Origin of the sequence: Paenibacillus piri, from assembly GCF_004354045.1 — a bacterium.
GTDB lineage: Bacteria > Bacillota > Bacilli > Paenibacillales > NBRC-103111 > Paenibacillus_S > Paenibacillus_S piri.
The window spans coordinates 1-45,313 of sequence record NZ_SMRT01000034.1; the positions used below are offsets into that span (position 1 = coordinate 1).

Here is a 45,313-nt window from a genome sequence, read left to right on the forward strand (position 1 = left end):
TCCCAAGCACCAACACAAACGCGCCCTCGTCTTAACGGCAAGAAAACTTGTGCGTCTGGTCGATGTGCTGCTACGCAACGACCAACTTTATACGCCACGGAGGAAGGTGAACAACGCGAAGGGATAACGCCTCCTTTGTCAAAGTCCTTCATGGATTCCCAGTAAAATTCTGGTAAAAAATCGGATTTTAGGCTGGGTCTGATTTGATGCGTCCATTTTTCCTGACTGATCTACTTTACGGCCAAGAAAATTTCCAATTCGATTGAATCAGGGACTTGACATCATACCGCTGGACTTATTTTTGGGTCAAGTTCCTTTTAGAAGACCATTCATACTCCGCCTCTATATAAATACAACGAACAAGAAAATTCAAAATCGACAGATGAATAAAAATCTTAAAAATCTTTTCCAAACTATCTATATAGAAATATAGGCATGAGAGTATTATTTGACGCTAACTTTTGAATCAAGTCCAATAGAATTTAATTCCATTATACTCTAATTATTTAAGCCTCGCACCACACTAAACTGGACGTTAGCTCAACAAAAAGAAGCCGATCGTAATGACCGGCTGCCGCTGTTGATTATCGATAAGCTTTGATCTGGAATAGCGATCCGTCGTTGATAACCTTTCCATCGGAAACCATTCAAACCATCGTAAACACACGGTCGCAAATGGCCTCGACATCGCGTTGGTCATGAGTTACAAACAAACATGTTATTCCGGCTTTTCTCAATATATTCCCTAGCTCGCCGCGAATATGTTCTTTCAGATCGGCATCCAAGTTGCTGAATGGCTCGTCCATCAACAAAATGATAGGTTGAGGAGCAAGCGCTCTTGCCAGTGCAACCCGCTGCTGCTGACCACCGCTCAATTCATGAGGGTATCTTTTTTCATAGTCTCTCAGCTGGACAAGCTCCAGCATCTCTTGCACCCGTTTGGCTCGTTCGCTTCCCGAAAGACGGTGCAATCCGAACTGGATATTTTTGGATACGTTTAAATGCGGGAATAAGGCATAATCCTGAAAAACCATGCCGACCGACCGCTTCTCCGGTGGAATATACGTGGCCGCGTCCAGCACCGTCTTGCCCGAAATCACAATCGACCCTTTCAGCGGAGATTCCAAACCCGCGATCAAGCGAAGCAGTGTGCTTTTGCCCCGTCCGCTTGGCCCTAATATTCCCACGATTTCTCCTTTATCCATGCAAAAAGAGAAGTTATCGATGATGTTCGATGTACCCGAATAAGAAAAAGTTAAGTTTTGAATCTCAACAAAACTCATGATTCCAACTTCTTTCCTAGTTGATGAAAAATCAGTACAGATATTAAGCTTATCGCAATGATAAATAAAGAAGGCACCGACGCCTCAATAATTTGTTCATCGCTTGCGTATTGATAAGCTCTTGTAGCCAATGTTTCGAAATTAAACGGTCTGAGCAGCAAGGTGATCGGCAGCTCTTTAATAATCTCCACGAAGGTTAGGATGAATCCGGTAATAATGGAGCCCTTGATCATCGGTAGGTCAACCTTGAAAAAAGTCCCCGTAACCCCGTGTCCAAGCGTCCGCGAGGCCTCCGCATACTTCGAGCCGATTTTTTCAAAACCTGCCTCTACTGCGTTGTAACCGACGGCCATAAAACGAATGACATAACCGGCAACTGCCATCGCAAGCGACAAGCTAATAATGAGTGGCGACTTGCCTAGCCCCATTTGTTGATATACCGGGGCGAAAAGATGATCCAAATGGATACACACCGCCAACACCCCGATAGCGATGATCGCTCCCGGAATGGAATATCCTGCCGTCGCGCATTTGGAAATAATAAAAGAAAAACCGGATCTGCGAACACGTGCTACGTTGGCGACCACGACCGACAATGTCATTATAATGATCGTCGCAATCAACGCCACTTTTAAAGTATTTAAGGTTAACTCCAAAAACTTTGGAGTTAGAACCTCCTTGTATGTCATCCCCGCCCAAACGATAATTTGCAAGGTCGGAATGACGAATGAACAAGAAAACACGGCAACGCAGAGCAGCAATACCGCCGCTGCGGCCGGACCTTGCAACCGCTTCGGAACGATCGGCCTCATCTTGCTGGTGGAGGAGCTAAACATTCGGTTACGGCGCAGAAGACGTTCAAAAATGAACACGACGATGATCCCTATCATCAGCCACGCCGCCAAACGCATGGCGGACTCCACATCGTACATCCCGAACCAGGTTTGAAAGATGGCTGTCGAAATCGTGTGAATACCAAAATAACTGGTCACTCCATAATCGCTCAACACCTCGAAGATGACCAGTGTGACGCCGCCAATGACGGCTGGGCGGGATATAGGCAGCACCACCCGGAAGAAAATCGCCACTCCGCCTTTCCCCAATAATCTGGCATTCTCAATATAAGAGGCGCTTTGACGCTCCAAGAACGATCTTGTAATCAGATATACATATGGAAACAAAAACATCGTAAAAATAAACACCGCGCCCCGCAGCGACATGACATCAAAGTAACTCTGATCCAGCGTGACCCCAAATTGGGTACGCAATGTTTTTTGCACAACACCGGTATAACTCAGCATATTAGCATAAGTATACGCCGCAATGTATGGAGGAATCGCTAACGGCAGAACTAGGGCCCAACGAAATAACCGCTTTAGCGGAAAATCGTATGCGGCCACGAGCCACGCCAACAAAACACCGATAACCACGCTGAGCAGTACCGTAAAAAAGACCAGGCTAAGCGAGTGCAGCATGTAGTCTTTGATTAAAAATTGCTTGATTTGCTGCCAATTTTTATTCGGCCGCTGAAACAACGAGATAAATACATAGAAAATGGGCAGCATCAAAACTGCTGCCCCCGTTATGCTTATAACCATCCAACTGTTTGCGTGTTTACGGATATCACGCATCGCAGTTTGCAAGTTCATTGTTATTTCCAACCCACTTTGTTGTAAATTTCCATCGCTTTTGCATTGTTCGTGCCGAGTTTGGCGAAATCAACTTGTTGAGACTTAAATTCTCCCCATGTTGCCAGCAAATCCGCTTTTTGCGCAGCGCTGTTTACCGGGAACTCGAAGTTTTCTTTGGAATACTGGGTCTGTGCATCTTTGCCTGTCAAATACTCAATTAATTTTACAGCATTTTCTTTATTTTTGCTATCTTTGATAAGTCCGGCGCCGCTAATGTTCAGATGCGTTCCTGTTGTAGCTTGATTCGGGAAAAATACGCCGATACTATTGCCGACCTTCACTTCTTCCGCATCCTTGGAAGCCAGCAGCAGTCCGACGTAGTAGGTATTCATGATTCCGACATCTCCTTCACCGGCTACGATAGCTTTTGCCTGGTCACGGTCTCCGCCTTTCGGAGTACGTGCCATATTGGCTACGATGCCTTTAGCCCATTCTTCCGCCTTCTGCGGACCATTCAGCTCGATTAGGGAGGCGAACAACGACTGATTGTACATTACTGTCGATGAATTGACCAACAGCTTGCCTTTCCATTTGTCGCTCGCCAAATCCTCATAAGTCGACAGTTGCTCGGGCTTAACGCGGTCTTTCGAATATACAATCACTCTTGCGCGGGTGGCTAACCCGATCCATTGGTTATCCGCATCGCGGTATTGCTTGGGCACATTTTGCTCGACAACGGGTGATTTCACCGGCTGCAAAATGCCTGCCTGTTTCGCATTGTTCAAAATTCCGCCGTCAACGGTTATGAACAAATCGGCCTCTGTGCTTTGACCTTCACGTTTGATCCGCTCGATCAATTCTTCTGCCTTTCCTTTAACTACGTTCACTTTGATTCCGGATTGTTGGGTGAATTGGTTGAATAACACGTCATCAACGGCATAGGTTCTTGCGGTATATACGTTGACTGCCTGATTTTTTGCTTTATCTGATTGCTCGGGCGCCTTTTCTGCCGTTCCCGCTCCGTTTGCCGCTTGGCCTGCCTGGCCTCCCCCGCATCCGGTAAGTAATGCCGTCCCTATGACGGCGCTTAAAATTACAGAAGTTAACTTGCGTTGTTGCATTTTGAAAGACACTCCCTTTTTATTTGCTGATAATGATTATCATTAACATTTAATAAGTTAACATGCCTTAGAAATAGTGTCAACTAAAAAATTATTGCATGGATCAATGCCAAGTTAAGAAGTCTTTGAAGTGGCGAATTTGTTGTTTTTGTTGATGACGCTCTAGAACAAACTGACGTGCTTAAAGGGTTTCAAAAAGTTGATTACGAGGCATTCCGCCAAGAACGAAATCGACGGTACAATCATCTTTGGAAAGTGCGAAGCATAGACGGTTCCGTGCAAATGCCCGCGACTGCTTGAGAAGGTTGGGAGAAAAAACATGTGCGTTAAATGGTCAGCCGTAGTTTTTTCTGCACGTGAAAAAACCGGCCTTGCGGCCGGCTGGCGATCTTGCGAAAGTAATTATGGCTGCCTTAGACAGACCTCATCTTCTGCAGCTGCGCCTCAAGACGGTCTAAGTATTGTTCGTTGGCTTCTGGGACATAAGTTGGGATAATCGACACCATTCGGTCCATGCCAGTTCCTCGTATGATTAAAACGTTTGGATGTTCTCCAACCTTGCCCAGCTTGTCCAGCATCACTAACTGCGCCCAACCTTTCCTGGAAGGATCATTTACTGCAGGTATAGGCAACTCCGCTTGGCGCATCTGTAACTTGACCCCGATGATGAACATTGTGTTTGATCAATCATTTGCTTCAAACCTTGTCCCGTTTCTCTATATCTACTGCCTGCTGTTCGTTAAGAAAATCGTTCACCGCATAAAAATAACCGTTTAAATCGTCGGCGTGGACACCGTGACCGCACTGTTCGAACACGATAAGCTTAGTGTTGGGTCTTCGCTCTTCCATACGTCTCGCCTGCTCCGTATCAAGAATGAAGCTCTTCCCGCCGTGAATTAGCAGAATCGGGCAACTCGAACCTGACCAGTCATCCCACCAAACCCCGTTGGATTGAGGAACGGATACTCGCAGCCCCTCCAGATCCGTTCGGAATCCCCAACCTAGTTCATCCTCAAACACGCTTTCGGCAAAATAATCAATAGCCCGGAGCCCGGAGCTTGCAAGCGATTCTCTCAGCTCCTTTAGGGAAGCCGATCGGATTGGAAGCTTGTCGGCAAAGGAGAAATCGGCGTGAATCTCCGCACCAATATCCTCGACGATAACGGCCTTCACCATTTCGGGATAACGGGCTGCGAATTGATAAGCATTCAATCCGCCCAAAGAATGCCCCAAGATCGTCACAGCGTGCCCCCCAAGTTCCGACCGGACGAGGTTCAGGATATCCTTCACGTAGTCATCCCTTGCGTATTCCTTCCCGGGCGGATGATCGCTCCAACCGTGTCCGCGTTGATCCAGAGAAATAACGCGCCAATCTTTGAAGCGCACGGCCAGCTCCGAAAATGATCTTGCATTGGCCATATACCCATGCAGCATAACAAGTACTCGTTCGCTGTCTCCACCAAAATCCAGGTAGGAAAGCCGAAGATTCCCCGATTGAAAGTATTTCCTCATAGCCGAATCGTTATGGCTTGAATTCATCATCATGTCTTTTCTCCCATCTATATAAGCTATAGTCTCGCTTGCATCCATCTTAAACGCTAATGGTGACAACTATCGTCATAATTGATCTAATTATTTTCAGCCGCTGAGAGGCAAATCATGGATCCCAAGCTTTCGTTGTTGTTGTCCATACATACCAGCCAACGCGGCGGCTATCGCCATAAAGATTGCGCTGGACGCGACGCCGAATTGCAAGCCGTACCGTTCGACCACCACCCCTCCAATGATAGGACCGATAATCTGCCCGGAGGCAAAAAAGGCAGTGGCTATGCTTAAGGCCGCCGCATAGACACTGTGAGGGACATGACGCCGAAGAAGCGCGGTCGTCATCAGCGGCGGGGTAATGAAGGAGACCAACCCAATCATGATCGCGCCCAGTGCCGTAAAAAACATATTATCGGTAGTAACGACACTCACACCGATCGTCCCCAAGGTTAACCCCGACGCAAGCGTATAACCGCTCGGCCATCGGTCAATGGCTTTGCCTCCGATCCATCCGTTAAACAAACCCGCAAATCCGATTCCGGACCAGATCAACCCGGCATAAAGGGACGGAATACCTTTGCTCACCAGATAGGGAATCAAATACGTGAAATAGATGATGTATCCCCAACCAAAGAAGAAATAAGAACCGATTAAAAACAAGAGCTTCTTCGGGTTCAACAGGAGACGATACACATTTACGCTTTCCTGGTCCCGTGGCTTCGATTCCGTTTGTGAGGGTATTTTTGCAGTTCCCCGCTTTTTGGTGACGAACTCGAAACCGAACGCGGCAATTACGCCGAATACGCCCATGGCTACCCAAGCATATCGCCACCCCAGCAAGTGAGAAGGATCTATGGTAAAGGGGGCGAATAAACCCGTCACTAGAATGCCGGCTGATCCGCCCAGCCATATAAGACCCGATGCCACTCCCCGTTCCGCCGGTCGAACGGCATCCATAGCAATGGACAGGACTAATACCGTGGCGAAGGCCGACAACAAGCCAATTGCGAACCGCCATAGCCCGAGTTGGGTGAAATGATCACTGAATGCCGAGCCGATCATAGCCAATCCTAGCAAAAAGCACGTCATTCGATTGATAGCATGCTTGCGGTCCGGAAACCGCGAGATCAAAGGAGAAAGACACAGGGTTCCGACCAAATAACCGATAAAGTTGACTGTGCCTAAAATGCCGAGCTGTCCGTAGCTTCCTCCGATCACCCTCTGTATCCCAGGCAAGAACATGCCGTAGGAGAGCCGGGAAAAACCGAGAATGACGACAAACAAAAGCGATGCCCATAGAGTGATCCAATTGAATGCAGATTTTGTGCCCATAGCCCCATCTTCCCTAAATTTTTTTGTTGTTACTAGTGTAAATTGTCGGGAAAGTTTTGTAAAATTGAATTAGATGAATAAAACGTTCATAAATCTTAAACCAAAGGTGATGACAATGGATCTTCGAGTTTTAAAGACCTTCGAGGCTTGCGTGCGACTTGGTCATTTTCTAAAAGCCGCCGAGGAACTACAATATGCTCCCTCTACGGTAACCCTTCAGATCCAGCGTCTTGAAACTGATCTTGGCGTTACTTTATTCGTACGCGACGGCAAACGCGTGATCGTGACCGAAGCCGGCCGATGGCTCCATCATGAAGCCTCGGCTTTACTGAAGCTAATCGGATCCATGAGGCAGACCGTCTCCGATATCGCGGCGGGGGATAACGGCTCCGTTCGTTTCGCCGCTATCGAGCCCATCGCAAGCCAGCAGCTAGCGACCGTTATAGCCGACTTTTGCAAAAATCGACCGAAAGTGGAATTAACCATGGAAGTAAGCGGCAGCAGATCGATCGCGGAAAGGGTTCAGGCCGGCGAGCTGGACTTCGGCGTTTGCTCGGCTCCATCGGCGAACCTACTGTTGGAGTTTGAACCGCTGATCGAGGAAAGATTAGGGGTCTTGTTAAACACGAATCACCCATTAGCCGACCGAGACAGCATCACAACTGACGATCTCGCGGGGCTAACCGTTCTGGTCAAAGAATCGACTTGTATTTATCGGGAGCTCTGGGAAATGGCGGTTTATCCAACCGGACAAAACGCTTTCTCTTGCATCGAGGTTGGAAGTATCTTTGTAATTCAACAAATGGTTAAGGCACAGCTCGGCGTCGGAATTGTTCCAATATACAACGGTCTGGAACAGACAGGCTCACTTGTCATCAGACCTTTCGCCGATCCGAATCCTGTCGTCACTATAGGCATCGCTTATAAAAACAAAAACTTTTTGGGCAAGGCAGCATTATTGCTAATGAATGCCATTAGGGGCATCCGCGAACCCAAGCCTACGCTCCCGACCGCATGATTAAGGATTCTACTTATTGCATCATGAAGCTAAGCATAATACCTTATACTTTTATCTAAAAAGAGCTTTCCATAGCCACCCTTTCGGGCGATTATAAAAAGCTAATCTGTTTTGCAGCGTCTATCGCGTTCGTTTAAAATTTTTCAGGAAACTGTTTGACAATGCCATCTGTCAGGATGTCCACAAAATGAATCATCCGCCTGATTGCCCGCTTTGGCAGCCGCTACAATTTTCCCTGCGATCAGAATATGCTCTCTCAGAAGATCGGCCAGCTTATTGCCGGCGGCTTCCCCATAATAAGGCTTGATCACATTGCCTATGTCCTGCTGGTTCCGCAAAAGCCGGTCCAATACGTCCTTCTGATCTTGACGATTAGATATGGCGCTGACAATTATAGCTTCTTGTCCATATCGTATGGTCGATCCACACCTTCTGCATATCGACTTTCAGCTGCACCATTTTGGGACTTAGGCAAGCCAAATCCTTCTTTTCGACCACCTTCGCTTGCACGGATACTACTGCCGACGTCATGCTAAAAACGAGCGCCAAGGTTAACAGCAGCGCCAGCAGCCACTTGTTTTTCACATTTATCTGCTCCTCTGTACGTTTGGAATAAACTGGCGGTTTTATTATGCTTGAAATATCCGATTTTATACAGATGATTATTTACGGCGTTCCGCCATTCTGCGAAACCATGCATAGATCGGGGCCCAAGATTTGTACGACATGGTTTAATCGCATCATTCTTACAAAAATAAGACCCCCGATCAGTAACGGGGGTTGTTTTGTTGCATGATCTTTTATTTTTCATTACTGGTCTGCCCTCGATACATATGCGAATGAGGTGTACTTCCACTCACCGTTGTTGTTCCTTCAAAGTAATGAATGTGCCCACCACCGGGAAGCGGGACTGCTGGACCGGTCTCTCCTCGAATAATATGACTGTGCTGAGCATTAAACGAAGTTACTGTTGCGTATCTATGAACATGTTGCACCCCGCTGGGAGCCGGTTCGGTCGTTCCTGCATAATCGTGGCGGTGGCCGACATCAAATGAGGTAATACCCGCAAATTCATGTACATGGACGGGCCTTCCATTCCATGAGGTGATAAATAATTTGTGGGAATGTAAAGAATCGTGATCATTCCCGTTATCGACAACAAATCCTGTAATCGGAATTTCCATTACTGTTCCCCTTCCTTGAGTTTGCTTTATTGTATGTCGGGTATATACGATGGGAGCAAGGTCCGTTTGGAAATATTCTATTGCTCGCATTTCGGCGGTTTTTTCATTTTCACATCCGTAAGAGCACGGTTCCATTGTAACAGGGAAGCTTTGCTTGCATGACCAGCATTCAGCAAATCTTTAGATGTCCCTTGTCATGGTTCATTTCCTGCATTTTCGCATTGAATAAAAAGCGGTCTCCGTTGTATGGTGAATTAAGGAGGCGATTCAATGTTTCGTAAAATGTTACGTACCCATAAATGGAAAAGGCTGCGGATCCGTATTTGGGAGAAAAGGCTTCTTTCTCAATTGACGCTTATTTCTCATCGTTTGTCGCCTGCTATACAATGCTCGCTTCATCTTTCATGGGGCCCCTTCTATGGCGGTTCGGTTATTTTGGACCGAACATGTAAAAAAGCTAAAATTTATATACAAATCCCTTATGACCGATATACCACCTCAGACGAACAACAAGTGATGTTCCGATATCGAATCACTGCAAATGCGCTGCCCTATTTTATTTTCTTTCATGAATGCTTCCATCTCATCGATGTTTTGTCTTATTTACAGCACAATGAAGGAAAAGGCCTTGAAACGTATCAAGCCACTATGAAGAGTACGGTTCGAGCGTCCAACCATTATCGATCCATTCATGTTGAACAATGTGCAGATGATTTTGCTTATCAACAATATATGGATCTATGTGAAAAGGCAGGTTAAACCGACTGTCTTTTGCGGGCGGTGTAACGTTCTAATTATTTTTGCCATTGAATATGGATTACAGTTGACTTCTATTATTCGGAGGGAACAATGGAAAGCGTCATTTCGGTGAAGAACGTTTGGCTGCGCTACGGTTCACGCCACGATTGGATACTTCGGGAAATCAATCTTGCCGTTTACGAAGGCGAATGGGTTACGATCGTGGGCGGGAACGGTTCCGGCAAATCAACGTTAGTTCGGTTGTTTAACGGCCTTCTCAAGCCTTCATTGGGAGATGTCACCGTTTATGGAAAGACGACAAGCGACGTTCGGAATCTGATGACGATTCGCCAACATGTCGGGATGGTGTTCCAAAACGCGGATAATCAGATTGTGGGCGTCACCGTCCAGGAAGACACAATCTTCGGTTTATATAATATAGGTGTTGCTCAGGAACAAGCTGAACACCGCTGCCGCGATGTTTTACAAAGGCTTGGGCTCTATGAGATAAAAGACCATCCTCCCCATCTTCTATCGGGTGGCGAAAAACAAAAGCTGGCGATTGCCGGAGTTTTGGCGATGGAGCCAAAAGTGATTGTTTTTGACGAGTGCACTTCAATGCTCGATAGCAAAAGCGCGAAAGAAGTTCATAAGATCATGTCGGATCTGCACAACTGCGGGTTCACGATTATCCAGGTGACCAACGAGATTGAAGAGATATTCACAGCCGATCGTCTTGTGGTCATGCGGAAAGGGACCATCCGGTTCGATGGAACGCCTCGCGAAGCGGTAGACAATCCGGCTGTTTTTAAAGACTCTGCGCTGCCCCCTCTATTTTCAGTTCGAATACATAACCTTCTCTACGCGAGCCGAAACCTCCATTTACCAACTGCGATAGAACGTGAATTGGCGGATCCATTATGGAAATTTGTTTAGAGAACTTAAGCTGCATACTTGCGAACGGAACTCCTTTTCATAAAAAGGCCATCGACCGAATTTCAATAAACATTCCGAACGGGCAGTTCGTTGCGATCATGGGTCCGGCCGGGAGCGGAAAAACGACGTTGGCGCAGGCGATTGGAGGCCTGATCGTCCCCGACTCCGGCGATCTGCGGATCGGGCGTTATCGAATAAATAATAAAGCTTCTCGCCGGCACCTGTGGAAAATGGTTGGATTTTTGTTCCAGTTCCCTGAGCACCAAGTGTTCGAGGATACCGTTTTCAAACATATCGCTGCCGGGCTGAATCGATCCGGCATGAGGCCGGAGTTGATGGCCGAACGGGTGCAACAAGCCATGGAAGCGGCAGGGTTATGCTATGCGAAGTTGAAAGACCGTTCACCTTTTCAGGTCAGCGGCGGGGAATTACGACGGGTTGCCCTGGCAGCAATATTGGCTTCGGAACCAAGTATTCTCATACTTGATGAACCGACAGCCGGCCTTGACGGCTGCGAACGGGACAGGATCTTATCGTTCATAAAGCGGATTCATGAGGACAAAAGAATAACAGTTCTGTACATCACTCACCGGCTCGAGGAAGCACTCGAGTACTCGGACCGCATCTTGGTATTAGACCACGGGAAATTGTTTGCGGATTTTCACCCTGGCGAAATTCGCGCCAACTGGCATAGATTGGAACATATCGGTTTTGTGAAAACGCCCTTGCTTCGTTATTTGGATTGGCTCGAGAAGCGGTTCGCCGACAGCCTGCCCGCGAATATTTATAAGGAAGATCAATTGGTGTCGTTCATCGTCAGTATCATAAGGGGGAACTAGCGGCGTGCAATGGTTTAGACTTCTGCCTATCGGGCGGTATATGGAGGCGCGCTCTTTTTTGCACGACTCCGATCCTCGTTCAAAACTTATTTTTGCAGCTGTCTATTTGTCGTTGATCGCCTCCTCGAGCGATATAACCAGCCTATTTTTCTTTGGATTTGTTACTCTCGTCCTTGTCTTCGTATCAAGAGTGCCGTTTGCTTATTTGTGGCACGGCCTGAGAGGGCTGCTGCCGCTTCTTCTCGCATTTGCTATTTACCACCTTTGGTTAAACGATAATGGCGAAGTTTCCTGTTCTTGGGGAGGAATCGCCATCCACAATGAGGGCATAAAAAATGCGCTTATCGTTCCAAGTAAGCTTGTGTTTCTTATTATTACAGCGGCAGTTCTCAGTTTGACGACCCCCCCGGCAAAATTGGCAGACGGTCTGGAAACGATTATGCGCCCGCTCAGCTTCATTCGGTTTCCTGTTCATGAATTTGTGTTTATAGCCTCGGTAGCCTTCCGCTTTATTCCAATCTTTATCGACGAAGCGGATGCGATCCTGAAAGCGCAAAAAATAAGGAGTACAGGCATTGAAGGAAGCTTCGTTCGGATAAAAATACATTTACTTTCCCAGCTTCTCTTCGCTTTGTTCGTTTCTGCATTTCGCCGCGCGGAACAATTGGCTCTCGCCATGGACGCCCGTTGTTACATCGCTGAAAATCGCATGCGAACAAGTCGTTTGCGCTTTGGCTGGCGTGATTGGATTGTTATCATTTCCGCACTGATCCTGCTCTTGATTCCGTATTTCGAACATTTCCGGGCCATATCCAATTAAAAGGGGCTGTTTTCAGTCGATGAACCAATTGAAAAATTACTGGTTAATACCTGTATGCGAAGAAGCTTCGTTGATTAACACGCGTTTTCGCACAGCCGAATTTGCAACCAGAAAAATGACAATTACCGCATTTCTTGCAGCTCTGGCTGCCATTTTTCAATCAATGGGAGGATTGCTGCCAGGGATAGGCTTCTTGATTAGTCCTTTCGCCACGGCCCCCGTTGTGTTATGCTGTGTCCTTTCTTTCCGTTCAGGTTTAACCGCATATTTGCTTGCTATTTTATTGCTCTTTTTTATCCAACCGGGAGAACTTATCGTATTCCCTTTCACAACAGGACTATTAGCGCTCGGAATTGGCGGAGCGTTTGTATATTCAAAAACTCGACTATCGGCTGTGATGGCGGGATCGTTGTTTTTATGGGTGGGAATCTTCTTGTTGCTCTACATTTTCGCTTTCCCGTCCTGGGCCCTGCGTTTTCTTCAACGTTCAACATAAGTACAATCGCGATGGTCTTCTGCTTCTGTTTTTTCTATAGCTGGCTATGGGTTGATTTAAGCAGGTGGTTCATCCATAAAATAAGCAAAGTAATCGATATATTATAAGGATCCCCATAGGCTTGGTTATTGGCCGGGAAACATGGGATATGTTGTTCCTGTGTAAGGCGATGCCTGGGAGCCAGTTACCCCGTGTAATAATAAACAATTCGAATCATACTCTTATAAAAGAAAACAATAAAAAGGAGGGTAAAGTTAATTGATAAAAGTTAAAGTCAGTTTGCGGCCCATTGTTAGTAAGCTAAATTTACCCACTGTTTTGAAAACAGCTATACTTCCGGGTGACTCAATCGAAAGATTATTTATTGCAACCCAGGTAGGAGAGATTTTTTACATAGGAAACGGAGTTATTGGGACTTTTTTAGATATTCGCTCACGAATCTTAAAACTAGGTGTCTCCAGTGGCGGATATGATGAACGGGGATTGTTAGGGCTAGCATTTCATCCCGAATTTAATAATAATGGTCTTTTTTATCTTCATTATTCAGTAGCTGGAACCCAGGGTCCAGGTGCTCTTCCAGGTGCTTTTGAATCTTTTAAGCCTAACCCGTGTGATGCTGGAACCTTAAACCTAAAGTGGATAAATAGAGAAATTCAATATGATCATATTGATACTGTTGAAGAATGGATTCTGCAATCGAATGGCCAACCTCAAAAACGGCGGACATTACTTAATATAAGAAGACCATTTTTAAATCATAATGGTGTAAATAGCTTAAACTTTTCACCTGAAACAGGAAAACTTGTTTTGACAACCGGTGATGGCGGTTCAGGCTATGATCCATTTAATTTAAGCCAAAATGATATGGAAATAGCAGGTAAAATAATCGAAATTGATGTCGTTAAGAATACATTTATCGATAATCCGCCCGTAGTTACACGTTTTAATGAGCTGCCCGCACCTATTCAGGAAACGCTTACGGTAATTGCCAAAGGAGTTCGCAATATACCGGGCATTTCATTTCAAAGGTTTTATAATCAGTATATCAAATACGTAGGAAATGTCGGACAGGATCTCGTAGAGTCGATTTTTTCATTTGTTCATTATAAACCAATACCGGTTACTCAGCTTATTCAAGCATCTTTAATGGAATCCGAACCTGACCAAGAAGGCTTTATTAACTTTGGCTGGCGAGGGTGGGAAGGTGCTTTTCTTACTTCGTTTATAAAGGGCTGCTCCGCAAATCCGGCATTGAATGAGAAAACAATCGCTTATTACGATGATGCGGTAAAAATTTCAGTGCGTCGCCTTCCGCCTCTCATTAGTTATTTTCATGAGGATCCCCGAGCCGATAAGTTTAGAGCAACTGCGCTCACAGGAGTCCAGACCTATATGGGGAATGGAATCCCCGGTTTAACGGGAAGTGTCGTGTTTACCGATCTTGCCCAAGGCGCAGAATCTCAACCTTCGGTTAGAGGGGTTTTAGCTTATACCAGGGTAAGATCGGATTGCAAACTAAATGATTTTAGTGTTATTGAAACTGATTATAATTTTGGGTCACAATCAGCTTATTATGTTAGTTTGGGAACGAATCTGAATCAAACCAGACTATATTTAGGGGTTTATGGCTCTATGAAAGTGGCCGATTCTAACCAAGGTACTGTTTTTGAAATTGTTCCATGATTCGTTTGCCTTCTAGAATCATTCGTGTATCATACTTTGAAGTGCAGGCACAGGTTTTCCGGTCAAACTGTTTTCAAGCAAGCATGTCGATAAACCGCGGCATTCTTAGTTGTCATCCATATTGTTACACATTTTATGACGTGATTTTTCATCCTTTTTAACAGGGCATAGATGTAATGGGTTATTTAATAGCTTGGTGCCATGTATCTTCGATATCTTTAAAATTATTAAATCCGATTTTTTTATAAAAACTTTTAGATTCAGGGGCGGATATAAGGAACATCAATGTATCCTTTTCTAACTGTGGTTTTAAATACTCTACTAGTCCTTTGCCGATTCCCATTCCCTGGTACTCAGGGTCAACAGCAATATCGTTAATGTAACAATCAAAGCAAAAGTCTGTGAATGCTCTCAGGAAACCCACTAGCTTCCCGTTATGCCAAGCGGATACTTTGTATTTCCATTTTGAACATAACTGCCCGCAAGTTCAACGAGCTGCCAAAGTGGCGAATTTGTTCACGTGAAAAAACCGGCCTTGCGGCCGGCTGGCGATCTTGCTGAAAGTAATTATGGCTGCCTTAGACGGACCTCATCTTCTGCAGCTGCGCCCCAAGCCGGTCTAAGTTTTGTTCGTTGGCTTCCGGGGCATATTTTTTGACTGCGTTAAATTCAGAAGCAGTTTCGAAAAGCTGGCGCCAGGTAAGTCTGGTTTTGCCGCCAAGATCCTCAAAGATGGCCGTTAGCTGAAATCGAGGTGCAGAAATATGCCTCAATACGATCCGCTCAAGCCCGATTTCGACAAACTCGCTTTTGTTGGGGTAATCGACGCCATTCGGTCCATGCATCACAAACTGCCATGTCCCGCCCGGCCGTAAATCAAATTCGTGAAAAGTATTCTTAAAACCGTTCGGACCCCACCACTGCGCCAAATGATCCGGTTTTGTCCAAGCCTCAAAAATGAGTTCGCGGGGTGCGTCGAAAACACGCGAACCGATAAATTCGTACTCTTCCGCAGCGCTGGTATCGTTGTTTACTGCCTGGTTTTCTGTCATTCCAGTTCCTCCCTGTATGAATAAAACGTTTAGATGTTCTCCAACTGCTTGCCCAGCTTGTCCAGCATCTCCTTGGTGCCGTGTTCGCGCTGAGCCGGTGTATCGTGGCCGTCCAGGAACACGCCTTGTTCAGTGAAAATCAGCTTCGTACCGGCACCTTCCGGCTTGAACTCGACGGTCGTCACGGAAATCGACATCCGCGTCTTATCCATATCCAAAGTGTAAGTGTATACAATACGCTCATTCGGGACAATGTCTTGATAACGGGCATCGAAGGTAAATACCGGTCCGCCGGGAGGACCTCCTTGACTTCTTTCCTCACCGCCGACACGGAAGTCCAATTCATCCGGTTTCGTAAACCATTGCTCTTTCAGCTTGGGGTCCGCCCAGCTGGCAAACACTCGCGCCGGCGAGGCTTTATACACCCGTTCGATGACGAAGGTATTATGTACGGCAAATTGTTCGTTCATGAATTTCAGCTCCCTTGATTTGGATCGTAGGAATGTCCGTCTACGAGATCGCCCAGCAGATCCAGGTGGCGTTCCCACGTCATCCGACGTTCGATAATATATTTTTCATGACTCTTTTTCATCATTTCCAGCAATTTTGTAAAATCGTCTACCGTCACGGGTTGTTTCAACTGCATCAGATTGAATACGTATTCCAATTCGGACAAAATATTTTGCTCCATCCGAATATTTTCTTTCAGACGGGCGATTTGCAGCGACACGATCTCCAGCGGGCTGAAGTGCCCGCCGGTTAATACGGACTTCACCTCATCCAGCGATAAACCGAGCTCTTTTAACGATAAAATTTGCTGCAGCCGCGACAGATCGGCTTCATTGTACAGCCTGTGTCCCGAATCGGAATGTGCCGAAGGCGAGAACAAACCGATTTGATCGTAAAACCGCAATGTTCGTATCGTGAGTCCTGTAAGCTTAGCAAGCTCTCCCACTTTCCAATGCCGCTTCATAATCATCCCCTTTTTGCTGCGCCAGCTGTTTACCGTTATCTATATTATAAAACATGACGTTACGTCAGGATCAAGTGTTTAGGTAAAATTTTTTTTGGAATTTATTTGTATACGCCGCGAGAAAATATGCGCGTATGTAAATTACTTTTTCGCCATCTTATATTTGAACAAAAAGAGCTTCAACCCACTGCAGTGAAAAATTGAAGCTCTCTCTAGTTTCTTATAATATCCGTTTTCAGCGGAGCTGAACAATTCTGATATTGCAAGAAAAGCTACATCTAAAACACGAATGTATCTTCGTCGGAAGGGCTTCGGTCAGAAGCTTTTCTTATAATATCAGAATTTATACGTTTTCAGCGGAGCTGAACTATTCTGATATTGCAAGAAAACCTACATTTAAATCGCGGTCGCTCATCTTGAATTTGCCTCGATAGAGGTTTTCTTATATATGTTGTAGTTTTCATCATACCGGCTGCATTATCTGTATAAACCTTCCCATCCGCTCCAGCGCCTTCTCCAAATCGACCAGCGAGGTTGCATATGAGCAGCGAATAAAGCCCTCTCCGCCTGATCCGAATACATGACCGGGTACGACCGCCACCTTCGCTTCCTTCAGCAGCCGAAGAGCAAACCGCTCAGATGACATGCCAGTAGAAGTAATTGAAGGGAAGGCATAGAAAGCCCCCTCGGGCTCGTGACAAGCCAGCCCGATTGCATTCAAGCCGGCCACAAACAGCTTGCGGCGTTCATTGTAGCTCGCCATCATCTCATCCTTGACAGCCAAGCCATGACGCAATGATTCGAGCGCAGCAATCTGTGCAATGGTGGGAGCACACATGGCTGTGTACTGGTGGATTTTCAGCATGCCGGCAATCAGCTCACGCGGACCGCACGCATAGCCTACCCGCCAGCCTGTCATCGCAAAAGCTTTGGAAAAACCGCTGATGACAATCGTACGCTCCTTCATGCCCGGCAAGGAGGCGATACTGACATGCTTACTCCCGTAAGTCAGCTCGGCATAAACTTCATCCGAAATGACGATCAGATTATGTTTGATAATGAGCTCTGCAATCGGCAGCCAATCCTGCTGTGTCATAACAGTTCCGGTCGGATTACACGGATAATTGATCATCAAAACCTTGGAATGAGGCGTAATCGACGCTTGCAATGCTTGCGGGGTCAGCTTAAACCGCTCCACTGCCGTAGACGCTACCTCCACGACTTTACCGCCATGCAGATGGGTAATCGGTTCATAGGCAATATAACTTGGCGCCGGAATCAGCACCTCATCACCCGGATTGATCACTGCCCGCAGCGCCAGATCGACGGCTTCGCTGCTCCCCACCGTCACGATGATTTCCTGCTCGGGGTCGTAGGAAAGCGCGAAGCTGCCGGCCAAATAAGCCGAAAGCTCCTCCCGCAGCTCCATCAAGCCGGCATTTGAGGTATATTTCGTCCGTCCTTCACGCAATGCCAAAATGCAAGCTTCACGTACCTTTTCCGGTGTCACGAAATCTGGCTCTCCGACTCCAAGGACAATTGTATCTCCGCCTGCCGCATTCAGATCAAAAAAAGCGCGAATTCCCGATGGCCGAATATCCCGTACACGCGAGGATAAAAACCGCCCTGAACCCTCTTCACTAAACATATTGCACCATCCCCCATTCCTGTTTCCGTTCATGGAGCGAACTAGCAATAATACGGTCCAGCAGCTGTACAAAGGTCATACCTGCTGCAGCCGCGCTCTTCGGAAGCAGGCTGCCCGCGGTCATTCCCGGTAACGTGTTTACTTCCAGCACGTAAGGTACATCCTGACACAAAATCATATCGACCCTTGCATAGACCTTGCACTGCAACAGCCGGTAGCCGGCAAGCGCCGCCTCGCGCACACGCTGCTCAGTAACAGGAGGAAGCTGGATCACCTTCTCCTCAGCGCAGCCTGCCTCATATTTCGCTTTATAGTCGAACCACTCCGAATGCACGGAGCGAATGCCGATAATCGGTAATACCTCGCCATCCACAATCGAGCAGGTAAGCTCCGTCCCTTTAATGTAGGGCTCAATCAAGATCGCCCGATCCAAAAAACTGCAAGCCTCCTGAACAGCCGGCAGCAGCTCCTTCTCATTATGCACAAGCCGGATGCCGATGCTGGATCCCCCCATATTCGGTTTCACAATAACCGGGTAGCCCAGCCGCTCCACTGCCTGCGGATCATAATCGTCCATCCCCTGCCAGCAAAGGCCTGCAGGCGTATGCATACCCGCTGCCTTCAGCAGCATCTTGGATAGCTGCTTATTCATGCATAAGCTGCTTGCCAGGACACCGCTGCCTGTATACGGAATGCCCAGCGTCTCCAGCGCTCCCTGCACCGTGCCGTCTTCACCATACTGGCCATGCAGCGCCAGCAGCGCGATATCGATTCCTGCCTGCTGGACCTGCGCGATTAAATCCGCTCGCTGCTCGATCACAATTGGAACCACTTCATAGCGGCTGCGATCCAAATGTTTGATCATCTGTTGACCTGTCCGCAGAGAAACCTCACGCTCAGAGGAAATACCGCCCATAATAACGCCAATTTTCATCATGACACCTCATTTTTCTTCAAAATCATTGTCTGGTTACGGGTTGTTCTGCCAATCGCCGTTGCCCATGGGTAAATACGAACGCTGGCGTTTTTCCAGAACAATTCCGTCTCTATAGCTCTTTTCTTAATCGTTATTCCTTAAGAAAGCTGCGCGCCTGTTCGCCGATGATTTGAATACCCCGTTCGATATTTTCATCCGTTACTCGTGAAAAACCAAGCCGCAATGTATTCGTCCCTTCGCCTTCTTGAATAAAAAACTTGTCTCCCGGTGTAAAAATAACACCCCGCTCTGTGCAAGCTTTCAGCAGCTGGCGCGTATTTACGCTTGTCGGGAAGGTGAGGAACATATGCAAGCCTCCGTCGCCAGACAGCTGCGCCTCTGGAAGATGCGCTTCACAGCATGCCTTTGTCAGCTCATATTTGCGCTTATACTCTGTACGTGCTTTTTTTACATACTTATCGAAATTTCCGTTAAGCAAATATTGGTATAAAATCGATTGATCGATTGTTGATGTATGAATGGTTCGTGCACGTTTAATGCTTTCCAGAGTGTCGATCAGCGCCCGGTCTCCAAGCACCCAGCCTACTCGCAAACCGGGGAACAGCACCTTGGAGAAGCTGCCAATATAGATGACTCCGTTCCCTTGCCCTGCTGTCGCTATTAAGGGGGCAACATGCGCTCCCGAGTAGCGCAGCTCCTCATTGAATCCATCCTCGATCACCGGAATCTGATAGCGCATCATTAATTTCATAACGGCGCTGCGTTTTGCCGGCGACATGACGATGCCTGTCGGATTGTGATAAGAAGGAGTCAAATAGGCAAGATCAAAGTTTTTGGTCTGCAGTACCGCCTCCAGCCGCTCTACATCAATACCGTCGCGTTCCATCGGAATGCCGGTAATCTCAAATCCTTGCAGCTTCAAATTTTTGATCGCTGTATGGTGGGTCGGATTTTCACAAATTGCCGCTCCGCGGCGTGCAGAAGGGCGCAATGCCGACAGCACAATGTCAAAGCCTTCTGTAAACCCGCCTGTAATCAGCATATCCTTGCCGCTTAGATTGACGCCCTTGTTCTCCATATAGTGCATCAGGTAATCGATCAGCGGCTTGTAGCCCTTGGCATAGCCGTAGTTGAGCAGCACCTGCCCTTCGATTGCCATCCGGTCCATAAAGGCTCGCCTTACATCCCCCAGATCAAACAGTTGCTCATCCGGAGCGATGCTTGTGAACGAGATGGTTCCTTTTGGTGCACGAATGCCTTGCTTCATCATATCCAGCTCTACAGCCGATACAGCATACTCGTTCATTCTTGCCTTCCAGTCGATCTGCCAGGTGACAGAGCCGTTAGCTTCTCCGTTATCTGCAGCCGACTGGCCCGCCATGGCGAGCACATAGCTGCCCTTACCGGGAATCGCATACGTAAATCCGTCATCCTCCAAGCCTTCATAGGCTGCAATGACTGTATTGCGGCTCACCTTCAACAGACCGCTCATTTCTCGTGTGGAGGGCAGCCTCTGATCCGCCTGAAGCGCCCCTTTTATAATTAAACGTTTGACGTATTCTTTCACTTGTATCGCGACCGGACGGTCACCGACGAGCTTGAAATCCTGGAACACCTTCATCGCCCCCATCTATAATGATGGCATAGAAGACGAAAGAAAAAAAGAACCACCGCACCGGATTTTTCATCCTTCGGTGGTTCTTCCGCTCTGGCTGCTGCTGTTTTTATGAAGCTTCGTTTCCACGCATCCATGAGTTTTAGTTAGCCGTAAAGTCTCCATGCAGCATCAAGTATCTTCCCGTGATCGACTGCTCCGCATGGATGATCTGCGCCGGTGTGCCCTCGAACACCACCTGGCCGCCCTTGCTGCCTCCGTCCGGTCCCATATCGATGATCCAATCCGCTTGGCTGATCACATCGAGATTGTGCTCGATGACGATCACCGTATTGCCGGCATCCACGAGGCGGTTCATGATCCCCAGAAGGTGACCGATATCTGACATATGAAGGCCGGTCGTCGGCTCGTCCATCACGTAGATGCTGCCCTTCTTATGCAGCTCGCTTGCCAGCTTGATGCGCTGGCATTCCCTGCCCGAAAGCGTGCTGAGCGGCTGTCCGAGTGTAATATAGTTCAGCCCCACATCACTCATCGCCTGGAGCTTGCGCACAACCTCTTTTAGTTGAAAAAAATCCAATGCCTGCTCCACAGTCATCTCCAGCACTTCTGCAATTGACTTGCCGTTCAGCTTGTACGCGAGCACCTCTTCCTTGAACCGTCTACCTCCGCATACTTCGCATGGCAGCTTCACGCTGTCGAGGAATGCAAGGTCTGTATACACAACACCCAGCCCTTGGCAGTTCTCGCAAGCCCCCTTGGAGTTGAAGCTGAACAAGCCTTGGTTGACCTTGTTCGCGGAAGCAAACGCTTTGCGTACATCATCCATAATGCCCGTGTAGGTCGCGGGATTCGAGCGTGTTGACACCCCTACGGCCGATTGGTCGATGACGATCGCATCCGGATGCTGGCTGAGGAATACTTCGTTAATCAGCGTACTCTTGCCCGAGCCGGCGACACCCGTAACTATTGTCAGCACTCCGGTTGGAATATCTGCACTCACGTTCCGCAGGTTGTGCAGTGAGGCATCTCTGATGGACAGCCTGCCGGATGGCTGCCTGCAATCGTGCTTCAGCTGGAGCGGCCGCTTCATATGGGTGCCTGTCAGTGTATCTGACTCCAGAAGGTCTTGGAAGCTTCCTTCATACACGATGGTACCGCCGCGGCTGCCGGCGTAAGGTCCGACGTCGACGATATGATCCGCCAACTTGATCACATCGGGATCATGCTCGACGACAATCACGGTGTTGCCCTTGTCGCGCAGCTTCTGAAGCAATCCATTTAACCGGTGTACATCACGGGGGTGCAAGCCAACGCTTGGTTCATCGAAGATGTAAGTGACATCCACCAGACTGCCGCTCAGGTGCTTCACCATTTTGACGCGCTGCGACTCGCCGCCGGACAATGTATCCGTCTCACGGTCCAGCGTCAAGTAGTCAAGTCCGATATCCACCAGATGCTGCAGCCGCTCCGTCAGCGACTTGACGACCGGCGCGGCGATCGCGTCGTCAATCTCCCGAATAACGCGGATGAGCTGTCCGACCTCCATGGAGGACAGCTCCGCAATGTTGAGTCCATTGATCCTGCAGTTGAGCGCGGCCTGACTGAGTCTCGCGCCGCGGCAGCTGGAGCAGGGACCCTCGGAAATGTACGGCGCAACAGCCCGTTGTGTGCGCTCCGACTTCGTCTTCACATCCTGCTTGATGTACTTGTTGGTGAATTTCTCGATGATGCCTTCCACTGTAATATTCACTGCCTTCCCGGCGAAATCCATTTCCACTTTCCTCGCCTTGGCGTACAGCAGTTGCTCCAGCTCCTCCTCCGAATAATCGCACAGCTTCTTGTCGAGATCGAAGGATCCCGACTGCACGATCATGTTCCATTCCCAGCCGTTCACCGTATAGTCCGGCAGCATGATTGCCCCTTCATTTAACGACTTTGACTTGTCCAGCGCCTTGCTCATGTCGACGCCAAGCCTGCGACCGATCCCGTTGCACTCGGGACACATGCCCTGCGGATCGTTAAACGAGAACATGTTCGCTTGTCCAACATAGGGCTGACCCACTCGGGAGAAGAGAAGACGGAGAATGGGAGAGATATCGGTAATTGTGCCCATCGTGGAATGGGAACCGCCGCCCAGCCGCTTCTGATCCACTGTAACAGCCATGCTCAGGTTCTCGATCGCGTCCGTATCCGGCTGCGGAATACGCGGCAGAAAGGTGCGGACGAACATACTGAAGTTTTCATTCAGCAGACGCTGGGATTCGGCGGCGATGGTATCGAAAACGATCGATGATTTGCCGGATCCGGATACCCCGGTGAAGATCGTGATCTTCCGCTTGGGAATGCGCAAGGATACGTTCTTGAGGTTGTTTTCCCTCGCACCTGAGATTACGATATGCTCCTGATTAGATTCGCTCATGCTCAACTTCCTTCCATGTTAATTTCTACTTATATTCACATTGTACCATTCATCGTGCATAGAAAGTCGGGCAGCACGAACTTGACCCGTAACGACAAGAATTTGTCATATTGTCCGAAGTAGACATAAACCGGCTGCTAACTACATGCAGCCGGTTTATGTTTATTTCGGGTCAAGCAGGGTTCAACTATCGTACCCATTAATTTAGTATTGGGAAGGAGATGTTTAGTGCCCAATGCGGTTATTGTTCCAACACCTTTTCAAGCTCGCCGCACCAATTAGTCCAGCCATACTTAGCTCCTCCGAGTGCTTGATCATTTGAGATTCCGGTTTGTTCGAGATGAAGGTTAACCTTTCCATCCCCTAAATCCTGCAGCGTCCAGGTGACCGTGTGCTTCTCTCCTCCGCTGGCCCAAGTATAGGACAACCGGTTTAGTGCGTCCACGATAAGCACTTCGCCGTCAACGATTCCATCCCAATATTCGGACGGCTGAGTGCGAAACTGAAAACGGTGTCCTACAATGGGCTTAAAATCATTTTCCATGGTCCACTTGGCAAGCTTGCTTGAATCGGTTAAGGCGGACCAAAGCTTCTCAATCGATGTCGTGTACTGAAAATCCAAGGATAGTGTTAAGCTCATTCTTCTTCCTCCTCTAATAGTTGATTCAAGCGCAACATATTCGTACTCCAGAACTTGCTGTAGAAAGCCAACCAATCTTGAATTTCTCTGAGTGGAGAGGCGTTTAGCCTAAATCGCGTTTCTCTGCCAACTTTTCGATCAAGTACCAGCCCGGCCTCTTTAAGGATTGTCAAATGCTTGGATACCGCTGTACGGCCCATTTGAAATTGCGCCGTTAACTCATGAAGCGGTTTCTCCTCTGCCTCCGATAACAGACGAATCAGTCGGCGCCTGGTTGGATCTGCAATCGCGTCAAACACATCCTGTAACTGGTTGTTCTCGCTCACAACACTCTCTCCTAAGTAATTATTACCAAGGGACAGCCGTTAATTTCACCTCCTCATTATTGTTTCAAGAGAAACTAATTCAGGTTACAGCTTTCCAAATAACTAGCTCCTGATTGGACACCATTTAGTGACACTTTGATTATAGGACACCATTCGGTGTCGTGTCAACAATTTTTTACAATGGGGAAGCCATCAAGTAAATGATGATTATCCATTTAATTCAACTCCTGCTGCCTTTACTTCAACGAAACCGGGGAGCAGCTGCCGCGGCAACCTGCTCCCCGGTTATCCCACTATCGTCTCCCGTTAATTGTGATTTCATTTTTTCCCTAAGCTCGATAAAGCAAGAAGCTCCTTTTAGTTCTGAAACGACATCATCAACACTTTGGAACTGTTTTGTTTTAAACATAAATGTTCGTTCCGTATCAATCTTAATCGCGTAAAAGCCATATGTGAAATCGGATAATTCCACCGCGGCAGTTCCGTAACCCTGAGTCTGAAGTCCAAGAATTACTAAATAAAACTGAATAATATAGGATATCCCCTTGTATACAAAGGAGTTGAAATCATGAGGCAATTTCCAGATGTAGCGATTATCGTCAGAAGCAAAAGAAATTTTGCTAACATTGGCAAATTCCGAATCATCGGAAGTGCAAATCCGTGCAGAAGGTTTATAAAAGTAGGGGCTCCAGTTAAAGATGCCGTGTTATGCCTTCTTCAGAATGGGTTTACAATAACTGAACAAGGAAATGTCGGTGTATTTTTCCGCACTAGGTAAGGTGACATATAACATTCCTTTATACATGCAAAATTACCCTTATTTATGTTTCTTAAACCGTCCGGAGTGCCCGGCATGATGATTAAAAAATCACTTCAGATGCAGAAGGCTACCGATCAATGAACGGTAGCCTTCAGTTTGTTTATATGATTCAACTTTCGTTACCCGTTCAATAAGACAAACTATTTAAAGATTTAATGTACAATGAACCTTTATCAACTGAAGTCTCTATATATCCAACAATCTGCTCGAATGTGAATACGGATAAGTGCTGTTCAAGAAGGCCCTTATCATAATCCATATCCCCTATTACTAGTGGGATAAATTCCTTAATATCTTTACATTTGACCTCTTCGATTTCAATGATTGAATCACTCTTACTTAATGCCTCGCTTAATTGTTTTGTGAAGCCGTAGTACTCTAATAATTTCCCGTTAAGCAATCGAAAATCGTTATGGTATAGATTGAACAGGTCGGGATCAGCCTCCATTCTGTTTTTTAACCATGGAATATAAAAGCCCTGCAGCCAAATGTCATCGGCAATCAAGTGAGTTAAATATCCTTGTATGAAGCGGGAATCTTTATTGGAGCTATATTTATGTATGAATGCCTTGTAATCAATATATCTGGAATAATCTTTATGATCGCCTTTGAAAAAATGGGACTGGTCTTTGGTTGAGACCGCATCTGGAGCAATCCCTCCCAAAAGAAATGATGTTTTGTCTTTGATCGACAGGCAATCTGCAATTTTATTCGCAATAACCAGGTGCATGATTCTTGAACCCAATTTAAATCCCCCCTGAAAACGGAATCAAAAGATCGTAATAAATTTTATCATACATCCTCGTCGATCTTACCATTTTTTTACTGATATTTTCATTATACTTACCTGATTATTCCTACAATAAAAAAAGCGACAGGCTTGGACAAAGAATTATGTCCTAAACTGCCGCGGCGGCCTGCTTTGTCATTGTATTAAACGGTTAGTGGGCCAAAACGGCCCCTTTTTCATCAAAAACACGAATGTATCTTTGGCGGAAGGGCTTCGGTCAGAAGCTTTTCTTATTAATGCTCCTCCAAAGTGTATAAAGGAACCTCTTGTTCATTTTCCGGTTCATGAAGCGGGTAGATTCTGGCGGTTTCATTTTTTTCATCAACATTTTGAATATAAATGGGAATGCCATTATAGGTTACCTTGGTCATAACCGGCGAAGCGGCAATCTCCATTGCCCGTTGTCCGTTCATTTCATGAACCTCCCTTTTTTTTCTACGATTATTATCATGTTTACTTTGTAATTTTTTATTCCTTGTAACTAGTCCATAAGGAGGCCACAGGAATTATGATATGGGCAGCCGAACGATAAAGACGGTTCCTTGACCAAGCTCGCTTTCTACGTGAATCGTACCGTCATGGGCCGTTACGATGCCTTTGGCTATGGCCAGCCCGAGCCCCATTCCGCCGTTGCTTTGCACTTGCGCCTGATCCGTACGGTAAAACCGATCGAAGAGGTACGGCAGATGGTTCGGATCCATTCCGGGGCCCGTGTCGGCTATGTCAATCCGCACATATCCGGAATCGCCTTGTCCGGTCGCTTCTTCCCGAATCGTAATCGTGATGAGGCCTTCCGTGGGCGTATGGCGAACAGCGTTAACGATCAGATTGAGAAAAACTTGCGCCATACGGTTCGGATCAACATAAGCTAAGGAAATCCCGCCTTCCTCGGTTACATGGATACGAATCCGCTTTTGGTCGAAGTCGTGAGACACCCGTTCGACAACTCGGTTCAGCAGCTTCGGCAAATCCGTCGCTTCCCGATCCATTGGCAGTTTTTTTGCTTCTGCTAAGGAAAGAAGGTGAAGATCGTCGACCAATCGGGTGAGGCGAATAAGTTCATCCTGTAAGGGCAGCAAGCTTTCCGGCTCGACACGGCGGCTGCTTTGCTGTACCAGATCCAGTTTGCCGCGAATGATCGTGATCGGCGTTCTAAGCTCGTGCGCCACGTCGGCAACCAGATTTCTCCGATGCTCTTCCAGGCTTTGTATTAAACGGGACATTTCATTAAATGCCTGGGCTACCTGCCCGTATTCATCCCGTGTCGAAATTGCAGCCTGCACTCCGAACTCCCCCCGCCCCATCCGGTCGATTGCTGCAATCAATTGGCGGAGAGGTGCGGTAAACCGTTGAGACAGCCACCAGGCTACCCCTAAAGATATACCGATGAACAGAACCGCACTCGGTATCAGTAAAAAAAGAATCGAAATAGGAAGGCCGATCCGCAGCTTGGACAGCGCGGCAACTTCCGAATCGTAATAGTATATAACCGCTATCGTTTTCCCATTTCGTTCCATAGGTTGACGAATCCCCAACCGTTTAATCAGTGGAACGGCTTCTTCTCCTTTTTGAAAAAGGATTTGATCCTGGGGAGATACGAGCAGAAAACTCGCTGGTGTTCCGGTAATTGAACGGCTCAAGGCGTCGTCCAGCTGCTGAACTCCTTCCCATGATTGGCGGTTATTATCATAATATCGGACAAACTGCCCGGCTAATCGGTCCACCTCGCCGCCTCGTGCGGAGTCCACCACTGCATTTAAGGATTCCCGGACGACCAACTGTGTAATCAAACAGAAAACGAGAATTAAACATGCGATAAAAAAAGTCATAGCAAGAAATAACTTGCGCCTTACTTTCATGGACGGTCACCAAAACGGTATCCGAATCCGTATACAGTCTGAACAAATACAGGATGGGCAGGGTCATCTTCGATTTTTTTGCGAATTCGGCTTATATGCGCATCTACCGTACGTTCGTCATTCAGGATATCATCGGCCAAAGCCGCTTGCAGAAGCTGAAGACGGCTGTACACAATACCCGGCCTGGCAGAAAGAGTGAGCAAAAGTTTGAATTCCGTGGGAGTAAGAGCAATTTCTTTGCCATGTTTCCATACCCGGCACTCAGCCTCCGAAATCGAAAGCTCCCGATAATGAAAGATCGGAGTTGCAGCTTCGTATCCGTTTATTCTCCGCAGAACGGAACGAATCCGGGCCGCCAGTTCTCTGAGCGAAAACGGCTTCGTGATGAAATCGTCTGCCCCGACCTCCAGCCCGACGATTTTGTCCGATTCTTCCGCTCGCGCGGTCACCATGATGATCCCGACCGGCCCCATTTTGCGTAGCTCCCTGCAGACGTCGAGACCGCTCATCCCGGGAAGCATCCAGTCCAGAATGATCAAAGAAGGCTTCATTTCCTTCGCTTTGACCAGTGCCTCGCTTCCAGTTTTGGCCGTCTCGGTAAGATATCCTTCCTCCAGCAGAAAAGGCTCCATAAATTCAAGCACCCGTTCTTCGTCATCCACCAGCAGCAATTTGTGCGACATTCGGTAAAACTTCCCTTCCTCGTCAAAATTTCATCAAACCCGTAATCGATCGCAATAAGTTTGCAACAAATAACGGTTAAGATAAAGATAAAAATAATTTGGATTATGGAGGTTTAATCACAATGGCTCTCAAGCTGAACTTAAAACAAAAAAACATCCTGGTCGCGCTCCATGTGATTTCGGTTGCAGCCTGGTTTGGCGCTACTTTATGCATGTTATTGCTGTTGTTCTATGTGAAGAAGGCGCAGAATGGAGAACAGTTATATTACTTTCTGGAAAGCATGCATGTGCTCGATGACAATCTCATCAAATACCCTGCCTTGACCACTTTGTTGACAGGTATTTTGTTATCCTTATGGACCCAGTGGGGCTTAGTGAAATATTATTGGATCGTGATTAAGCTGGTCTTGACCATTGTCACGATCCTGATTGGCATATTCTTTATTAATGATTGGTTTTCGTTTTTACTCGCTGCGGCCAAAGAACGTGGTTATGCCGCGATGCAAAGTCAAGATTTTCAATCGACATGGCAGGCAAACGTTTGGGCTGCCGTTTTTAATACTGCGGCTTATGGCTTCATGGTCGTCATTACCTATTTCAAGCCTTTTGGTAAGATAAGGAAAACCGTTAAGACAAAAGCTGATTGATTTCCTTCCGGTTATCTGAACCTCTGTTTTTTCGGATGCTAATTCATAATCTCCTCCGCAGACCACAACCTTGTTTTTCCGAGCCCCATCGTCCACAGCCGCTCCGGCGGGAGTCCACGCCGCTCCCATTCGGCATGCAGCCGGTCCAACGCCTCCTTCGGTGTATCGTCCGCAAGACGGAAAGCACCGTAATGCATCGGTACGAAAATGCTTCCCCCAACGTCGACGAACGTCTGCACCGCTTCCTCCGGCGACATATGCGAGTCGCGCATGAACCACTCCGGTTCGTACGCCCCGATCGGGATCAAGGCAACGCGGATATCGCCGTACCTCATGCCGATTTCGCGAAAGATGCCGTCATAGCCGCTGTCGCCGGCGAAATACAGGCAATCCGCGCCATGATGCATCACCCAGCCGCCCCAATGCGACGTATTCGTGTCCCACGGCGTTCGCCGCGTCCAATGCTTGGCAGGCACGAAGCCGAACGTTACACCGCCGATGCGCTTCTCGGACCACCAAGTAAGCTCCTCGACCCGACGCAACCCCTTACGGCGGAGCCATCCGCCGAGCCCCTCCGGGACGAGCAAAACGAAGTCGCCCGGCAGGTTAAGCAGGCTGCCTAAATGAAGGTGGTCGTAGTGCGCATGCGACAAAACTACGACGTCGATCGGCGGCAACGCCTTCATCGGGATGCCTGGCGGCGACAGCCTCGGAGCGAAACCCATCCTTGCCGCCCAAACCGGATCGGTCACAATGTTAAGGCCGCCGAGTTGGACAAGAAACGTCGAGTGCCCGATGAACGTCACGGTCGGCTTCTCTCGATTGCCGGAAAGCAGCGCCATTTCTGGCTCAACGCGAGGAACAGGAAACGATAAATCCTTCTTTTTCGAGCGGCGCTCCTTTTGCCATTGCCACAAATCTCCAAACGATTTGAGATTGGAAGAGCCATCTGCATTTACATACCTCTTACCCATTTGTATACCCTTATGCTCCTTCCGACAGATGTCGACGACATGCTGTGCAGGGCGATCATCGCGAAGCCTAACGCTGCTCCGGCAACAAAGACGCCCCCAATATATTTTTCGTCAAAACTATAGCAGCATTCTGCTATAATTTCTATTTTATAAGCTAATGGATGAAAAATAAAATTTAATGAACCCCACGAGTTGTTTTGATGCAGACTAAATTTTTAAGAAGAAACCGCATCTATACAATAATTAATGTGATAAATTATTTATCATATAAAATTTTAGGATGTAAATCAGATGCGTCCGGTTTTGTTGGGGTACAATTCGGAATACAATTTTTGAAATAAGAGATACTATGGGCTGAAATGGAAATTGTCTACAATGTTATGTATCAATATCATTATGAATGGACGTGGGAACTTTGTACCCGAAGTTAATGGCTAAGCTTTTCATTTATGTCTTTGTCATTCTATTTGCGGCAACCGAAGTCGCGGCTCATGAAGCCCCAACCGGAGAAGATTCCTCGCTACTCAGGGCTATAGAAAAAGGCGGTTATATTCTGTATCTTAGACATGGGGAGGCAACGGTCGGTGAAGATCAAACCGAGCTAAACTTCAATGATTGCAGAACCCAGAGAAATTTAAGTGAACATGGAAGAGATCAGGCCAGGGCATTCGGAGTTATTTATGGAAAACAATTGATCCCTATTCGATATCCGGTTATGTCCAGCCCCTATTGCCGGGCGCGGGAAACAGCTGAAATTATCTTTGGGAAACAAAACGTTGTCGTAGCTCCCGTCTTGGCTTCCATAGAAAAATTAAGAATAGAAAGTTATCCGGCCGAAAAAAAACAACAGATCTTGTCGGATCTGTCGAAGATTTTTGAAACTCCTCCTGCTCATGGAACAAATACGGTCATTGTCGCTCATACTTTTCTCCCGCATGTGGCCCTTGGCGATATCCCAAACTTGGGAACCGTCATCATAAAACCGAAAGGAACCGGCCGCGGCTATGAAATAGTGGGCAGAATCAGCTTTGATCAATTTATTCAACTAACCCAGGATCTCAACACGAGCCATATAAGAAGATAGTCTTTTGGCCTTCTCTGCCCGATTTCAAGCTGCGAAAACTTGAGTTAAAAGAAAAAAAGCCACCTGACATTCCAGTTGGCTTTAGCTGTGTTACTTATTCCAAGGTTCCGATTGCAATCCAGTTAACGGTTCCTAGAAGCTCCGGCGAGTATTTGCTGCGGGTTATTCGAATTGAAGCGCCGACAGTTTGCTTGTTTTCAATAACAGCGTAACACGCTTCTTGATCTGTTGTCGCTACAAGCACATATTGTTCATTGGCAAAAAGCTGATCGAAGATGACATCAAGAACTACGCTTTCTTCCACCGAATCCATATGAAACGTCTCCAGTCCAAATTGTTGAACCGTAGCTGCTTTAACGGACTGCACAGGCTGAAACGACAACGGCTGCGGGGGTGCCGCTCCTTCCGCAACAGGCTCTGTTTGTACGTCTTCATTCGGAATGGGTGCCGGTGCTGAAGCCGTATCTTTGGTTTGCAACATTAAGGCTGCAGTAGTTTGCAATTGCAATTGCAGCATCTTATCCAGGTGCATCATCGAAATGATGCCCGGCAACAGGTGATAGCTTGAGATGGATTCCTGCCTGATGTGCATGCCGTCGATGGAATCATTACTCAAATGCTCTCCGCTCACGGTGCCGGACGCGAGATGCACCGCCTTTACGGCTCCTTCGGCAAGCTTTGCAGATGTCACTGCCTCGTCAGCGAGCTGCGCTGTGCCAATCGCTTCCTCAGCTACATGCCCGCAGCTTACCGCACCTTCAGCCAGCTTCGTCGCCGTTACCGCCGCCTCTGCCAGCTGCAACGTACCGATCGACTCTGCGGCTACATGCTCACCGTTTACGGCGTCTATGGCCAGCTTCTCTGATGTTACCGCCTGCTCCGCCAGTTGCAACGTACCGATCGCTTCTGCGGCTACATGTGCAGTGTCTACTGCCCCTGCAGCCAGCTTCGCTGCCGTCACTGCTTTTGCTGCCAGTTGCACCGTGCCAACCGCCTCCGCGGCGAGCTTCGCCCCCGTTACCGCCTCCTCCGCCAGCTGCAGCGTACCGATCGCTTCCGCGGCTACGTGCGCGGTACTTACTGCGCCTTCTGCCAGCTTCTCTGCCGTCACTGCTTCCGCGGCCAGTTGCACCGTGCCGACCGCCCCCGCGGCGATATGGCTATCGCTTACCGCTTCTGCGGCCAGCTTTGCTCCTGTTACCGCCTGCTCCGCCAACTGAACCGTGCCGATCGCTTCCACTGATACATGCATGCCGCTTACCGCGCCTTCGGCGAGCTTCGCTCCTGTTACCGCCGACTCAGCCAGCTGCAACGTACCGATCGACTCTGCCGCTACATGTACGCCGCTTACCGCGCCTTCTGCGAGCTTCGCTCCTGTTACCGCCGACTCAGCTAACTGCGGTGTGCCGATCGCTCCTTCCGTCACATGGACTCTGCCTACTGCACCTACGGCCAGCTTTCCCGATGTCACTGCATTCGCGGCCAGTTTCTCCGCTGTCACTGCATCCGCTGCCAAATGCGCCGTACTGATCGCTTCCGCCGATACGTGCCGGCTGTTAACCGCCAGTGCAGCCAGCTTCGCGGCTGTCACCGATTGCTCGGCAAGATGAGCCGTGCCGATCGATTTCGTCGCCACATGCCCCCCGCTCACAACGCCCGCAGCCAGCTTCTCCGCCGTCACCGATTGCTCGGCAAGGTGCACGGTACCGATTGCTTCCGCTGCCACATGCGCACCGCCCACTGAATAGGCGGCCAGCTTCGCTGCCGTCACCGATTGCTCCGCGAGGTGCCACGTGCCGATCGCTTCCGTCAGCACGTGGCGGCCGCTTACAACGCCCAGGGCCAACTTTTCCGCGGTCACTGCTTGCTCGGCCAGTTGATCTGTGCCTATGGCCTCAGCCGTTATATGCCGGCTGCTCACCACGCCTTCAGCCAGCTTCCCTGCCGTTACCGATTGCTCGGCAAGATGTCTGGTGCCGATCGCTTCCTCCGCCACGTGACCGCCTCTTATCGCGCCTTCAGCCAGCTTCTCTGCCGTCACCGAACGTTCCGCCAGCTGCACAGTTCCAATCGCTTCTTCCGCCACATGCCGGCCGTTCACCGCACCTGCGGCCAGTTTTTCCTCCGTCACCGCTTCTGCACCCAGATGCGCCGTACCTATTGCTTTCAGTGTAATGTGCCGGCCGCTTACCGTGTTTGCCGCCAGCTTCTCGCTTGTCACCGCATCTGCGGCAAGCTGGTCTGTGAGGACCGACTTCGCCGCCAAGTGTTCGCTGTTTACGATGCCTGCAGACAGATGCATGGATGTTACTGCGCCGGCGGCGATATGCCGCTGCTCCACTGCACCTTCAGCGAGCTGTTGTGCCCGTACGGCTGATTCTGACAAATGCGCGGTCGTAACCGCGTCGTCGGCCAACTTTTCCGAAGTCACTGCTTGGTCGGCCAGCTTTTCTCTGGTGACCGACTCCGTTGCCAAGTGAATTGCTTTCACAATCGCCTTCGCGAGGTGGATCGGTTGAACAGTACCGGCTGCCAGATGCTCTCCCAGCACCGCTTCGCGGGCGAGCTTGTCGGATGTGACGCTGCCTTGGGCCAGCTTCGACGCTGTCACTGCCAAGTTAGTCAGTTTGTCTGTTGACACGGATTCGCTGGCGAGCTTAGATGTAGTTACGCTTTGGTTAGCCAGCGCTCCTGATAAAACCGCACCTTCCAAAATATGCTGCTGTTGAATGGAGCCAAAAGCCAGCTTCTCCGAGGTTACAGCACGGTCTTGCAATTTTCCGGTACCAATGGATTGATCCTGCAGATGTTCCTTGCCTACAGCTGACTGGCTCAAATGTACCGATTGTATCGCTTTTTCGCTCACATGTGCGCTGCCGATCGCCGAATCCGAAACATGTTCGGAAGAAACAGCCTTTTTGCCGAGCTTTGTTGAAGTAACAGCTTGATTAGCCAGTTTAGCGGCAGTCACCGCCGCTTCACCCAATTGTCCGCTGCCTACGCTTTGTGCCGCAAGCTTGTCGGTTGTCACTGCTCCGTCCGCCAAATGATCAGCGCCCACGCTGCCCGGCTGAATGTGCTTATTCTCTATAATGCCTTCCCTAAGATGTACGCTTGCCACCGATTGCTTCGCCAGCTTCTCCGCAATGATAGCACCGTCCTTTATGTGCTCGCCAAGCACCGAATCTGCGGTCAAATGTTCCGCCGTGATTTGTTTGCCGGCAATCGTTTGACTGCGAACTACGCCTTCAGACAAATGCTCGTGCAAAATGACTTTAGACTGCAGGTGCTCCGAGGCAACGCTCCATGGGGCAAGCTTATCTTCGGTAATCGCGTGGTAGGCGATTTTATCGGCCGGAATTTCCCCGTCCGCCAACTTATCTGCGGTCACTGATAAATCCCGCAATTTTTCCGTCGTTACGGATGAATCAGCCAGCTTTGCCGAATTTACAATATAGTTAGCCAGATGGGTGGCTTGTATCGCTCCACTTTTAATTTTTTCAGCCGTAATCGATTGATTTTGAAGCAATTCACCGGTGATCGCTTCTTCCGACAAATGCTTCGTTTGAATGGAGCGTTCGGCAATTTTCATTGCATCAATCGTTTTATCAGCCAGCTTTTCCGAAGTGATACTGTTATCCTGGAGCTTTCCGCCGCTAATAGCCCGCTCTTGAATTTTATCGCCGGTGACGGCATAAGGAGCAATATGCTCTTCTGTCACGGCTTGCAAGGCAATCTTTTGCTGCGTTACACTGCGGTTTCCCAGCTTGGCGCCGGTAACGGCATAATCGGCGAGCTCATCGGTGGTGATAGCGCCTCGTTTTAGTTTATTTCCTTCTATTGTTTGATAGGAGATTTTTTCATTCGTTACCGATGCATCAGCAAGATCATCCGTATAAATGACGGCCCCGGATACTGAGGGTAATTTGCGCTCATTGATTACCGGCTTGATCAAAAGCGGGCGAGCCGCTGCCTTGTTTTCAAGGGGCTCTTCTTTTACGGGCGGCGGCAGCTTGCTGATGATTACATCGCTATCGGTATTAACCGTATTTTTTGGTTTTTCCTTTTCTTGATCTTCGTCCAACCATTTTAATTCGTTAATAAAAGGTCTGCTGCGTTTGTCGCGCAACAAATTTTCCTTACTTGTGCGACTGGTTTGTTTCCTCATACTGTTATCCTCCCTTTCATGAACGCTAAGTAGTCTTCTGTAACATATGCATTCACCCAGAAAGAAGTTATATGCGGAGGTTAAATTAGGCACAAATCTATAAAGACAATGAAACAACAAAAAAGAGCCGGCCCGGGGCTCTCATTCCTTCCCATAAGCGCGGAGACTGAAAGCACGACCAGCGGGTGCAATCGGTATTTTACAAATACAAGAGCCTCCAGCCGCAACTCGGCCGGAGGCTCCTTTTATTTCACTTGTTATGAAGGCGTCGGCGGCGCTTCCTTTTTCCGAAGGAACAGACGTCCAGCGCTAAGCTTCGTATTTTCGATCATTTCATAAACGATCGGCACAATCAGCAGGGTAAGAATCGTCGACGTCGTCAATCCGCCGATAACGACGACCGCCAAGCCTTTGGAAATGATCGTTCCTTTGGACAGCCCAAGCGCCAAAGGCATGAGAGCGAACACCGTCGCACCCGCCGTCATAATGATCGGGCGAAGCCGCGACTGCCCCGCTTCCATCAACGCCTCGCGCACGGAACGGCCCATTTCCCTCAATTGTTGTACGCGGTCGATAAGCACGATCGCATTGGTTACGACGACGCCGATTAGCATGAGGAATCCGATCAGGGACGTCAGGTTCAGCGATTCGCCGGTGACGAGCAAGCCGAGCAGCCCTCCAATCGCCGCAAGCGGCAGTGAGAACAAGATAGCGAACGGCGCGCTTGCATTGCCGAACGCAAGAACCATAATCAAGTATACGATGAAGACGGAAGCCGCCATCGCAAAAAACATGTTTGTGAACTCTTTATCGATATCTGCCGCAGCGCCTTTCAATTCCGTATGAACGCCGGGGGGCAATTCGATCTCGCTCAGTATTTGAGACGCTTGGGCGCTGACGCCGCCTTTATCCTTGGAGTCGATTTTGGCGGTGATACTAACGTATTGCTCCTGATTATCGCGAGGGATCGAGGCCGGTCCTTCGACCTGCCGGATTTTCGCGATTTCGTTCAGCTTGATCACTTGTCCCGCCGGGGTCATGATCAGGAAGTTTCCGACTTTATTTACCGAGTTTTTAAAGCTGGTATCCATCATAATTTTCGTGTTGTAGGTTACATTGTCGAACTTCAAATCGCCGATTTTTTGCTCGGCCAGCCAGGAGTACATCGATTCGATAATTTGTCCGGAAGAGAGGCCGTACATGCGGGCTTTGTTCTGGTCGACGGCAATTTCCACTTCCTTGTTCGTTACGCTCAAGCTGTCTTCTACATCAAGAAAGCCCGGAATTTCCTTCATCTTCGCTTTTACCATTCCGGCCGCCCTAATGAGCTCATCCACGTCATCGCCTCTCAGCATGTAAGAGAAGTCGATACCGCTTCCTCCGCCTCCCCCGCCAAAGCTGACAATGCTGCCGCGAACTTCACTTTCTTTCGGCAACATAGCGGCGATCTTTACCTTCATGTCATCGACGAGCTCCCTCGCATTCGTCCCGTCGGTAGCCGAGGCATTAAACGAGAACCGATAGCTGACCGCTTCGCTTCCTCCGCCTCCGATGAGCGACTGCACGTATTCGAACGCAGGCTCGCCCATGCCGTTCTTCGTCTCCCTCATCATTGCTTCGATACTTTTGACGATTTGGTCCGTCGTATCCAGTGAAGTTTCTCTCGGTAACATGACTCTAAGGCTCAGCTTCTTATCGGAATTGCTGGTGGGCATGAACTCCTTGGCAAGAAACGGAACGGTGCCCGCAATCGATACGACAAATGCTAATAAAGCAAGAAGCATACTTTTTTTACGGTTGTTAAGCGACCATTGCAACGCCTTCAAATAACCGGCCTCTACTTTGCCGACCTTATGCTCGTCGTGATGCTTAATGTTCTTCGAACGGAGTACAAGCAGCTTGGCAAGCATCGGAATCACGGTTACCGCGACGATCAGCGACGACAGCAGAGCAGCCGACAACGTGATCGCGAACGGACGGAACATATCGCCGAGCTCTCCTCCAACGAAGGCAATTGGAGCGAATACCCCTACCGTAGTCAACGTCGAGGACGTAATCGCGGATGCGACCTGCGCCGTAGCTTTAATAATGACCGATTCGCCTCGCTCATGCGTTTTGACCAGCTCGCTGTATATATTCTCGATAACGACGATACTGTCGTCCACTACACGGCCGACCGCGATAGCCATGCCGCCAAGGGTCATAATGTTGAGCGTAATGTTCAAAGGCGCCATAATCAAAAGCGTAATCAGAATAGATAAAGGAATGGAGACAAGGACAATGATCGTCATACGGACGTTTTTAAGAAATACGAGAATCATGATGGACGCCAGAAGAGCTCCAAGGGCCCCTTCCTTGACCATTCCGTTGATCGATTCCTGAACGACTTCGGAGTTTTTCGAGATCGACATGAATTCAATGCTCGGGTATTGATTCTCCCATTGGGCCGTCATCGCGTCCGCATTTTTCGCAAACTCAACCGAGTTCGTTCCGTTCGTTTTGTACAAAACGACCCCGATCGACGGTTGTCCGTTCAAACGCGAGATGAACTTGGACTCGTTGATCGCTTTGATCTTGACGATTTGCTTGAGCAGCAGCGTATCCCCGGCTGCCGTGTTGACCTTTATGTTTTCCAGGTTGTAAATGCTGTTGATATCGCTCTTTACGCGAACCATCTGTGTAATGCCGTCCACCTTCAGCCCACCGACCGGACTCGTGCGAAGGGCTGACTGGATGGCCCGCGTTATATCGGCAGGCATCAATCCGTAGCTGTTCATCGCATTGCCGTCCATCTCGAGCGTCAATACCGCTTCCTCGTTGCCGATAGACTCGACGTGATCCAACCCTTTAATTGTGGTGAATCCAGGCTGAAACACGTCCTTGTACAGCTTATCCAGCTGCTGCTGATTCATGTTGCCTTTGCCGATGACCGCAAGCGTATACTCCGGAATGGCGGCCATACCGAATGTCATAACTTTCGGCCGTTCCGCCGATTGAGGCAAGTTGACGTTGGAAATCAGTCCCTCTACATCATTCTTCGCTTTATCCGTGTTCTGGCCGTGCTCCAACGTAATCTGAATCGACGAGAAATTATCGCTGGACGATGACTGTAGACTTTTAATCCCACTGAGCCCAGCGACCGCCTTCTCCAACGGCTTTGTAATCTGCTCCATAATATCTTTGGGAGGAGCCTGATACTGGGTTTGGATGACGACGTAGGGAATGGACACCTCGGGAAATAATTCCGCTTTTAGTAAAGTAGCCGCATAGATGCCCCCGCCGAATAACAGCAGTATGATGATCAGTACGGCCGCTACGTTTTTCATGGAAAATCGCGTTAATGAGTTCATCTCTCTACTCCTCGTCTCTAAAATTGCTATAAATAAGACGGAGCTTTTTGTCATTTCACTTCACTTTCGTGTTATTTTATGTAAAAAATTTGGAGCCGTCCGATACCGCACACAAAAAACCGTCCGGAAAGTCCCCGAACGGTCCGATTTGACCTATCGATACCATGCATATATGGATGGAGGTTCACGAGCACGAGCTGCAAGCCGAATTTGACGATTCGCAAATAAGTAAACTTGTGTCATGTCAAGTATTTCCGATCCATTTTCCTCCAGAAAAACAAAAAAGCCTGGAAACCCAAGCATTACAATGTTTTATGGTGCCGCAGCAATCTGCTCTCTGGTTATTCCGATTTCGTTTTTCATTAGCTTAGCGGGGTAGCAACCATCCATACATGACCGAACGGGTCTTCAATTTTCCCCACACGGTCTCCATGCGGCAAGTCCTGAATTGGTCTAAGGGCTATTGCACCTTCATTCAGAGCTCTCTGTACCACATCATCAACATTATCAACGTATAAATAGATTATTACGGATGTGCCACCTAGCGATTTTGCCGCATGATTGTGTCCGGGAAATTCGTCCGCAATCATGATTCGGGCATCTCCTACTTTTACCTCGGCATGTTCAATCTTTCCGTCCACCGTAACCATTCTACTTACCTCTACAGCACGAAATACATTTTTGTAAAAATCTATTGCTTTGTTAGCATGATGTACTGCAAGCATCGGGATTGCAGGAGAAGTATTTATACTCATTCCTTAGTTCCTCCTCAACATCATTGTATTTATCTCCATTTTATAGTTCATACGTTTATATACAATATTTTTGCTTCACATATCTGCCCGATAGCTTAACATTGCTGCCGATCATTCGTGGTAGTCTTGTCACAGGTATTTTTGTACCCTCGTAACCCGTCAGTTTAATCATTTCGAGTTAGGGGGATGTACGATTGTTGATCTATACACCCACTCATTCCACGCAAGCAAATATTCAGGTAAATCGTTAGGATGATGTAGCAGGCAAGTACATATTCGCTTATATAACGCAATAATCATATCATCAACAAGATCTGATTCATGAATATCTTCGACGCCTAATCGTTGGACGGCTGGAAGTAAAATGGAAAAATGTAATTCACCGGGCGAGGAACAGAAAGCATAAAGCAAGTCGTATAGCGGACGTCCTAACCCGGGAATCGGGTCTATTACTCCAGTGAGATTTCCATATTCGAACAAGAAATTATGAACTCCGAAGTCGCCGTGTAATACGTACAAACGATCGCTATTCATCCTCCCGATTCTGCGAGTATGAATTTCCTGCACTAGACGGTGATCCTTCTCGTTGATATGCAACCCAATCACGGATTTTGCATAATCTAATTCTTCACTAATGCGAATTGGATCTTCAATCCAACAATAATTTTGCCTAGATTCCGGTTGAACATAGTGTCGAACCATATGATCAATCAGTTCATTCATAAGGGCAGCCTTCGAACCGCGTACATAAGAAGTGCTTCCAGGTAAAAAATGATATAAAAAATACCTGAACTCCGGGTCAACGTATGCGACTTTGGGCAACAACGGGATTCCATGATAAAGCTCGAAAAATGCAGCTTCCGATGCTATTTGTTCCGGAGTATTTTGCTTTATTACATATTGCAGCGAAGAATCTGCATTGCTTATTAATGCTACCTTACTATTCGTTCCTCCTTTCAGTTCAGACCAATATTCAAATGATTCCGGTATTATCTTTTTTCTGATTAGTTCTTCTATGACAGTCTGCATCAATGATCTCCCCTTGCCATCTTAGCTTATTTATAATTCTATATAATGGCTATAGCCTAACCAAGAGCATTTTTCGTTATAATAATAGTTTGCGCGTTGTTATTGAACTATCCTGCTATTTAGTTGTCCCCTTCTCAAAAATTGCAGGAATCGTCGGCTTTCCTGTTGCCCTATAGTCGGCTCTCTCCCACTCTCCCCAGCTATTCCATAGAGGTTTGGTGCTGCTTGCGGTAAAGCCCCGGGGGCAGACCGACATATTTCTTGAAAGCGCGGGAGAAATTTTGGGCATTGCTGTAAAATAAAAAGTTGGATATTTCATCCAGATTCATTTGAGTTTCGCGAAGCCATTTCTTGCTCAATTCAATCCGGCACTGGAATAAATATTCGGTGAAAGTCATGCCGTGCACTTCCTTCAGCGCTCCATTCGCCAAATTGACGGAAATCCCCAGCTGTTTGCATACTTCATGAAGCCTCAAGTCTTCCTCCAGGTGGCCGTGCATATACTGCACCAGCTTATCGGCGATTCGATCGTATTGTTTTTTCTCGTTCTGAATGATGTCCTCGATCAAGCAATCGATGCAATGAGTCCGGATCCACTCGGTCCACTCCTCCAGGGTAGATAAACGGACGATTTCGCTCATGGACATTTGATTGATAAACCGAAGGTCCCCGGCCAATTCCCGGAACAAGAACAAAACCATATTGATCAAGTAATTTTGCAGGCTGCGGTAATCGACATTTTCCGCTTTCTTAATGTCAACCAGCCGGTTCAATGCGATATAAGCGAGCTCTCTGTTCTTATCGCGGATTCCGTGCACGATATCGTTTTCGATCTCATGCACATCGGATGAAAATATGGATTCTTTCCTAAGGAAATTGGTAAAATAAATGACTTCGTTGGCGCCTACGATCAATTTTTGCTTCAGGCTTTCCAGCGATTCGTTGTAGGATAAGTTCAAATGCGTTAAATCGCTGCGCATTTGGCTTACGCCAATGGTGACGGTAAACGGGAAATATTGCTGAACAAAGCTTCTTATTTTTTGTAGTGCGGCGTTAAAAGGAGCCTCCCCATTCTGCTTATCCGTTTCATAGATGCCTACGAACCTTGCTTGACTCTCCACAACGACCAGTCCCGGTATATCCACTTCGTTCATGACCTCTTGAATGACGCAGGCGATCCCGTATTCGAAATGCCGCATATCGGTTTCGCTGTAGAGCTCCCTCATCGTTTTATAATCATCCGCTTCCAGACAGAAAACTTGATAAGGATGATTACCCAACGCAATATTGTACTGCTTCATCTTGACGAAGTCCCGTTTGCTGCAGCCTTTTTCCAGCATGTTCTTGATAAAAGCATCTTTCGCTTCGGGAAGGATGACGTTCATGTGGTCCCTCAATTGATTATGGTTGTGCGTCAATCCCTGAATTTTATGGAACAGCACCTCGAAATCATCCTTGGACTGAACCTCCTTGGAATCCGCAATCAGCGCGGAAATACGACTCCAGCCCTTCCATGAGATATGGATGGACAAGGCGTACAGCAGCAGGGAAAGGAGCAGCAATGCCGCTGTAGATAGGAGTACGATGTTGCGCAGCCTGATGATCGGTGCCAGCGCCTCGGCTTCTTCTATGGAATAAATATAGCTCCATGCTTTATTTGGGGGCTGATGCAAAATGTAAAAATAGCCGTGATCGCTGACAGCCCGGACGTGATCTCCGATTATGGAGGACGGCTCCCACAGCTTCTCCGGCAGCTCGACGCTCCTCTCCTGCTTGCCGTCGCGGCTGTACCGGTCGATGATTTGATGCTTTTCATTCACGACGATATAGCTGCCGCCGCTCTGCTCATTCTGAAGCAGTCTGCTGAGAAAACGGGAATTATAATGAAAAATTAAATAGCCTTGCGGCTTCAATTGAAACAAGGGCAACGCTTGAATATAGATCGCGGAAAGGGCCCCGTTATTGCCCGTATCCATTAATGCCTGCGGAGCCTGCAAATCTTTAAATTTCGCAATGATCTCCCGGAATTGAAGCTCGTCGTTCACTCCTCCATTGGTGATGTATTTCCGGCCGTTCTCAAGATTATAGAAGGTAATGCTATCTACATAATCCAACGTGGCGTTCATGGTCTGCAGCCGATTGACAAAATTTCGAATGATCGCGGCAGAGCTTGCGTAATCCTTGAACGGCATGGACTCGATGAACATCTGGTAATCCTGTGTGTTTTGCAAGTCGATCACCGCCTGGCTGATGCGGTCTTGAAAATTGGAAACCTGGTTGCTCAGGTTGATCAGCGACGATTCCTTTTGCTTTTCGATTTGCATTTTAATGATTTGCGTAGAAATATTGTACAAGAACATGCTCAAGATCGAGGTCCCGACAACGGAAATCAGGAAAATCATAAGAATGCTTCGGATTTTTCGGTAAGACAAGCGAAACCCCCCCCGGCAGTCATAAAAATATGGCACATTCACGATTTATTATAGCATCTGATGAAAGCGGTTGCGTTAGTCATTTTGACGATCCGGGCAAAATCATGAATTGACGAAAGTATCATTGAACGATTTAGGCGGAAAACGCCGGATTGATTATTGCCGGCTGCGGCATACCGTGCCACAATAGCTCCAATGGCGGCAACAGCAAGGCAAGTCATATTCACCTTAATAAGCATTGGAGGGGGGACTAGTTCCATTTGGACAGAAATCACATAAGCGCAGACATGGTTGCGAAGGAGCTCGGACAGCAAGCCGCTATTCGTCCAAGCGCCTACAAGAAGGCCAAAAAAATGTGGAGCGACCGGTATTTATATTTACTGCTGCTGCCGGTCATCGCCTACTATCTCATCTTTCATTACGCGCCTATGTACGGCGTCATCATTTCATTTCAAGACTATAACATGTTCAAAGGCGTCTTCGGCAGTACATTTATTGGCCTGGAAAATTTCCGCGATATTTTTTCCAACAGCGATTTTTATGTGGTGCTGCGGAACACGCTGATGCTCAATTGTTTAACGCTGCTCTTCGGCTTTCCCGGACCGATCATCTTGGCTTTATTGTTAAACGAGGTAACCAGCGTGAGATTTAAAAGATCGATTCAGACGCTCGTTTACCTGCCTCATTTCATATCCTGGGTTGTGGTCGCCAGTCTGATCATTCCTATGCTCTCGCCGCGCGACGGGATCGTGAATGCCGTCATTACCGCCCTGGGCGGCAAGTCCATCTATTTCATGGGGGAGGCCTCCTGGTGGATCGTCGTTTATGTGCTCGCCGGGATTTGGAAAAGCATCGGATGGGGCGCCATCATTTATTTGGCTGCACTGACCGCCATTGATACGACTTTGTACGAGGCTGCCGTCATTGACGGCGCAGGGAGATGGAAGCAAACCTTCTATATTACCCTTCCGGGCATCAGGCCGACGATTATCGTTCTCTTGATTCTCAATATCGGACATATGATGTCGGTCGGCTTCGACCAGCCCTTCCTGCTCGGTAACGGAGCTGTCATTCAGGTAAGCGACGTGCTCAGCACCTACGTCTACCGGCTTGGGCTGCTTAGTGCGGATGTGGCTCATTCAACGGCAGTGGGATTATTTCAAGCCGTCGTTAATTTTATCATGCTGATCGGAGCCAACTTTCTTTCCAAGAAGATAACGGGCGAAGGCATCTATTAGCTCCGGGAGGGAGAGGAATATGAGAAAGTCAAGCGGGCGTCATATCTTTGAATTTTTGAATGCGGTCATTTTAATTATCCTCGCGGCATCGGCGCTCTTCCCTTTTATCCATGTGCTTGCCAGATCCTTGAGCGATGAAGCGGCGCTCATAGCCGGCAAAGTTTCCGTGATCCCGATCGGCACTAACCTGTTAGCCTACAAGACCGTATTTCAAAATACCGGTATGAACCAGTCGTTCCTGTTTACCGTCAATCTGACCGTCTTCGGCACCCTGGTCAATATGCTGCTTACGGTGTTTGGCGCGTACCCCCTCTCCAAGCGGGGGCTGATCGGGGGACGCGGCATATGGCTGTTCATCCTGTTCACGATGTTTTTTGGCGGCGGCATTGTCCCCACCTATCTGGTGGTCAAATCGCTTGGTTTGTTAAACAGCATCTGGGCGCTTATACTGCCTGTAGCCATCAGCACCTTTAATTTAATTATTATGAAAACCTTCTTTCAAGGCATACCCGTCGAGCTGGAAGAATCCGCGAAGCTGGACGGGGCTCTCGATATCGGCATTTTATTCCGGATTATGCTGCCCTTATCCTTGCCCATCATTGCGACGCTGACTTTGTTCTATGCGGTGGACCGGTGGAATGAATTTTACAATGCCCTGCTGTATAACAGCGACAGCTCCAAATTCACCCTGCAGTTAAAACTGAGGGAATTGGTGCTGCAGGGACAGGTAGCCCAATTGGCGGAAGGCAGCGCTCAAGAGAACATCCCCAAGGAATCGCTGAAATATGCATCGATTATTTACGTTACGCTGCCGATATTGATCGTTTACCCATGGCTGCAGAAGTATTTCGTAAAAGGGGCCTTGATCGGATCGATTAAGGCGTAAAGTCAGGTTATAAAGTCGCCGCTTTATTTTATAATATCAGACTTTATATATTTTCAGCGGAGCTGAACAATTCTGATATTGCAAGTTATCATGAACGAAGGTCGACTCCCCGAATTTGCAACAACGTAGGTTACTTTGGAAATAATTGTTTTAGGGAAAACCAAAGCAGAGCTACAATGCAAAAGGAGGAGTCAACATTATGAAGCTTAACACAAAATACGTAGGTTTAGACGTTTCGAAGGAAACAATTGCTGTTGCCATTGCGGATGAGGGTAGGGAGGCGCCGCGTTTTTGGGGTACGATTACTAACACGGAGGCAGCTGTGAGAAAATTAATGAAACAGCTGGGAGAACCGGGGC

General features: G+C 48.0%; 37 protein-coding genes and 2 pseudogenes. 11 read left to right on the top strand and 28 right to left on the bottom strand.

What is annotated here, in order from left to right; translation table 11 throughout:
* Positions 1-647: 647 nt before the first annotated feature.
* The 5 genes from E1757_RS34105 to E1757_RS34125 form a co-directional block, all read right to left on the bottom strand.
* On the bottom strand, positions 648-1,283 hold the full coding sequence (locus E1757_RS34105; protein ID WP_133236703.1) for an ABC transporter ATP-binding protein: 636 nt from the start codon (positions 1,281-1,283) through the stop codon (positions 648-650).
* Complete coding sequence (locus E1757_RS34110) at positions 1,280-2,932, bottom strand: ABC transporter permease (RefSeq protein WP_425464885.1); 1,653 nt, start codon at positions 2,930-2,932, stop codon at positions 1,280-1,282. Before E1757_RS34110 ends, E1757_RS34105 begins: the two co-directional genes overlap by 4 nt.
* A gap of 2 nt (positions 2,933-2,934) precedes the next feature.
* Entirely contained in the window at positions 2,935-4,035 is a 1,101-nt protein-coding gene (locus tag E1757_RS34115) for a Fe(3+) ABC transporter substrate-binding protein (RefSeq protein WP_133236705.1), read from the bottom strand.
* 696 nt (positions 4,036-4,731) lie between these two features.
* Complete coding sequence (locus tag E1757_RS34120) at positions 4,732-5,580, bottom strand: alpha/beta fold hydrolase (protein ID WP_133236707.1); 849 nt, start codon at positions 5,578-5,580, stop codon at positions 4,732-4,734.
* A 93-nt stretch (positions 5,581-5,673) separates the two neighbouring features.
* A complete protein-coding gene (locus tag E1757_RS34125; protein ID WP_133236709.1) occupies positions 5,674-6,912 on the bottom strand; it encodes a YbfB/YjiJ family MFS transporter in 1,239 nt (412 codons plus the stop codon).
* A gap of 73 nt (positions 6,913-6,985) precedes the next feature.
* Here E1757_RS34125 and E1757_RS34130 point away from each other — a divergent pair, with 73 nt between their 5' ends.
* Positions 6,986-7,930, top strand: coding sequence for a LysR family transcriptional regulator (locus tag E1757_RS34130; RefSeq protein ID WP_246079711.1), 945 nt, complete (start codon positions 6,986-6,988; stop codon positions 7,928-7,930).
* Between the two features lie 194 nt (positions 7,931-8,124).
* Here E1757_RS34130 and E1757_RS34135 read toward each other — a convergent pair.
* A pseudogene (locus tag E1757_RS34135) lies at positions 8,125-8,515 on the bottom strand (glycosyltransferase); the annotation flags it as partial.
* 215 nt (positions 8,516-8,730) lie between these two features.
* Positions 8,731-9,114: a YmaF family protein gene (locus E1757_RS34140; RefSeq protein ID WP_133236713.1), complete on the bottom strand. Its 384-nt coding sequence runs from the start codon at positions 9,112-9,114 to the stop codon at positions 8,731-8,733.
* Between the two features lie 270 nt (positions 9,115-9,384).
* Here E1757_RS34140 and E1757_RS34145 point away from each other — a divergent pair, with 270 nt between their 5' ends.
* The 6 genes from E1757_RS34145 (at position 9,385) to E1757_RS34170 (ending at position 14,626) form a co-directional block, all read left to right on the top strand.
* Positions 9,385-9,873, top strand: coding sequence for a hypothetical protein (locus tag E1757_RS34145; protein ID WP_133236715.1), 489 nt, complete (start codon positions 9,385-9,387; stop codon positions 9,871-9,873).
* Positions 9,874-9,963: 90 nt separating this feature from the next.
* Positions 9,964-10,788 (top strand): ATP-binding cassette domain-containing protein, encoded by an 825-nt coding sequence (locus E1757_RS34150; RefSeq protein ID WP_133236717.1) that lies wholly within the window; start codon positions 9,964-9,966, stop codon positions 10,786-10,788.
* Complete coding sequence (locus E1757_RS34155) at positions 10,773-11,627, top strand: ATP-binding cassette domain-containing protein (protein ID WP_133236719.1); 855 nt, start codon at positions 10,773-10,775, stop codon at positions 11,625-11,627. The genes E1757_RS34150 and E1757_RS34155 overlap by 16 nt, the downstream gene beginning before the upstream one ends.
* A gap of 4 nt (positions 11,628-11,631) precedes the next feature.
* Entirely contained in the window at positions 11,632-12,447 is an 816-nt protein-coding gene (locus E1757_RS34160) for an energy-coupling factor transporter transmembrane component T family protein (protein ID WP_133236721.1), read from the top strand.
* Between the two features lie 19 nt (positions 12,448-12,466).
* On the top strand, positions 12,467-12,943 hold the full coding sequence (locus tag E1757_RS34165; protein WP_246079712.1) for a hypothetical protein: 477 nt from the start codon (positions 12,467-12,469) through the stop codon (positions 12,941-12,943).
* Positions 12,944-13,201: 258 nt separating this feature from the next.
* Positions 13,202-14,626, top strand: a complete 1,425-nt coding sequence (locus E1757_RS34170; protein ID WP_133236723.1) for a PQQ-dependent sugar dehydrogenase — start codon at positions 13,202-13,204, stop codon at positions 14,624-14,626.
* A gap of 181 nt (positions 14,627-14,807) precedes the next feature.
* Here E1757_RS34170 and E1757_RS34175 read toward each other — a convergent pair.
* From E1757_RS34175 to E1757_RS34245, 15 genes and pseudogenes are all read right to left on the bottom strand, one after another.
* Positions 14,808-15,068: pseudogene (locus E1757_RS34175) on the bottom strand (GNAT family N-acetyltransferase); the annotation flags it as partial.
* Between the two features lie 136 nt (positions 15,069-15,204).
* The gene (locus E1757_RS34180) at positions 15,205-15,678 is read right to left on the bottom strand and encodes an SRPBCC family protein (RefSeq protein WP_133236727.1); all 474 of its coding nucleotides are present in this window, start codon (positions 15,676-15,678) and stop codon (positions 15,205-15,207) included.
* 29 nt (positions 15,679-15,707) lie between these two features.
* Complete coding sequence (locus E1757_RS34185) at positions 15,708-16,148, bottom strand: SRPBCC family protein (RefSeq protein WP_133236729.1); 441 nt, start codon at positions 16,146-16,148, stop codon at positions 15,708-15,710.
* A gap of 5 nt (positions 16,149-16,153) precedes the next feature.
* Entirely contained in the window at positions 16,154-16,651 is a 498-nt protein-coding gene (locus E1757_RS34190; RefSeq protein ID WP_133236731.1) for a MerR family transcriptional regulator, read from the bottom strand.
* Between the two features lie 463 nt (positions 16,652-17,114).
* Positions 17,115-18,299, bottom strand: a complete 1,185-nt coding sequence (locus E1757_RS34195; protein ID WP_133236733.1) for an aminotransferase class I/II-fold pyridoxal phosphate-dependent enzyme — start codon at positions 18,297-18,299, stop codon at positions 17,115-17,117.
* Entirely contained in the window at positions 18,292-19,233 is a 942-nt protein-coding gene (locus tag E1757_RS34200) for a D-alanine--D-alanine ligase (RefSeq protein ID WP_133236769.1), read from the bottom strand. Before E1757_RS34200 ends, E1757_RS34195 begins: the two co-directional genes overlap by 8 nt.
* Positions 19,234-19,366: 133 nt before the next feature.
* Entirely contained in the window at positions 19,367-20,851 is a 1,485-nt protein-coding gene (locus tag E1757_RS34205; protein WP_133236735.1) for an aminotransferase-like domain-containing protein, read from the bottom strand.
* A 142-nt stretch (positions 20,852-20,993) separates the two neighbouring features.
* The gene (locus E1757_RS34210; RefSeq protein WP_133236737.1) at positions 20,994-23,273 is read right to left on the bottom strand and encodes an ATP-binding cassette domain-containing protein; all 2,280 of its coding nucleotides are present in this window, start codon (positions 23,271-23,273) and stop codon (positions 20,994-20,996) included.
* A gap of 241 nt (positions 23,274-23,514) precedes the next feature.
* Entirely contained in the window at positions 23,515-23,913 is a 399-nt protein-coding gene (locus tag E1757_RS34215) for an SRPBCC family protein (RefSeq protein WP_133236739.1), read from the bottom strand.
* Positions 23,910-24,239, bottom strand: coding sequence for an ArsR/SmtB family transcription factor (locus E1757_RS34220; protein ID WP_133236741.1), 330 nt, complete (start codon positions 24,237-24,239; stop codon positions 23,910-23,912). Before E1757_RS34220 ends, E1757_RS34215 begins: the two co-directional genes overlap by 4 nt.
* 241 nt (positions 24,240-24,480) lie before the next feature.
* Positions 24,481-24,711 carry a hypothetical protein gene (locus tag E1757_RS34225; protein WP_133236743.1) on the bottom strand — a complete coding sequence of 77 codons (231 nt, stop codon included), beginning with the start codon at positions 24,709-24,711 and terminating at the stop codon, positions 24,481-24,483.
* A gap of 475 nt (positions 24,712-25,186) precedes the next feature.
* Positions 25,187-25,804 (bottom strand): zinc dependent phospholipase C family protein, encoded by a 618-nt coding sequence (locus E1757_RS34230; protein WP_133236745.1) that lies wholly within the window; start codon positions 25,802-25,804, stop codon positions 25,187-25,189.
* Between the two features lie 278 nt (positions 25,805-26,082).
* Positions 26,083-26,262 (bottom strand): small acid-soluble spore protein H, encoded by a 180-nt coding sequence (locus tag E1757_RS34235; protein ID WP_133236747.1) that lies wholly within the window; start codon positions 26,260-26,262, stop codon positions 26,083-26,085.
* Between the two features lie 93 nt (positions 26,263-26,355).
* Positions 26,356-27,573: a sensor histidine kinase gene (locus tag E1757_RS34240; RefSeq protein WP_342774634.1), complete on the bottom strand. Its 1,218-nt coding sequence runs from the start codon at positions 27,571-27,573 to the stop codon at positions 26,356-26,358.
* 131 nt (positions 27,574-27,704) lie between these two features.
* Complete coding sequence (locus E1757_RS34245; RefSeq protein ID WP_133236751.1) at positions 27,705-28,391, bottom strand: response regulator; 687 nt, start codon at positions 28,389-28,391, stop codon at positions 27,705-27,707.
* 122 nt (positions 28,392-28,513) lie between these two features.
* On the opposite strand from E1757_RS34245, the gene E1757_RS34250 reads away from it, so the two are divergent.
* On the top strand, positions 28,514-29,038 hold the full coding sequence (locus E1757_RS34250) for a hypothetical protein (protein WP_133236753.1): 525 nt from the start codon (positions 28,514-28,516) through the stop codon (positions 29,036-29,038).
* A gap of 38 nt (positions 29,039-29,076) precedes the next feature.
* Here the strand turns inward: E1757_RS34250 and E1757_RS34255 are convergent, their stop codons facing one another.
* Positions 29,077-30,012, bottom strand: coding sequence for an MBL fold metallo-hydrolase (locus E1757_RS34255; RefSeq protein WP_133236755.1), 936 nt, complete (start codon positions 30,010-30,012; stop codon positions 29,077-29,079).
* A 415-nt stretch (positions 30,013-30,427) separates the two neighbouring features.
* On the opposite strand from E1757_RS34255, the gene E1757_RS34260 reads away from it, so the two are divergent.
* Complete coding sequence (locus tag E1757_RS34260; protein WP_246079713.1) at positions 30,428-31,096, top strand: histidine phosphatase family protein; 669 nt, start codon at positions 30,428-30,430, stop codon at positions 31,094-31,096.
* Positions 31,097-31,190: 94 nt separating this feature from the next.
* On the opposite strand, the gene E1757_RS34265 is transcribed toward E1757_RS34260, so the two are convergent.
* From E1757_RS34265 to E1757_RS34285, 5 genes are all read right to left on the bottom strand, one after another.
* Positions 31,191-35,264, bottom strand: a complete 4,074-nt coding sequence (locus E1757_RS34265; RefSeq protein ID WP_133236757.1) for a WIAG-tail domain — start codon at positions 35,262-35,264, stop codon at positions 31,191-31,193.
* Between the two features lie 257 nt (positions 35,265-35,521).
* Entirely contained in the window at positions 35,522-38,614 is a 3,093-nt protein-coding gene (locus E1757_RS34270) for an efflux RND transporter permease subunit (RefSeq protein ID WP_133236759.1), read from the bottom strand.
* 362 nt (positions 38,615-38,976) lie between these two features.
* A complete protein-coding gene (locus E1757_RS34275; RefSeq protein WP_181956727.1) occupies positions 38,977-39,369 on the bottom strand; it encodes a VOC family protein in 393 nt (130 codons plus the stop codon).
* 168 nt (positions 39,370-39,537) lie between these two features.
* Entirely contained in the window at positions 39,538-40,398 is an 861-nt protein-coding gene (locus E1757_RS34280) for a phosphotransferase (protein WP_133236761.1), read from the bottom strand.
* Between the two features lie 200 nt (positions 40,399-40,598).
* A complete protein-coding gene (locus tag E1757_RS34285) occupies positions 40,599-42,830 on the bottom strand; it encodes a helix-turn-helix domain-containing protein (RefSeq protein WP_133236763.1) in 2,232 nt (743 codons plus the stop codon).
* Positions 42,831-43,090: 260 nt separating this feature from the next.
* On the opposite strand from E1757_RS34285, the gene E1757_RS34290 reads away from it, so the two are divergent.
* The gene (locus tag E1757_RS34290; protein WP_246079714.1) at positions 43,091-44,068 is read left to right on the top strand and encodes an ABC transporter permease; all 978 of its coding nucleotides are present in this window, start codon (positions 43,091-43,093) and stop codon (positions 44,066-44,068) included.
* 19 nt (positions 44,069-44,087) lie between these two features.
* Positions 44,088-44,954 carry a carbohydrate ABC transporter permease gene (locus E1757_RS34295; RefSeq protein WP_133236765.1) on the top strand — a complete coding sequence of 289 codons (867 nt, stop codon included), beginning with the start codon at positions 44,088-44,090 and terminating at the stop codon, positions 44,952-44,954.
* Positions 44,955-45,313: the final 359 nt, after the last annotated feature.

Coding starts and splice junctions, on each gene's coding strand:
- E1757_RS34105 (WP_133236703.1), bottom strand. CDS start 1,283: ATGAGTTTTGTTGAGATTCAAAACTTAACTTTTTCTTATTCGGGTACA.
- E1757_RS34130 (WP_246079711.1), top strand. CDS start 6,986: ATGAATAAAACGTTCATAAATCTTAAACCAAAGGTGATGACAATGGAT.
- E1757_RS34295 (WP_133236765.1), top strand. CDS start 44,088: ATGAGAAAGTCAAGCGGGCGTCATATCTTTGAATTTTTGAATGCGGTC.
- E1757_RS34280 (WP_133236761.1), bottom strand. CDS start 40,398: ATGCAGACTGTCATAGAAGAACTAATCAGAAAAAAGATAATACCGGAA.
- E1757_RS34200 (WP_133236769.1), bottom strand. CDS start 19,233: ATGAAAATTGGCGTTATTATGGGCGGTATTTCCTCTGAGCGTGAGGTT.
- E1757_RS34110 (WP_425464885.1), bottom strand. CDS start 2,932: ATGAACTTGCAAACTGCGATGCGTGATATCCGTAAACACGCAAACAGT.
- E1757_RS34155 (WP_133236719.1), top strand. CDS start 10,773: ATGGAAATTTGTTTAGAGAACTTAAGCTGCATACTTGCGAACGGAACT.
- E1757_RS34140 (WP_133236713.1), bottom strand. CDS start 9,114: ATGGAAATTCCGATTACAGGATTTGTTGTCGATAACGGGAATGATCAC.
- E1757_RS34150 (WP_133236717.1), top strand. CDS start 9,964: ATGGAAAGCGTCATTTCGGTGAAGAACGTTTGGCTGCGCTACGGTTCA.
- E1757_RS34120 (WP_133236707.1), bottom strand. CDS start 5,580: ATGATGATGAATTCAAGCCATAACGATTCGGCTATGAGGAAATACTTT.
- E1757_RS34195 (WP_133236733.1), bottom strand. CDS start 18,299: ATGTTTAGTGAAGAGGGTTCAGGGCGGTTTTTATCCTCGCGTGTACGG.
- E1757_RS34235 (WP_133236747.1), bottom strand. CDS start 26,262: ATGAACGGACAACGGGCAATGGAGATTGCCGCTTCGCCGGTTATGACC.
- E1757_RS34275 (WP_181956727.1), bottom strand. CDS start 39,369: ATGAGTATAAATACTTCTCCTGCAATCCCGATGCTTGCAGTACATCAT.
- E1757_RS34185 (WP_133236729.1), bottom strand. CDS start 16,148: ATGAACGAACAATTTGCCGTACATAATACCTTCGTCATCGAACGGGTG.
- E1757_RS34180 (WP_133236727.1), bottom strand. CDS start 15,678: ATGACAGAAAACCAGGCAGTAAACAACGATACCAGCGCTGCGGAAGAG.
- E1757_RS34255 (WP_133236755.1), bottom strand. CDS start 30,012: ATGGGTAAGAGGTATGTAAATGCAGATGGCTCTTCCAATCTCAAATCG.
- E1757_RS34125 (WP_133236709.1), bottom strand. CDS start 6,912: ATGGGCACAAAATCTGCATTCAATTGGATCACTCTATGGGCATCGCTT.
- E1757_RS34115 (WP_133236705.1), bottom strand. CDS start 4,035: ATGCAACAACGCAAGTTAACTTCTGTAATTTTAAGCGCCGTCATAGGG.
- E1757_RS34215 (WP_133236739.1), bottom strand. CDS start 23,913: ATGAGCTTAACACTATCCTTGGATTTTCAGTACACGACATCGATTGAG.
- E1757_RS34165 (WP_246079712.1), top strand. CDS start 12,467: ATGAACCAATTGAAAAATTACTGGTTAATACCTGTATGCGAAGAAGCT.
- E1757_RS34270 (WP_133236759.1), bottom strand. CDS start 38,614: ATGAACTCATTAACGCGATTTTCCATGAAAAACGTAGCGGCCGTACTG.
- E1757_RS34210 (WP_133236737.1), bottom strand. CDS start 23,273: ATGAGCGAATCTAATCAGGAGCATATCGTAATCTCAGGTGCGAGGGAA.
- E1757_RS34145 (WP_133236715.1), top strand. CDS start 9,385: ATGTTTCGTAAAATGTTACGTACCCATAAATGGAAAAGGCTGCGGATC.
- E1757_RS34265 (WP_133236757.1), bottom strand. CDS start 35,264: ATGAGGAAACAAACCAGTCGCACAAGTAAGGAAAATTTGTTGCGCGAC.
- E1757_RS34250 (WP_133236753.1), top strand. CDS start 28,514: ATGGCTCTCAAGCTGAACTTAAAACAAAAAAACATCCTGGTCGCGCTC.
- E1757_RS34245 (WP_133236751.1), bottom strand. CDS start 28,391: ATGTCGCACAAATTGCTGCTGGTGGATGACGAAGAACGGGTGCTTGAA.
- E1757_RS34190 (WP_133236731.1), bottom strand. CDS start 16,651: ATGAAGCGGCATTGGAAAGTGGGAGAGCTTGCTAAGCTTACAGGACTC.